This window comes from Pontivivens marinum, assembly GCF_900231835.1.
Lineage (GTDB): Bacteria > Pseudomonadota > Alphaproteobacteria > Rhodobacterales > Rhodobacteraceae > Pontivivens > Pontivivens marinum.
Genome location: NZ_OCTN01000002.1, coordinates 395965 through 452986, shown reverse-complemented (window position 1 = coordinate 452986; position 57022 = coordinate 395965). Strand labels below are relative to the sequence as shown.

55 protein-coding genes and 1 pseudogene (2 of these 56 running past the window's edge) are annotated in these 57022 nt (G+C 57.3%); 35 read left to right on the top strand and 21 right to left on the bottom strand.

Annotated elements, in window-relative coordinates; genetic code table 11:
* From CR254_RS08160 to CR254_RS08150, 3 genes are all read right to left on the bottom strand, one after another.
* Positions 1 to 573, bottom strand: partial view of a GTP-binding protein gene (locus tag CR254_RS08160; protein WP_097929348.1) — the start only. Its footprint begins 636 nt before the window's first position; the window shows 573 of its 1209 coding nt (coding positions 1-573); the start codon lies at positions 571 to 573; its stop codon lies beyond the left edge, outside the window.
* Positions 570 to 1679, bottom strand: coding sequence for a CobW family GTP-binding protein (locus CR254_RS08155; protein ID WP_097929347.1), 1110 nt, complete (start codon positions 1677 to 1679; stop codon positions 570 to 572). The genes CR254_RS08160 and CR254_RS08155 overlap by 4 nt, the downstream gene beginning before the upstream one ends.
* Before the next feature lie 89 nt (positions 1680 to 1768).
* A complete protein-coding gene (locus tag CR254_RS08150) occupies positions 1769 to 2812 on the bottom strand; it encodes a zinc ABC transporter substrate-binding protein (protein WP_097929346.1) in 1044 nt (347 codons plus the stop codon).
* Positions 2813 to 2868: 56 nt separating this feature from the next.
* Between CR254_RS08150 and CR254_RS08145 the strand changes: the two genes are divergently transcribed.
* Genes CR254_RS08145 through CR254_RS08135 form a run of 3 tightly spaced genes read left to right on the top strand, consistent with a single transcriptional unit; the run spans position 2869 to position 4930 of the window.
* Entirely contained in the window at positions 2869 to 3381 is a 513-nt protein-coding gene (locus tag CR254_RS08145; RefSeq protein WP_097929345.1) for a Fur family transcriptional regulator, read from the top strand.
* Positions 3378 to 4130 (top strand): ATP-binding cassette domain-containing protein, encoded by a 753-nt coding sequence (locus tag CR254_RS08140; RefSeq protein ID WP_097929344.1) that lies wholly within the window; start codon positions 3378 to 3380, stop codon positions 4128 to 4130. The genes CR254_RS08145 and CR254_RS08140 overlap by 4 nt, the downstream gene beginning before the upstream one ends.
* Entirely contained in the window at positions 4130 to 4930 is an 801-nt protein-coding gene (locus CR254_RS08135; protein WP_097929343.1) for a metal ABC transporter permease, read from the top strand. The genes CR254_RS08140 and CR254_RS08135 overlap by 1 nt, the downstream gene beginning before the upstream one ends.
* Here CR254_RS08135 and CR254_RS08130 read toward each other — a convergent pair.
* A complete protein-coding gene (locus tag CR254_RS08130; protein WP_097929342.1) occupies positions 4927 to 5829 on the bottom strand; it encodes a LysR substrate-binding domain-containing protein in 903 nt (300 codons plus the stop codon). The two genes, CR254_RS08135 and CR254_RS08130, sit on opposite strands and share 4 nt — an antisense overlap.
* Positions 5830 to 5898: 69 nt before the next feature.
* Here CR254_RS08130 and CR254_RS08125 point away from each other — a divergent pair, with 69 nt between their 5' ends.
* Positions 5899 to 6834 (top strand): DMT family transporter, encoded by a 936-nt coding sequence (locus CR254_RS08125; protein WP_097929341.1) that lies wholly within the window; start codon positions 5899 to 5901, stop codon positions 6832 to 6834.
* 1 nt (position 6835) lies between these two features.
* Here the strand turns inward: CR254_RS08125 and CR254_RS08120 are convergent, their stop codons facing one another.
* Entirely contained in the window at positions 6836 to 8284 is a 1449-nt protein-coding gene (locus tag CR254_RS08120) for an aminotransferase class V-fold PLP-dependent enzyme (RefSeq protein ID WP_097929340.1), read from the bottom strand.
* 95 nt (positions 8285 to 8379) lie between these two features.
* On the opposite strand from CR254_RS08120, the gene CR254_RS08115 reads away from it, so the two are divergent.
* Positions 8380 to 8841 (top strand): Lrp/AsnC family transcriptional regulator, encoded by a 462-nt coding sequence (locus tag CR254_RS08115; RefSeq protein WP_097929339.1) that lies wholly within the window; start codon positions 8380 to 8382, stop codon positions 8839 to 8841.
* 69 nt (positions 8842 to 8910) lie between these two features.
* Positions 8911 to 9324 carry a VOC family protein gene (locus tag CR254_RS08110; protein ID WP_097929338.1) on the top strand — a complete coding sequence of 138 codons (414 nt, stop codon included), beginning with the start codon at positions 8911 to 8913 and terminating at the stop codon, positions 9322 to 9324.
* 60 nt (positions 9325 to 9384) lie between these two features.
* Here the strand turns inward: CR254_RS08110 and CR254_RS08105 are convergent, their stop codons facing one another.
* A complete protein-coding gene (locus CR254_RS08105; protein ID WP_097929337.1) occupies positions 9385 to 10113 on the bottom strand; it encodes a hypothetical protein in 729 nt (242 codons plus the stop codon).
* Between the two features lie 184 nt (positions 10114 to 10297).
* Between CR254_RS08105 and CR254_RS08100 the strand changes: the two genes are divergently transcribed.
* The 7 genes from CR254_RS08100 (at position 10298) to CR254_RS08075 (ending at position 15919) form a co-directional block, all read left to right on the top strand.
* Positions 10298 to 11452, top strand: a complete 1155-nt coding sequence (locus tag CR254_RS08100; protein ID WP_245851498.1) for an ABC transporter substrate-binding protein — start codon at positions 10298 to 10300, stop codon at positions 11450 to 11452.
* Between the two features lie 59 nt (positions 11453 to 11511).
* On the top strand, positions 11512 to 12570 hold the full coding sequence (locus tag CR254_RS08095; RefSeq protein ID WP_097929336.1) for a FecCD family ABC transporter permease: 1059 nt from the start codon (positions 11512 to 11514) through the stop codon (positions 12568 to 12570).
* Entirely contained in the window at positions 12567 to 13346 is a 780-nt protein-coding gene (locus CR254_RS08090; protein ID WP_097929335.1) for an ABC transporter ATP-binding protein, read from the top strand. The genes CR254_RS08095 and CR254_RS08090 overlap by 4 nt, the downstream gene beginning before the upstream one ends.
* The gene (locus CR254_RS08085) at positions 13343 to 14125 is read left to right on the top strand and encodes a class I SAM-dependent methyltransferase (RefSeq protein WP_097929334.1); all 783 of its coding nucleotides are present in this window, start codon (positions 13343 to 13345) and stop codon (positions 14123 to 14125) included. The genes CR254_RS08090 and CR254_RS08085 overlap by 4 nt, the downstream gene beginning before the upstream one ends.
* Positions 14126 to 14262: 137 nt before the next feature.
* On the top strand, positions 14263 to 14388 hold the full coding sequence (locus CR254_RS18345) for a LysR family transcriptional regulator (RefSeq protein WP_425440255.1): 126 nt from the start codon (positions 14263 to 14265) through the stop codon (positions 14386 to 14388).
* A 105-nt stretch (positions 14389 to 14493) separates the two neighbouring features.
* Positions 14494 to 14769 (top strand): LysR family transcriptional regulator, encoded by a 276-nt coding sequence (locus CR254_RS08080; RefSeq protein WP_180955936.1) that lies wholly within the window; start codon positions 14494 to 14496, stop codon positions 14767 to 14769.
* Positions 14770 to 14878: 109 nt separating this feature from the next.
* A complete protein-coding gene (locus CR254_RS08075; protein ID WP_097929332.1) occupies positions 14879 to 15919 on the top strand; it encodes an aromatic ring-hydroxylating dioxygenase subunit alpha in 1041 nt (346 codons plus the stop codon).
* A 3-nt stretch (positions 15920 to 15922) separates the two neighbouring features.
* Here CR254_RS08075 and CR254_RS18210 read toward each other — a convergent pair.
* Positions 15923 to 16071, bottom strand: a pseudogene (locus CR254_RS18210) (hypothetical protein); the annotation flags it as partial.
* Between the two features lie 368 nt (positions 16072 to 16439).
* On the opposite strand from CR254_RS18210, the gene CR254_RS08070 reads away from it, so the two are divergent.
* The gene (locus CR254_RS08070) at positions 16440 to 17552 is read left to right on the top strand and encodes an S-(hydroxymethyl)glutathione dehydrogenase/class III alcohol dehydrogenase (protein WP_097929538.1); all 1113 of its coding nucleotides are present in this window, start codon (positions 16440 to 16442) and stop codon (positions 17550 to 17552) included.
* Between the two features lie 114 nt (positions 17553 to 17666).
* Here the strand turns inward: CR254_RS08070 and pcaF are convergent, their stop codons facing one another.
* From pcaF to CR254_RS08055, 3 genes are read right to left on the bottom strand one after another with little or no spacing between them, the layout of a single operon-like run.
* Positions 17667 to 18866, bottom strand: coding sequence for a 3-oxoadipyl-CoA thiolase (gene pcaF / locus CR254_RS08065; RefSeq protein ID WP_097929331.1), 1200 nt, complete (start codon positions 18864 to 18866; stop codon positions 17667 to 17669).
* A complete protein-coding gene (locus CR254_RS08060) occupies positions 18866 to 19558 on the bottom strand; it encodes a 3-oxoacid CoA-transferase subunit B (protein WP_281252981.1) in 693 nt (230 codons plus the stop codon). Before CR254_RS08060 ends, pcaF begins: the two co-directional genes overlap by 1 nt.
* A complete protein-coding gene (locus CR254_RS08055; RefSeq protein ID WP_097929330.1) occupies positions 19558 to 20277 on the bottom strand; it encodes a 3-oxoacid CoA-transferase subunit A in 720 nt (239 codons plus the stop codon). The genes CR254_RS08060 and CR254_RS08055 overlap by 1 nt, the downstream gene beginning before the upstream one ends.
* Positions 20278 to 20381: 104 nt before the next feature.
* Between CR254_RS08055 and CR254_RS08050 the strand changes: the two genes are divergently transcribed.
* The 7 genes from CR254_RS08050 to CR254_RS08020 all read left to right on the top strand — a co-directional run bounded on the left by CR254_RS08050 (position 20382) and on the right by CR254_RS08020 (position 27992).
* The gene (locus CR254_RS08050) at positions 20382 to 21140 is read left to right on the top strand and encodes an IclR family transcriptional regulator domain-containing protein (protein WP_097929329.1); all 759 of its coding nucleotides are present in this window, start codon (positions 20382 to 20384) and stop codon (positions 21138 to 21140) included.
* A gap of 292 nt (positions 21141 to 21432) precedes the next feature.
* Positions 21433 to 22380, top strand: a complete 948-nt coding sequence (locus CR254_RS08045; RefSeq protein ID WP_097929328.1) for a Bug family tripartite tricarboxylate transporter substrate binding protein — start codon at positions 21433 to 21435, stop codon at positions 22378 to 22380.
* Positions 22377 to 22886 carry a tripartite tricarboxylate transporter TctB family protein gene (locus CR254_RS08040; protein ID WP_097929327.1) on the top strand — a complete coding sequence of 170 codons (510 nt, stop codon included), beginning with the start codon at positions 22377 to 22379 and terminating at the stop codon, positions 22884 to 22886. Before CR254_RS08045 ends, CR254_RS08040 begins: the two co-directional genes overlap by 4 nt.
* A gap of 1 nt (position 22887) precedes the next feature.
* Positions 22888 to 24405 carry a tripartite tricarboxylate transporter permease gene (locus CR254_RS08035; RefSeq protein ID WP_097929326.1) on the top strand — a complete coding sequence of 506 codons (1518 nt, stop codon included), beginning with the start codon at positions 22888 to 22890 and terminating at the stop codon, positions 24403 to 24405.
* Positions 24389 to 25978 (top strand): gamma-glutamyltransferase family protein, encoded by a 1590-nt coding sequence (locus tag CR254_RS08030; RefSeq protein WP_097929325.1) that lies wholly within the window; start codon positions 24389 to 24391, stop codon positions 25976 to 25978. Before CR254_RS08035 ends, CR254_RS08030 begins: the two co-directional genes overlap by 17 nt.
* A gap of 108 nt (positions 25979 to 26086) precedes the next feature.
* Positions 26087 to 27061 (top strand): bile acid:sodium symporter family protein, encoded by a 975-nt coding sequence (locus CR254_RS08025; protein WP_097929536.1) that lies wholly within the window; start codon positions 26087 to 26089, stop codon positions 27059 to 27061.
* A 46-nt stretch (positions 27062 to 27107) separates the two neighbouring features.
* On the top strand, positions 27108 to 27992 hold the full coding sequence (locus CR254_RS08020) for a LysR substrate-binding domain-containing protein (protein ID WP_097929324.1): 885 nt from the start codon (positions 27108 to 27110) through the stop codon (positions 27990 to 27992).
* Between the two features lie 6 nt (positions 27993 to 27998).
* On the opposite strand, the gene CR254_RS08015 is transcribed toward CR254_RS08020, so the two are convergent.
* The 5 genes from CR254_RS08015 to CR254_RS07995 form a co-directional block, all read right to left on the bottom strand.
* Positions 27999 to 28619, bottom strand: a complete 621-nt coding sequence (locus CR254_RS08015; RefSeq protein ID WP_097929323.1) for a phosphoribosyltransferase family protein — start codon at positions 28617 to 28619, stop codon at positions 27999 to 28001.
* Positions 28616 to 29290: an energy-coupling factor transporter transmembrane component T family protein gene (locus CR254_RS08010; protein WP_097929322.1), complete on the bottom strand. Its 675-nt coding sequence runs from the start codon at positions 29288 to 29290 to the stop codon at positions 28616 to 28618. Before CR254_RS08010 ends, CR254_RS08015 begins: the two co-directional genes overlap by 4 nt.
* A complete protein-coding gene (locus tag CR254_RS08005) occupies positions 29287 to 30795 on the bottom strand; it encodes an ABC transporter ATP-binding protein (RefSeq protein WP_097929321.1) in 1509 nt (502 codons plus the stop codon). Before CR254_RS08005 ends, CR254_RS08010 begins: the two co-directional genes overlap by 4 nt.
* A 4-nt stretch (positions 30796 to 30799) precedes the next feature.
* Positions 30800 to 31372, bottom strand: coding sequence for an aminotriazole resistance protein (locus CR254_RS08000; protein WP_097929320.1), 573 nt, complete (start codon positions 31370 to 31372; stop codon positions 30800 to 30802).
* Between the two features lie 107 nt (positions 31373 to 31479).
* Entirely contained in the window at positions 31480 to 32127 is a 648-nt protein-coding gene (locus CR254_RS07995; protein WP_097929535.1) for a phosphoribosyltransferase family protein, read from the bottom strand.
* Positions 32128 to 32264: 137 nt separating this feature from the next.
* Here CR254_RS07995 and CR254_RS07990 point away from each other — a divergent pair, with 137 nt between their 5' ends.
* Together CR254_RS07990 and CR254_RS07985 are read left to right on the top strand one after the other, a co-directional pair.
* Complete coding sequence (locus CR254_RS07990; RefSeq protein ID WP_097929319.1) at positions 32265 to 33179, top strand: LysR family transcriptional regulator; 915 nt, start codon at positions 32265 to 32267, stop codon at positions 33177 to 33179.
* 115 nt (positions 33180 to 33294) lie between these two features.
* Complete coding sequence (locus CR254_RS07985) at positions 33295 to 34500, top strand: methionine gamma-lyase (RefSeq protein ID WP_097929318.1); 1206 nt, start codon at positions 33295 to 33297, stop codon at positions 34498 to 34500.
* Positions 34501 to 34538: 38 nt separating this feature from the next.
* On the opposite strand, the gene CR254_RS07980 is transcribed toward CR254_RS07985, so the two are convergent.
* The 3 genes from CR254_RS07980 to CR254_RS07970 all read right to left on the bottom strand — a co-directional run bounded on the left by CR254_RS07980 (position 34539) and on the right by CR254_RS07970 (position 39216).
* Entirely contained in the window at positions 34539 to 35015 is a 477-nt protein-coding gene (locus CR254_RS07980; protein ID WP_097929317.1) for a GbsR/MarR family transcriptional regulator, read from the bottom strand.
* Between the two features lie 199 nt (positions 35016 to 35214).
* A complete protein-coding gene (locus CR254_RS07975) occupies positions 35215 to 38001 on the bottom strand; it encodes a bifunctional aconitate hydratase 2/2-methylisocitrate dehydratase (RefSeq protein ID WP_097929316.1) in 2787 nt (928 codons plus the stop codon).
* A gap of 210 nt (positions 38002 to 38211) precedes the next feature.
* A complete protein-coding gene (locus CR254_RS07970; RefSeq protein ID WP_097929315.1) occupies positions 38212 to 39216 on the bottom strand; it encodes a LacI family DNA-binding transcriptional regulator in 1005 nt (334 codons plus the stop codon).
* Between the two features lie 141 nt (positions 39217 to 39357).
* Here CR254_RS07970 and CR254_RS07965 point away from each other — a divergent pair, with 141 nt between their 5' ends.
* From CR254_RS07965 to CR254_RS07915, 11 genes are all read left to right on the top strand, one after another.
* Positions 39358 to 39558 (top strand): hypothetical protein, encoded by a 201-nt coding sequence (locus tag CR254_RS07965; protein ID WP_097929314.1) that lies wholly within the window; start codon positions 39358 to 39360, stop codon positions 39556 to 39558.
* 36 nt (positions 39559 to 39594) lie between these two features.
* Positions 39595 to 40743, top strand: a complete 1149-nt coding sequence (locus CR254_RS07960; RefSeq protein WP_097929313.1) for a TRAP transporter substrate-binding protein — start codon at positions 39595 to 39597, stop codon at positions 40741 to 40743.
* Positions 40744 to 40822: 79 nt separating this feature from the next.
* Positions 40823 to 41329, top strand: coding sequence for a TRAP transporter small permease (locus tag CR254_RS07955; RefSeq protein WP_097929312.1), 507 nt, complete (start codon positions 40823 to 40825; stop codon positions 41327 to 41329).
* Between the two features lie 10 nt (positions 41330 to 41339).
* Positions 41340 to 42671, top strand: a complete 1332-nt coding sequence (locus tag CR254_RS07950) for a TRAP transporter large permease (protein WP_097929311.1) — start codon at positions 41340 to 41342, stop codon at positions 42669 to 42671.
* A 13-nt stretch (positions 42672 to 42684) separates the two neighbouring features.
* Complete coding sequence (hisD, locus tag CR254_RS07945; RefSeq protein WP_097929310.1) at positions 42685 to 43992, top strand: histidinol dehydrogenase; 1308 nt, start codon at positions 42685 to 42687, stop codon at positions 43990 to 43992.
* Positions 43989 to 44726: an SDR family NAD(P)-dependent oxidoreductase gene (locus CR254_RS07940; protein ID WP_097929309.1), complete on the top strand. Its 738-nt coding sequence runs from the start codon at positions 43989 to 43991 to the stop codon at positions 44724 to 44726. Before hisD ends, CR254_RS07940 begins: the two co-directional genes overlap by 4 nt.
* Positions 44723 to 45682 carry an alcohol dehydrogenase catalytic domain-containing protein gene (locus CR254_RS07935; protein ID WP_097929308.1) on the top strand — a complete coding sequence of 320 codons (960 nt, stop codon included), beginning with the start codon at positions 44723 to 44725 and terminating at the stop codon, positions 45680 to 45682. Before CR254_RS07940 ends, CR254_RS07935 begins: the two co-directional genes overlap by 4 nt.
* 13 nt (positions 45683 to 45695) lie before the next feature.
* Positions 45696 to 45983: a UxaA family hydrolase gene (locus tag CR254_RS07930; protein ID WP_097929307.1), complete on the top strand. Its 288-nt coding sequence runs from the start codon at positions 45696 to 45698 to the stop codon at positions 45981 to 45983.
* Positions 45984 to 45994: 11 nt separating this feature from the next.
* Positions 45995 to 47173, top strand: coding sequence for a UxaA family hydrolase (locus CR254_RS07925; RefSeq protein ID WP_097929306.1), 1179 nt, complete (start codon positions 45995 to 45997; stop codon positions 47171 to 47173).
* A gap of 70 nt (positions 47174 to 47243) precedes the next feature.
* A complete protein-coding gene (locus tag CR254_RS07920) occupies positions 47244 to 48245 on the top strand; it encodes an Ldh family oxidoreductase (RefSeq protein WP_097929305.1) in 1002 nt (333 codons plus the stop codon).
* A 56-nt stretch (positions 48246 to 48301) separates the two neighbouring features.
* Positions 48302 to 49291: an aldose epimerase family protein gene (locus tag CR254_RS07915; protein ID WP_097929304.1), complete on the top strand. Its 990-nt coding sequence runs from the start codon at positions 48302 to 48304 to the stop codon at positions 49289 to 49291.
* 10 nt (positions 49292 to 49301) lie between these two features.
* On the opposite strand, the gene CR254_RS07910 is transcribed toward CR254_RS07915, so the two are convergent.
* Both CR254_RS07910 and CR254_RS07905 read right to left on the bottom strand, forming a co-directional pair.
* Positions 49302 to 49523 carry a hypothetical protein gene (locus CR254_RS07910; protein WP_097929303.1) on the bottom strand — a complete coding sequence of 74 codons (222 nt, stop codon included), beginning with the start codon at positions 49521 to 49523 and terminating at the stop codon, positions 49302 to 49304.
* A 4-nt stretch (positions 49524 to 49527) separates the two neighbouring features.
* Positions 49528 to 50682, bottom strand: coding sequence for an aromatic ring-hydroxylating oxygenase subunit alpha (locus tag CR254_RS07905; protein ID WP_097929302.1), 1155 nt, complete (start codon positions 50680 to 50682; stop codon positions 49528 to 49530).
* A gap of 639 nt (positions 50683 to 51321) precedes the next feature.
* Here CR254_RS07905 and CR254_RS07895 point away from each other — a divergent pair.
* Positions 51322 to 54951 carry a vitamin B12-dependent ribonucleotide reductase gene (locus tag CR254_RS07895; protein ID WP_097929300.1) on the top strand — a complete coding sequence of 1210 codons (3630 nt, stop codon included), beginning with the start codon at positions 51322 to 51324 and terminating at the stop codon, positions 54949 to 54951.
* A gap of 994 nt (positions 54952 to 55945) precedes the next feature.
* Here CR254_RS07895 and CR254_RS07890 read toward each other — a convergent pair.
* Positions 55946 to 57022 carry the 3' portion of a hypothetical protein gene (locus tag CR254_RS07890; RefSeq protein ID WP_145996720.1) on the bottom strand. Its footprint extends 228 nt past the window's final position, so the window shows 1077 of its 1305 coding nt (coding positions 229-1305); its start codon lies off the right edge, out of view; it ends in the stop codon at positions 55946 to 55948.

Genomic DNA, 57022 nt, shown 5'->3' with positions numbered 1-57022 from the left:
GGCTGTTGCATCTGCGACCTTGTTCAGAACGACGACATCGGCAAATTCGATCTGCTCGACCAGCAGGTTCACCAAAGTCCGCTCATCATCATCGCCCAGCGTTTCACCGCGATCTGACAGGAAGTCATGGCTGGAATAGTCACGCAGCAAGTTCACCGCATCAACTACAGTGACCATCGTGTCGAGGCGCGCAATATCGGACAGGCTCACGCCATTTTCATCGCGAAACTCGAAGGTTGCGGCAACCGGAAGTGGCTCGGAAATGCCCGTGGATTCGATCAACAGGTAGTCAAAGCGCCCCTCACCAGCCAGCCGCTTAACCTCCTCCAGCAGATCATCGCGCAAGGTGCAGCAGATGCATCCGTTGGACATCTCAACCAAGGTTTCGTCGGTGCGCGACAGTTCCGTATCCGCGCGCACCAGATCAGCGTCGATATTCACCTCGGACATATCGTTCACGATCACCGCCACACGGCGGCCTGCGCGATTGTTCAGGACACGGTTCAGCAGCGTGGTTTTTCCTGCGCCCAGAAAGCCGGATAAAACCGTTACGGGCAATCGATTATCGGTCATGCGAAAGGTTCCTCAACCTGAGTATATGTGGACTGTTCGGGTAGGCGGGCGCGCAACAGATCCAGACTGCGCGCCAGTTCGGGATTGGAGATATCGCGAGCAATCACAACAATGCGGGACCGGCGATCAGTGCCGGGCCAGTCGCGCATAGGTACGGGTGGATCAAAGACGTGTTGAACGCCGTGAAAGACAAAGGGCGCCTCGATCCCCTCAAGGAACACTATCCCCTTCACCCGCAGAATATCCGGCCCGCGCAGGGCGATCAGCGTGTTCAGACATAGATCAAAGGCGGCGTCGGGTATCGGCTCATCCAGAACGATGGAGGCCGAGCCAATACGCGTATCGTGGGCCGTAGGTGCAATCGCTGCGGCAGGCTTCGTGGATGACAGACCCGATAGATTGGCGAACGGGTCGGCTGGCTCTGCACGCGGGGTCAACCATTGCAGCGTTTGCTCAGGCGTTGCATTTGCGCGCAAACCGCTAAGATTCCACAAAACGGAAGGGTCAAGACGCCCACGATCCGCGTGAATGATTTGAGCCGTCGGATTGATCGCTTCCAATCGCGCTTCAAAGACACGCAAATCCGCTACTGACACCAAATCCGACTTGCTGAGCACCAACAGATCAGCCATCGCGACCTGCGAAACTGCCTCGAACTGTCGCGTTAATGTATCCTGACCGGTTGCGGCATCGGCAACGGTAATGACGCCATCCATGCGCACGGTGCGGGATAGGTCAGGTTCCATCAACATGGTTTGCAAAATGGGCCCAGGATCGGCGAGGCCGGTCGTCTCGATAACCACGCGATCAAAGTCGATTTCGCCGCGATGCCTACGGACCATCAGATCCATCATGGTGCGCGATAGATCGCCACGAACCGAACAGCACAGGCAGCCGGATCGCATCAAGACGATTTCTTCGTCAACGGCTTCGATCAGGTCGTGGTCTAGTCCGGCCTCTCCGAACTCGTTCACAATCACAGCGATTTTCGGTCCGGATTGCGATTTGATAACGGCGTTCAAAAGAGTGGTTTTCCCTGCGCCAAGGAACCCTGTTAGCAGCGTAACTGGCACGCGGGGATCAATGGGGGCTTGAGGTTTGGGCATGAGCGCCTCTTAAAATGATATTACATAACATATGATGGGCAAAATTAGGCCCGATTTGGGGGGCACTACAGCGCCCCCCAAAACACTCATTACATGCAGCCAACCAAAGCGGATGCCAGATTGCGGATCATCTGCGGATATAGGTTGGCACCAGGTTCCAGATCAGATCCTAGCGGGTCCAGAATACCGGTTTGTGCCTCTGTTCCATCCAAAATCGTCGCGACCAAACCAGGGTTGAACTGAGGTTCAGCCAAGACGCAGTCAATGCCCTGATCCGCCACGCGCCCACGGATTTCAGTGATCCGCGCAGGGCTGGGGTCCGATGCATCGCTGATCGAAATTGCACCAGCTGCGGTAAGGTCGAAATCGACCTCAAAATACTGATATGCATCATGGAACACGATGAACTGGCCATCACGAACTGGCTCAAGCATCGCGTTAACTTCATCCGTAAGTGCCTGCAATTCAGCGCGGCCCGTGGAGGCGTTTGCGAAATATGCGCCAGCGTTTTCAGGATCAGCAGCGGAGAGTTGACCCGCGATTACGTTCAACCAGGTTGCAGCGTTTTGAACCGACAGCCAAGCGTGAGGATCATGCTCGCCATGGTCGTGACCTGCGTGATCATCGTGGCCTTCATGTTCATCCTCGTGATCATCATGGTCATCGTGATCGTAATGCTCGTCGTCGTGGTCATCATGATCGCTGTGATCGTCGTCGTGATCATCATGGTCGTCATGCTCTTCACCGGCATGGGAATTATGATCGTGGGCCTCGAACAAGGCACCTTCGCGCAGTTCTAGCTCTATCGTGCCATCGGCCTCCAACAGCTCGGTTACCGCAGCGTTGGTGGCCAGCGTTCCAATAGCATCATCCAGCCATGGGGTCAGGTCTGGCCCAATCCAGAACACCAGATCGGCCTCTTGCAAGGCGCGTGCCTCGGATGGGCGCAGCGAGTATTCATGGGGGCTTGCACCGGATTGCACGATCAGGCTAGGCGTGCCGACACCATCCATCACACGCGCGACCAAGGAATGGACCGGCGCAATATCCGCCGCAACATCAGGCACGTCGGCAAAGGCCGCAGTGCATAGCAGGCTGGCAGGCAATGTGAGGGATAGTAGCGTTCTGGACATTGCGTCCTCCATGTGATTTTATAACATTTCGTACTCAGTAAGAGAAATGTGATAATATGACAAGTGGCGCTCCCGAAATTCCTGAGGAAACACCTCTCGGCTTTGCGCGGCACGACCATTCTGCCTGCGTTGCAGATGGGCTGTCGGCGGCGGAGGCCCGTTGCGCGCAGGACGGGCTGCGCTTTACTCCGGTGCGGCGCAAGGTCCTGGAAATATTGCTGCAAGAACATCGTGCATTAGGGGCATATGTCATTCTGGATCGGTTGCGTGATAGCGGGTTTGGCTCGCAGCCACCTGTCGCCTATCGCGCGCTGGACTTTCTGGTAACGCATGGCTTGGCACATAAGATTGAGCGCCTGAACGCCTTTATCGCCTGCGCGCATCCTGATGCCGCCCATGCCCCAGCTTTTATGATTTGCCGCCTCTGCGAATCCGTAGCGGAGGCCCAGTCAGGCCAAACCCGCAGCGCCCTTGGCGATGCAGCACGCGCTGCCGGATTTCAAATCGAACGCGCCGTTGTCGAGGTCGAGGGTATTTGCCCCGCATGTGTTGGGAACCCGGACGCATGAGCTTGATCAGTGTAGAGAATTTGAGCATCGGCTATGGTGCGAACACCGTGCTGTCCCATGTCTCGCTATCGGTGAATGCAGGTGAGATTGTCACCATTGTAGGCCCAAATGGCTCGGGCAAAACCAGCCTGCTGCGTGCTATTATCGGTGCCGTACAGCCAACCAAAGGGCAGGTCATCCGCAATGCGGATGTTCGGATAGGATATGTGCCGCAGAAACTGCATATCGATCCCACATTGCCCATGACCGTCGCGCGGTTTCTGGCGCTGCCCCGTGGCATATCATCCGCTGCGATTCAGGACGCCCTGGCCCACGCCGGCGTTCCGAACCTGGCAACGGCGCAGATGTCACGACTATCTGGTGGGCAGTTCCAACGGGTTCTGCTGGCGCGTGCGTTGATCGGCAAACCGCATCTACTGCTGTTGGACGAGGCAACGCAGGGGCTGGATCAACCCGGCTCCGCAGCGTTTTACCGGCAGATCGAAACGGTTAGGCAGCAGACAGGCTGCGCCGTCTTGATGATCAGCCACGAACTGCACGTTGTGATGAGCGCATCAGATCGCGTGATTTGCCTGAACGGACATGTTTGCTGCGAGGGCGCGCCCGAGGTTGTGGCCTCCGCCCCTGAATATCGCGCGCTATTCGGGACGGGCACAATGGGCGCCTTGGCCCTGTATCGCCATGACCACGATCACGACCATCATCACCATGATTGTGATGAGCACGGACAAACAGAGGCCGCAGAGTAATGCTAGATGATTTTATGATCCGCGCCACATTGGCGGGCGTCGGTGTGGCACTGGCGGCGGCCCCGTTGGGCTGTTTTGTGGTGTGGCGCCGCATGGCCTATTTCGGGGATGCAACTGCACATGCCGCGATTTTGGGCGTTGCGCTGTCGCTGGCATTATCCATGTCCGTCTTTGCTGGCGCGATGGTTGTGGCCCTGTTGATGGCGCTAACGGTGAACCTGTTGACGGGTCGTGGATATGCGATGGACACGCTGCTGGGCGTGCTGGCGCATTCGGCGTTGGCGTTCGGATTGGTTGCTGTCTCATTCCTGTCAGGCATCCGAATTGATCTGATGGCCTATCTGTTTGGCGACATCTTGGCCGTATCTCGCAGTGATCTGATGGTGATTTGGGGCGGGGCTGCTGTCGTGGTTGCGTTGATCTGTTGGCGCTGGTCATCCTTGCTAACGGCCACGCTGAACGAGGATCTGGCCTATGCGTGCCGTATCAATCCAAAGCGAGAGCAACTGGTTCTAACGCTGGCATTGGCAGTGACGGTCGCCGTGGCGATCAAGGTGGTGGGCGTATTGCTGATCGCGGCCTTGCTGATCATCCCGGCCGCCGCCGCACGACCGTTGAGCCGTACGCCAGAGGGAATGGCGCTGGTCGCCGCGGGGATTGGCAGCATTTCGGCCTTTGTCGGGTTGCGCGCGGCCTATTACCTGGACACACCCGCAGGGCCGTCAATCGTGTGCGTTGCGGCAGTGATCTTTGCTGTGCTCAGCGCCATTGGCGGAGTGCGCGCCCTACGGGTCAGCTAGCTGACATCCAGCTCATCCCGAAGCCATGAAATCAGGGCCTCCGTTTCCGCCTGTGCGCCGCGACGGGGGCCACGATATACGGAAATATCGGTCGGGCGCGGAACGCTTTCGGTGCAAACCCTGACCAGCTTTCCCTCCGCCAGCATCCCCTCAACGGTGCGTGCCCAGCCCAAGGCGATGCCCTGACCGGAAACAGCGGCCTGTAGAACCAGTGGAAAGCTGTCAAAGCGGATTGTGCGTCCGTCAGTTGGCCCGTGATGGCCAATGGCGGCGAACCAGTCGCGCCATTCCATCCATTCCTGCGGGATGACACGGTGGATTAGCAACGTATACCGGCTAAATTGATCGGCGCTAAGAGGCAGATCGCCCTCAGGGATATAATCGGGGGCTGCCACCGGAAACACCTCATCCGACGCGGTAAAGGCAAGACGTGCCGACCCCGATGCGCGCCCTGATGTTTGTAGTGCGACGTCGAATGGCTCCTGCGCCTCGGTCAACGGGGCGATCGTGCTGACTACGCGCAGTTCCAGCCCCGGATGTTGTTCATGAAATCGCGACAGGCGGGGCATCAACCAATAGAAGGCCTCGCAGTGCTGGCACAGCAACACCAATCCCCCCGGCTGCCGCCCGCCACGCAGGCGCATTGCCTCGGCTGCAATTTCGGCAAGGGCGCCACTGACCACTTGGCCAAAGGAGCGCCCCTCCTCGGTCAGGAAAACAGCACGGTTTCGCCGAACGAACAGCGCAACGCCCAGATCCAGCTCCAGCGCGGCGATCTGCTTGCTGACAGCGGTTTGGGTTAGCCCCAATTCTGCGGCTGCATCGGTGAAATTCTCATGCCGCGCGGCGGCCTCGAACGGGCGCAAACGGGATAGCGGCGGCAGGTTTCGGTAATCCATTCCGTCAGCTCATCCTTTTTTCATGTTTTCTCATTTTATGGCGCAGGCGAACTCTGCTTTCCATCACTCATGGCATGGACAGATCAGATAAATACGCACCGGCGCGGGCATTCGACCGGTATCATCGCAATAATCATTGCGGTGCTGCTGCTTTCCCTCTCGGACGCACTGGTGAAATTATGGGGCGGGCAGTTTGGCTTGGCGCAGCTTGCCCTGTTGCGCTCCGCCGTGGCCGCCCCGCTGATTGCAATCACCTATGGCTGCTTTTTCGGAATTTCCTCTCTGCGGATGCGCCAAGCCAGATGGGTTTGGGCGCGGTCGCTGTGCATGGCGGCAATGTGGCTGGCCTATTACGCGGCACTGCCATCAATGTCCTTCGCATTGGCGGCGGCGTGCTATTACACCACCCCCGTCTGGATGGCGCTGATGGCCTGGGCAACGACAGGTGAGCGGATCGAGGGGCAAGGCTGGATCGCAATCGCCGCCAGCCTGTGCGGGGTCATCATGCTGGTCGGCCCGCATGAGGGCAGCCTGACCCCCTCAATCCTGCTGCCCCTGATCGCAGCGATATTCTATGCGATGGCCGGTACGATCACGTGGCGCTATTGCCAGTCTGAATCAGCAGGCGCGATGGCCCTGAATCTGAACATATGTCTATGCGCATTGAGCCTGGGTGGATTGGCCTTGCTTACAGTGATCCAGCCGAAATTCGGGTCGGAGTTCGTCTTTGCGATTTGGCCAAGGCTCGGCTTGGCCGAGGTTAGTTTTGCGATTGGCCTTGGCGTATTGCTCGCCGTGATCGCAACGCTGGTCGCGTTGGCCTATCAACTGACCCCGTCGCCGGTTGTTGGGGTGTTCGACACCGCATATCTGGGGTTCGCTGCAATTTGGGGCGCGATTTGGTTCGCCGAAACCCCTTCGTTACTAGAGGGTTTCGGCATTGCGCTGATCGGCTTTGGCGCGGTTATGATGAACCACAGCTCACGGGGCCGCGCCGCAGTATAGCTTAGGCCGGCGTGAAAATCGCCGTGGCCGGATCGCAGTTGTAATCCGCGATATGCTGGGCGGCGCTATTTGCCAACTCGATCACCGAGGTCAGGATCGTTTCAACCTCCGCATCTGTGGCAAGGAAGCTGAAATTCAGGCGCACAAAGCCGGGCTTCTCAACCTCATGACCGGACAGGATCGCCTGACGCATTTCCTCGGATTGGGCGTCGTTGATGCCCAGCACGCGGTGCACATATGGCCCCGCACAGGCGCAACCTCCGCGGGCCTGAATGCCGAAGCAATCCGACAGCAGGCGCGTGACGAGCTGTTGGTGCACATATCCACCCTTACCATCGCGCAGCCGGAACGAGAAAATCGGCAGGCGTTCGCAGGTGGTATTGCCCAGCAGCTCAATCATCGGATGATCGGCCCATGCCTGCATTGCCTTCGCCCGGTTTTCACGGTTCCGCTCGGTGATGAAGTCCTGTGTTACGGCGTCCTTGACCAACAGGCACAGCGCGGCGCGGATATCGCCGATCACGTTCGGGGTACCTGCTTCCTCACGCGCCTCAACATTGCCTGTGTAATCATGGCCAATGGGCGACACGAAGCGGACCGTGCCGCCGCCCGGCAAAGTTGGGCGCGTGGCCAGCACAGCATCCTGCCGCACGATCATCACGCCAGAGGCTTGCGGCCCGCCAACGAATTTGTGGGGCGACATAACAACGGCATCAATTAGTGCATCCGGTGCAGGGCACAGATCAATCGGCAGGTAGGGACCAGCACCGGCATAATCCCAGATAACAGTTGCGTCGGCCGCCTTTAGCATACGGGTCACGGCGGTAACGTCCGTCACAATGCCGGTCACGTTGGAGGCAGCAGAAAACGCGCCGATGATCGGCCGACCCTGCACCGCGTCCAATGTTGTACGCAGGGTATCGAGGCAAGGACCACCGCGCGGCGCCTCAGGAATCTCAATCACCTCTGCGCCGCTTTCACGCCATGGCAGGATGTTCGAGTGATGCTCATACGGGCCGATCAGCACAACGGGTGATTGATCCGTCGCTACAGCATCGGCCAATCCCAACAGGTGTACCAAGCGGTTGATGCCAGCCGTTGCACCCGATCCGGTAAAGATCACCGCGTGATCCTGTGAGGCATTGCATTGCGCACGAATAATATCACGTGCCTCACGCCGCAGACGGGTCATCATGCCGCCGACATAGGAGGCCTCGGTGTGGCTGTTCGCATAAAAGGGCAGCAGCTCGGTCAGCACAAAGTCCTCGATCTGGCGCAGCGCGCGACCAGATGCCACGTAATCTGCATAGATCAGCGGCTTTTTACCCAACGGCCCGTCAATCGTGGCGTGATGCCCGATCAAGCCTGCCGTCAAATCCGCAATCACAGTGTCGGATTGAAGGCTCGCACGAAACCGGTCGAACGGGGTCTGGCTGGCAGTTTGGGTCATTTTGCGCTCTCTCTTGGATATAGCCATCAGAATAACCCCTTCATCAGCAATTTATATCACTTGTTTTTGCGTGATTTATCGTATTATTCGGTCATATGATCGATATAGATGCTATAGACCGCAAAATTCTCACCGTCCTGCAACGCGATGGCGCATTATCACAGCGCGATGTCGCGGCGGAGGTAGGCCTGTCCCAGAATGCATGCTGGCGGCGGATCAAACGTCTGACCGAGTTGGGCGTGATCGAGGGGTTTCACGCCCGTCTGAACTCAGACCTGATCGGCTTGGACCTGACCGTGTTCATGATGATCCGCACCAGACAGCATAGCGAGGGATGGATGCGTGACTTCCGCAAGCACCTCGCCACCATTCCCGAGATAGTCGAGGTCCACAGGATTGGCGGTGACTGGGATTACCTGATCAAGGTGGTTACAACCTCGATGGCGGGTTACGATCAGGTCTATCAGCGGCTAACGGCCAAGGTTGATCTGGAAACAGTCACAGGCCTGTTCGCGATGGAGACCATTTTGGAAAACCAGCCGCTGCATATGCCGTGAATGGGGGCTATACGTGATCAACATACCGTCGCCGCGCCCTATGACGATCTAGATTAACGGAGCTACCCCATGAAATCTCTTTTCCACCTTGCGATCCACGTGACCGACCTTGATGAAACACGGGCCTTTTACGGCGATGTGCTGGGTTGTGCCGAGGGGCGCTCGACCGACACTTGGGTCGATTTCGACTTTTTTGGCCATCAGCTGTCCATGCATCTGGGCACGCCATTTCCAACCACACGATCCGGTAAGGTTGGTGATCACATGGTGATGATGCCGCATATGGGGGCGGTCTTGCGTCTGGATGATTGGAAAGAGCTGGCACAGCGGCTGAGCGATAAGGGCATCGCCTTTGACATCCCGCCCGTCATCCGGTTCGAGGGTGAGCCTGGTGAGCAGCGCACGATGTTCTTCTTTGACCCATCGGGCAACCCGATCGAGATCAAGGGCTTTGCCGATTATGATGGCCTGTTTGCCGCCTGATCGCCCAACCGCCACCGATTGACCAAGGGCCCGCAATTGCGGGCCTTTGCATATTCCACGCTACGACTGCGCCCATGGCGGCGCGGCCAGCACCAGATGGGTAATGACTGCATCCAGAATGTAGAACGACCAATGGATGCCATAGGCCCAGCGAAAACCGTGCTGCATGCGCAGATACAGATAGGGCAGCACCAGACCGAATGCCGTGGCGGCGATGCTAAACCGGATCACATAGGTTGCGGTAAAACCATCCAGCGCCAGCGCGAGGTGGAACCCTCCGAACATGATCGCCATCGCAATAGATATCGCCCGCAGGCCCAGCCCCAACTGCGCAGCGCGATGGATCAACGTAGCAACGATTGCCTGCTGAAACAGGATATCCGCCGATTTGGGCAGGTAATACCACGCCGTTGCAAACATGAATTCGGGCGGGTCCTCGGGCGCGCGGATAACCGAAACGTTCGGGAACAGCGGCAGTACAAACACTACGAACGCACCAAAGCAGATCAGCATCGGCAGCAAAACCATAACATGACCAGACAGCACAGCTTGCGACAGGCGCTGAGTTAGCATTGCCCGATATAGAAACAGTGTCAGCGCCGCCCAGCCGAGGTAATAGCCCGCGAACACGAACGGCGCGTCATTATAGCCGCTATCTAGCTCCAGACGATCAACCAGCGCGTAATAGCCCCAGCTTGAAAAGGTCCACAACGCGGCCACGACGCCCAATGTCGGGATCATGCTAACCCATTTGCCGCGCGGCAGTTCTGGTGAGGATATCTCCGTCATTTAGGACCCTTGTCAAATTGCGCCGCTTTCCTTGAGCATTAGCATCTGCATCGCTTAATCGACATGAAAAATTGCGGTGCTGAACCTGTTGAAAATAGTGTCTCGAAAATCTTTACTGTTTTAGTCGGACATGCTAGGTGAGCCGCGCACCGCAGAAATGCTGCGGTAAAATTGGAGAGAGACTATGAACGTCACTAAGTTGATGCGTAGTCTCTGCTTCGCCACCGCAGCCAGCACGGCCCTCGCCGTGTCCGCCACGTCAGCAAGCGCAGAGACAATCACCGTAACCGACATCGCAGGTCGTACTGTTGAGGTTGAGCGCAACCCCGGCGCGATTGTGTTGGGCGAGGGACGGCTGATTTACTCGCTGGCATTGCTGGACCGCGAGAATCCGTTCGAGCGTGTCGTCGGCTGGAAGGACGACATGATCAACTATGATCCCGATGCGTGGCTGGCCTATCAGGAGCTATACCCTGAGGCGACGGATATCCTGCGCCTTGGCAACCCTGCCTCAGCCGAGTGGAATCTGGAGGCGGTGATCGCATCCGGTGCGGAGCTGGTGGTGATGAACCTCGGCAACCTGATGAATGCACAGGAAAGCGGCATCATCGACAAGCTGGAGGAAGCAGGCGTCGCCACCGTATTCGTCGATTTCCGTCAGGATCCGACACAGAACAGCATCACCTCGATCCAGCTACTAGGCCGTATTCTGGATGAGCGTGACAACGCGGATGAGTTCACCGATTACTATACCGCCCAAATGCAGCGGATTTATTCGGTTGTGGATCAAATTCCGGTTGAGGATCGTCCCGTCGTCTTTATCGAGCGGGCGGCCGGTTATAACCCCAACAATTGTTGCAGCACATTCGGCGCGACCAACTTTGGCCGCTTGGTCGATCTGGCTGGCGGGCGCAACTGGGGCTCACGCATGTTCCCCGGCTTTGGCGGTAATGTCAGCCTAGAGGCCGTGTTTACCGATGACCCCGAGGTTATCATCGGCACCGGATCAAACTGGGACGAGGCCGCACCGGGCACAATGGCTGTTCCGTTCGGCTATAACGCGCAGGATGACGTGGTTCAGGATCGTTTGGCCGCACTTGCCGCACGTGAGGGCTGGTCCGAACTGCAAGCCGTGCAAAACGGCCGTTTCCACAGCGTTTATCACCAGTTCTATAACAGCCCGTATCACTTCGTCGCGATGCAGGCCTTTGCCAAGTGGCTGCACCCTGATCTATTCGAGGATCTGGACCCTGACGCCACTATGGATGAGCTGCACGACCGGTTCCTGCCGATCGATAATGGGGGCGTTTTCTGGGCGACCCTGAACAGCGACAATTGAGCCAGCGACGCGCGCGGGATTTATCCCCGCGCGCGCTCGGCAAATTTGCGGAGAACCCCATGACTGACATAACAGCCCACGGGCTGCGCGTGCGCTATGGCGCGCATACTCGACGGCGCTATCTGATGTTGCTGGTGGTGACGCTATGCCTGCTGGTCAGCTTTATCGTGGATGTGGCGACGGGGCCGGGGGGCTATTCCATCGCCACCGTGACCCAAGTTCTGGCCGATCCTTATTCCCACGGCGCACGGCTAAAGGTCATCGTGTGGGATTACCGTCTGCCCGTCGCGCTGACGGCGGTGATTGTCGGCGGCCTGCTGGCCACGGCTGGTGCGCAGATGCAGACGATCCTGAACAACCCACTGGCCGAGCCGTTCACACTGGGCGTGTCCTCCGCCGCTAGCTTTGGTGCGTCGCTCGCGATTGTGCTGGGATTTTCGGTGATCCCAGCCGTTGGCGGGTTGATCGTGACGCTGAATGCCTTTGTCTTTGCGCTGGCCACCTGCGGATTTATCCTGTTGGCCACGCGGCTAAAGGGGGTGGGGTCCGAGACGATGATCCTGTTCGGGATCGCGATCTTCTTTACCTTCAACGCGCTGTTGGCCCTGATGCAATATATGGCCAGCGAGGATCAAATCAGCCGGATTGTGTTCTGGATGATGGGTTCGCTAGGCCGTGCAAGCTGGGAAAAAATCGGGCTCGGCGCGCTGTTGCTGGCGGTGGCGTTGCCCTTTGGCCTGATGCGAACATGGGCGATGACCGCGCTGCGCATGGGTGAGGCGACAGCCGAAAGCATGGGCGTTGATGTGGCCCGCCTGCGGGTTGAGATGTTGATTTCCATATCGCTAATGGCCGCCACAGCGGTCGCATTTGTCGGAACGGTCGGGTTTATCGGGCTGGTCGGGCCGCATATTGCACGGCTGCTGGTGGGTGAGGATCAGCGGTTCTTCCTGCCGCTCTCCACCCTGATCGGTGCGCTGGTGCTGTCGCTGACCTCGATCATTTCCAAATCCATCACGCCGGGGGTGATTTACCCGATTGGGATTATCACGGCCCTGATCGGGGTGCCGGTCTTTATCTCGATCATTCTGTCCACGCGGCGGGAGAAGCTGTCATGACGCTGGAAATGCGCAATATCTCGGCAGGATACGGGCGACATGTCGTGCTTCGTGACATCACCATTCCCGACATTGCCGCCGGTGACTTCGTTGGCGTCATCGGGCCGAATGCTTCGGGCAAATCCACGATGTTCAAAACGTTGGCTGGATTGCTGCGACCCAAGGGCGGATCAATTCATCTGGACGATACCGATCTGGCCGATTTGCGGCGGCGCGACCGCGCGCGGGCCGTGGCCTACATGCCGCAGGCCTATGGCTGCAATGCGATCCTGACGGTGTTTGAAAGCGTGCTACTTGCGTTAAAACAAACGACCGGTTGGCGTGTGCAGGATGATAACCTCGACCGCGTGTCTGAAACTCTCGCAGCGCTGCGCCTGTCGCATTTATCCGAGCGGGGGATTTCTGATCTGTCCGGCGGGCAGGCACAGATGGTGGCTGTCGCGCAAACTATGGTCCGCTCGCCGCGTGTCGTGCTGCTGGATGAACCGACCAGCGCGCTGGACCTGCATCACCAGCTATCAATCCTAGGATCGGTACGGGATGAGATGCGGCGGCGCGGCACAATCGTCATGGCAGCGCTGCATGACCTGAACCTTGCCGCGCAGTTCTGCGATCGGCTGGTGCTGATCAATAGCGGCGAAATCCTCGCAGACGGTACACCGGCCGAGGTGCTTGCCCTGCCAGAGATTGGCAAGACCTACGGGGTCGTAACCTCACTGGAAACAACGCGACGCGGGTCGCTATTTGTAGACGCTACACTGGAGGCACGAGCATGATGGATCATGGCAGTAATGTTCATTTAAAGGATGAAATCCGCGATTATTGGTCCGAGCGGGCACCAACCTTCGACGAGTCCACCTCGCACAAGATCGAGGATCAATACGGCCTGCCCGAATGGCAGCGGTTCCTGCGCACAGCCTTTGAGTTGAACGATCTGAAGGGCCAGCAGGTTCTGGATATTGCCTGCGGCACGGGTGAGGTTAGCCGCGCGCTGACCTCGATTGGCGCATCGGTAACCGGTCTGGATTTTTCGGAAACGATGCTGGGTTTCGCACGGACAAAGCTGGCAGAGCGCGATTGGCGATTTGTACAGGCCGATGCAGAAACCATGTTCCCGCTGGCTGACGCTTCGTTTGATCTGGCCATAACACGGCATTTGGCGTGGACCCTAACCGATCCATTGGCCAGCTATAAAACATGGCTGCGCGTCTTGCGCCCCGGTGGAAAATTGCTCGTTGTCGATGGGAATTTTAAGGGCACCAAAAGCTCGCTGCTGCGCTGGCGGCACTGGTTGGCGGACCGGATCGACACGCAAAAGCGCGCACCGGGCACGACCAATAAAACCACGCATGATGCGATCTCCAGCCGCTTGCCCTATAGGAAGGGATTGGAGATTGAGGAGCTAAGCGCCGACCTGCAAAGTGCGGGCTTTGTGAATGTGCGTCCCGTCGACCTGACACGTCTATACGGGGCCGGAATGCGTGGGCACCCACTACCCGAACGGTTGCGGCAAAGCGCGGAGCGGCGTTATGCGCTGGTCTGTCAGAAGCCTTAGCACACATGAATTTACCCTACCGACGCTGCCAGGCATGGCGTCGGTAGGGGCGGCAACAATCGTGACAGATTACAAATTCTAAGGCATCATCCCGCCACTATATCGACTGGTTTGGCGCGAAATCCTTTAGGATATTTATGCAATCTATCCTCCCCTCACTTCGTGCCATGCAGGCATTTGAAAGCTTTGGCAGACTCGGCTCCGTAAATTCAGCAGCGCGAGAGCTGGGCGTAACAGCCGGTGCAGTCAGCAGATCAAGCTGATTGAGGCTCAATTGCAGATGCCATTGATCATGAAGGACGGACGCCGCGCCGCATTGGTGCCCATGGCAAAGTCCTATCACGCAATGATCTCGGCTGGGCACATGGTTGCAAGCGCAGTGCCTGTCCGCGCCGAAACACAAACCGACCTCGGTGCATTCGCTCTCCAGCTCCGCATTGGAGGCCGTGGCGGCGGGCCAGGGTGTTGCCCTAGCGCAGCTATCCTTTGCCTCGGTTGATCTGAACCTAGGGCGGCTGGTGCGGATATCGCAAAAATCGCTACCCATGCCAGAACCCTATTACATTTTCCGGGGTCCAATGATGCTGGAAAATGAGAAACCACGCAATTTGCTCAACTGGATTCTGGCTGAGGCCGCAGCCTGATTAATTAGCTTTACTAAACAAAAGTAGGCCGTCGCTCTGGTTTCATTACCGCCACGCCCGACCTATGATGTGACCAGCCAGACACCGAACACGTTAGCTAGGAAGTCATATGTTTCTGAAAAATGCATGGTATGTCGCCGCCTGGAGCGACGAGATCGTCAATGAGTTACAGCAAGTAAAAGTGCTCGGCGAAAAAATCTGCATGTTTCGCAACAGTGACGACGAAGTCATCGCGATGGAGGATGCCTGCCCCCACCGTAAGCTACCTTTGTCCAAGGGCCGGATTAAGGGCGACAATGTCGAATGCGGTTATCACGGGCTGACCTTTGATTGTGCGGGGCAATGCGTTTGGGCACCGGGTGGCGGGCGTATTCCATCGGCGGCGCGGGTGCGGCCCTATCCGGTACATGAAAAATACGGCCTGATCTGGATCTGGATGGGCAATGCGGCCATCGCAGATGTCGAGGATATCATCGACATTCCGAATTTCGACAGCCCCGACTGGGGGATCAACCGCGGCGCCGCGATGGAGCTGAACTGCAACTATCTGCTGATGTGCGACAACCTGCTGGACCCGACTCATGTCGCATGGGTGCACCAATCCTCCTTTGCCGCGCCAGCGACGAAGGACACCCCGCTGCGCGTCACTAAAACTGATGCTGGTATCATCGTGCATCGCTGGATGATGGATCACGAACCCGCCCCGTTTTACAAAAAGGTGGTAGAGTTTGAGGGCAATTGCGATCGCCTACAGCATTACGAGGTCCGCTATCCCAGCCACGCCCTGATCCGCGCCGTGTTTACCCCTGCGGGAACCGGTGGCGTGGATGGAACGCTACATAAAAATACCTTTGTCATGGACAGCTATAACTTCATGACCCCGACGACCGAAAATGAAACACGCTATTACTGGTTCCAGCTGCGCAATATCCGCCCTGATGATGCGGAACTGTCCGCGATGATGAGCAAGGATGTCCGCGACGCTTTTGAGGAGGATCGCGCCGTGCTGGATCAGGTTCAGATAGGTATGCAGGAAAAAACCTCGCCCCATATCGATCTTGGCATCGATGCGGGCCAATTACGGTTCCGCCGACAGTTGGAGGCGATGATCGCAGAGGAAGCGATGGTTGACGCCAAGATGAGCCAGTAAAACAACCGCTGGATTTCGCGGATTTTCGGCTAAATCGGGGTGTAAATTGTTCATCAGCATGCGCAGGGGTGCTTCGATCAGCCAGCTTTTAGCGCTCAACTCTTTACCTGTGACGGGGAAACGTCACGGGTGTTTTTGATTGAATCGCTCATGGCGTGCCTTTCAGAGCGGGGGCTAACGTTATCAATTTTATAAGGATGGCAGTTAGGTGCGTGCGAAAATGTTCGCATTTATCAGCGTCATAAACTCATGGCGCGGCCTTGGATTGCAGGTAAATTCTTTGCAGCAATTCTATCCGAATTGCGTGAAACCCGCTAGCTGGCTGATCGTAAGGGCTGTGATAGAAGATAACGTCCCCGTCACAGTGCACGGGCGCTCAATCAGCTCTAAGCATTTCAGAATTTGCATGACACCCTCTCTGCGTATAATGGCGTGGCTGCTTGAATGAATCTTGGCGCGCCACTAAATTTTTGCGCAAATAGCCAGTAAGCCTACGCATATTATGTAAGGATATCCCATGATGAGAACCCGTGCCGCCGTCGCAGTCGCCGCCGGAAAACCGCTGGAGGTTATGGAGGTCAATCTTGAGGGCCCCAAATGGGGGGAAGTCCTGATTGAGATGAAGGCGACCGGCCTTTGCCATACCGATGAATTCACCCGCTCCGGTGCTGATCCAGAGGGTATTTTCCCAACAATTCTGGGTCATGAGGGCGCAGGCATCGTGATGGAGGTCGGTGAAGGCGTCACCACTCTTGAGGTCGGTGACCATGTGATCCCGCTCTACACACCTGAATGCCGCCAGTGTGAATATTGCCTATCGGGCAAAACCAACCTGTGTCAGGCGATCCGCGTCACGCAGGGGCAGGGGCTGCTGCCCGATGGTACGACCCGCTTCTCGATGCTGGATGGCACGCCCATTTATCACTACATGGGCTGTTCGACCTTCGCGAACCACACGGTTGTGCCTGAAATCGCATTGGCCAAGGTCCGCAAGGACGCGCCATTTGACAAGATTTGCTATATCGGTTGCGGCGTCACCACAGGCATCGGCGCGGTTATCAACACGGCTAAGGTTGAGATCGGCGCGCGCTGCGTTGTGTTCGGATTGGGCGGCATTGGCCTGAACGTTATTCAGGGCCTGCGCATGGCCGGTGCGGATCAGATCGTCGGCGTTGATCTGAACGACGATAAAGAGGAAATGAGCCGCTATTTCGGCATGACCGATTTCGTGAACCCCAGCAAGGTTGAGGGTGATCTGGTCGCGCATCTGGTCGAGCTGACCGGCGGCGGCGCGGATTACACCTTCGACGCAACAGGCAACACAACGGTTATGCGTCAGGCGCTAGAGGCCGCGCATAAGGGCTGGGGTGAGAGCATCGTCATCGGCGTTGCTGCGGCTGGTGCCGAAATCTCGACCCGTCCGTTCCAACTGGTCACAGGTCGCGTTTGGCGCGGAACAGCCTTTGGTGGTGCAAAGGGGCGTACAGACGTGCCCAAGATCGTTGATTGGTACATGTCGGGGAAAGTTGAGATCGATCCGATGATCACTCACAAACTGACGCTGGATGAAATCAACCACGGCTTCGACCTGATGCATGAGGGCAAATCCATTCGGGCCGTTGTCGAGTTCTGATCTGGCCAGTTAAAACTGTGGCGATGCTGACCCTTCAGCATCGCCGCAAAAATATCGCTCCTAATTAACTGCGCATGATAATCGTTCTTATGTTAATTTCAGGAGATATATCGTCTAAACTGCTTGCAATGCAATGGCGATGCCCTGTCCAACCCCAATACACATGGTGGAAAGGCTCATTTCACCCGGCGCCAGATCCAGCATTGCCGTTCCTGTAATCCGAACTCCGGACATGCCCAGCGGGTGGCCCAATGCGATTGCACCGCCATTCGCGTTCACCCGAGGGTCGTCATCAGCAATCCCCAAGTCACGCAGAGTGGCAAGCCCCTGCGACGCGAATGCTTCGTTCAGCTCGATCACAGCGAAATCCTGCTGCTTCAACCCAAGCCGCTCCATCAGTTTTTTGGAAGCCGGTGCAGGACCGAACCCCATGATCCGTGGTGCGACACCAGCCGTCGCGCCACCTAAAACCTTGGCAATTGGTGTCAGGCCGTGCTTCTCCGCTGCTTCCTTCGTTGCAAGGACCACAGCCGCCGCGCCATCATTTACACCGGACGCATTGCCCGCCGTGATGGTGCCGTCCGCTTTGACAAAGGCACGCAGCTTTTGCAGCGCCTCGAACGTGGTCGAGGGCCGCAAATGCTCGTCCATTGAAATCACAACAGGATCGCCCTTGCGCTGCGGGATCTCGACCGGAGTAATTTCACGCGCCAGTCGGCCGCTTTCCTGCGCGGCGCCTGCACGTTGCTGCGAGCGTAATGCGAACCGGTCCTGATCCTCGCGGCTGATTGAGAAGTCTTCGGCCACGTTTTCAGCCGTTTCGGGCATGGAGTCGACGCCGTACTGGTCCTGCATCAACTTGTTTACAAACCGCCACCCTATGGTTGTGTCATGCACTTCGGTTGAGCGCGAAAACGCGCTGTTCGCCTTGGGCATAACAAAGGGCGCACGGGACATACTCTCGACTCCGCCTGCAATGATCAGTTCCGCTTCGCCGGATTTGATCGCGCGCGCCGCTGTAATGATCGCGTCCATGCCCGAGCCACATAACCGGTTCATCGTGGTTGCGGGTACAGCCTGCGGATAGTCGGCCAACAGCACGGACATGCGCGCGACATTGCGGTTATCCTCGCCCGCCTGATTTGCGCAACCAAAGATAACCTCGTCAATTGCGGCCATATCCATGTTCGGGTTCCGCTTCGCGAGGGCCCGTAGCGGGATTGCGCCGAGATCATCGGCCCGAACGCCGGAAAGCCCACCTGCATAGCGGCCAATAGGTGTTCGAATATAGTCACAGATATATACGTCGCTCATCAAATATCCTCCGGTACAATGAGATCGCCAACATTGCCGTCCAGATGCAGTTCAGCACCCGTGACAGATTGCAGTTGGTCTATGCTTATTTCAGGTAGTTTTTCACGCAGAACAAAGTGAGCGTCCACGACGTCGATAACAGCCAGCGAGCTGTAAATCCGCGTTACGCAACCAATGCCGGTTAGTGGCAGCGTGCAACGCTCCAACAATTTCGGCTCGCCCCGTTTGGTGACGTGATCTGTGACGATGGCAACGTTTTTCGCACCATGGACCAGATCCATTGCACCACCCACGGCGGGCACGCCCTTTGCGCCAACGCTCCAATTTGCAAGGTCGCCGTTCTGTGCAACCTGATAGGCCCCGAGAACGGCCAAATCCAAGTGACCGCCACGCACCATTGCGAAGCTATCAGCATGATGGAAAAGCGACGCCCCTTGGTTGAGGGTGATCGCCTTCTTTCCGGCATTGATCAGGTCCCAATCCTCATCACCAATGTCGGGTGCTTTGCCAAAACCAAGCACCCCGTTTTCCGTGTGATAGGTCACCGCGCGCCCCTCGGGCTGGAACTTCGCGATCATTTCGGGGAAACCGATACCAAGGTTCACATAAGACCCATCACTAAGGTCCTGCGCCGCCCGCCATGCGATTTTGGCGTTAGGCAACTTATCTTCCATCAGATTGAAATCAGACATTAGTAAACGACTCCTTCACGCACAAGGACTTCTTCTTGTTGGGGGTCGGTCACCTCGACGAGCCTATCCACGAAAATGCCGGGGGTAATTACGTGCTCTGGATCAATTGAGCCGCTCTCACCCAGATGCGTAACCTGCGCTATGGTCGTGTTTGCAGCCATGGCCATGAGCGGATTGAAGTTACGCCCTGCAAGGCGATAGGTCAGATTGCCGGCCTCATCACCCATATGGCCCTTGAGCAGTGCAAAGTCGGCTTTCAGCCAGCGTTCGCGCACATACATCTTCCCATCGAATTCCTCTGTCGGTTTTCCTGCGGCCAACTCGGTTCCAAATGAGGTGGGTGTGTAGAATGCCGGAATGCCTGCACCGGCCGCGCGAATACGCTCTGCCAGCGTGCCCTGTGGCACCAGTTCCAACTCGACCTCGTTCGCCAGATATTTCGTGTTGAAGGCATCTGCATTAGAGGATCGCGGAAAGGAGCAGATCATTTTCCGCACCATGCCCGCATGGATCATAGCCGCAATGCCGATAGATCCGTTGCCCGCATTGTTATTGATGACCGTCAGATCCTTCGGGCTGCCCGTCAGACGAAAGCGATCAATCAATGCGTGGATTAACTCCACCGGCGCACCCGAACCGCCAAATCCGCCGACCATGATGGTTGAGTCATCAGGTATATCGGCGACGGCCTGTGAAATTGATGTGCATGATTTGCTCATTATGACCTCCCTATTTGACGGCAAACTATGTGCGCTGGCTTCGCGGGGTAATGCGAATTGTGCGTATATTGAACTTTGTTCAATAAGTGGCTAAATCCGTTCACATGTTGAACAAACCGACAGATTACATTGCGTCTCTGGCGAAGGGATTGAAGGTGATTGAGGCCTTCGGCGCGAACATGCCCCGCCTGTCGATCACGCAAGCAGCCAGCGCGAGCGGTTTAGATCGCGCGACCACTAGGCGTGTTCTGCTAACCTTGCATCGAGAGGGATATGCCGATTATGACGGGAAGTTCTTCACCCTCACGCCACGTGTATTGCGCCTAGGCGTCGCCACGCTGACCTCATTACCCTTGTCGCAAATCGTCCAACCGTGGCTGGATCAGCTATCGGATCAAATCGGGCATAGCTGCTCAGTCGCTTTGCTGGACGAGACGGAGATTGTGTACATCGCGCGCGCAGCACAAAAGCGGTTGATGTCGATCGGCCTCATGCCGGGATCGCGCCTACCGGCCTTTTGCACATCAATGGGCCGTGTCCTGCTCGCATCACTGCCACGCCAAGACGCGATGGCAGTGATCAAGAGCGCAGATTTATCACCGCGCACCAGCTTTTCTCTGACCGACCCTGAGTTGATTATGCAGCGCATCGATGCGGTGCGTGAGGATGGATATGCCATAATTGATCAGGAGATTGAAATTGGCCTGCGCTCAATCGCTGTACCGCTGACCGACGGACATGGGCGTGTCATTGCGGCAATTAACAGCGGAATGCCCGCGACACATGAGGATCCGAACCTGTTGGCGCAGATATATCTACCCAAAATGCTTAACATACAGGCCGGCGTCAGGCGTGTGCTCTAGACAAGCAATCTACCTACGCCACAAAGGGCAGAATTGGCCCGACAACAAATCAGCTTCCTTTGAAGATGTGCGTACTAAAACGTCATGGAAGCTTCATTTTTTCGAAAATACGACCACTGGCAAGTGACGCGGCAGATGTTTAACAGTCCTATGCTGCACTTGCGATAAAGTTAAAACATCTAAACATAATAGCAAAAATTACGCGCTTTGCGTGTGTAATTCTTGTGTTACCTGTGGTCTACAGCCAAATCGCGGCGGGCAAACCGCTGCAAACCTCACAGGGAAGCTCAATATGACACTTCGAACGGGCATTGCCGCCCTAGTTACCGCAGCGACCCTCGCCGTCGCACCTGCTCACGCTCAATCCTACCCAGAGCGTGCTGTTGAATTCATCGTACCGTGGTCGCCCGGCGGTGGATCGGACACATTGATGCGCATCGTCGCAAACAATGTGGCACCGTTCTTGGGCGCGGATATGCCCGTGATCAATATGCCGGGTGTTGGCGGAACTGTTGGCCTGCGTGAAGCATCGCGCCGTGCTGCCGATGGGTACACAATCAGTCAGGTTCACGAGGGCCTGCTGGTCGCAACCGAAACCGGCATCACTGATCTGGCATGGGATGACTTCGATCCAATCGGCCTGATGACAGCGTCGCCGCAATATCTGGTTGCTGGCCTTAGCGATGATTACAGCACGTTCGAAGAGTTCATCGCCTATGCACAGGCACATCCCGGTGAGATTTCGATGGGCGTCACCTTGGGCGGCGTTCCGCATCTGCACGCCGCTATGATCGAGCAAGCCTTTGACCTTGAGTTCAAATATGTGGGCTATGAGGGTACGGGTGAGCGTGTTCGTGCGCTGGTTGGCGGAAACCTGGACGTTGCCATCGGCGACATCAGCTCATCCGAGCAGTTCGTAAACAATGGCGATCTGAACTTTCTGGCCGTTGGCGCGCTGGAGCGTGTAGCAGCCTCGCCTGATGTTCCAACATTCAGTGAGTTCGGCCAAGCGCTGGACCTGAACGTGACCCGTGGCATCGTGATGCCCAAGGGCGCACCGCAGGAAGTTCGGGACACACTTGAGGCCGCGCTGGAAAGCCTGTCGCAAGATCCAACCTATATCGAGCAAACCAACAATGCCGGTGCTGATGTTGGGTTCCGTGGGCAGGACGCATATCGCGCATATCTGGCCGATCTGGACGCAACGGTTCAGTCGCTATCCGCGGTTCTCGCTCCATGAGCGATACCGATATCGTCAAGAAGCAGGAGGCGGGCAAAATTGCCCTCCTCCTCAGCTACGTTTTTTTGTTCCTATGCTCGGTCGGCCTGTTCATTACCGCAACAGCCATCCCCGCATCGCGGTTTGAGAAGTTAGGCGCAGGCGCATTCCCCAAGCTGATCTTTGCCATCATGGCCTTGGTTGCGGCTATCGCCTTCATCGGTACGATCCGCGAAATCCCCCGCAGCGCATATGCGAACTTCATCGCGGAATCCGTCGCGTGGGCAAAGCGGTGCTATTTGGTTTTTGTCTGCCTTGGCGCGCTAACGGTTTATCTACTTTTGATCCCTGTGCTCGGCTTTTCCATTGCCAGCCTGTTGTTCTTGTTCGGTTTGCAAGTCGCGCTGATGCCGCGCACCGCAAAATCCATCGCGCTTGCCGCGGTCATCGCTGTGGTTTTCTCGTTCGGCCTGAACTGGGTTTTCGCTGAAGTGTTCACCGTCTTCCTGCCGCGTGGAGTTCTCTGACATGGCTGATTTCCTGACCGGCGCGGCGCAGATTTTCACCGTCGCCACCCTTATTTATATGCTGTGCGGGTCCATCGCTGGAATCGTAGCAGCAGCCATTCCCGGCTTCACCGTCACGATGGCTATCGTTCTGACATTGCCGCTGACCTTCACGATGGAGCCCCTACAGGGCATCGCGGTCATGCTGGCCGTCTATGTTGGCGGCTATACAGGCGGCCTGATCTCGGCCGCATTGCTGGGCATTCCCGGCACGCCATCCTCGGTCGCCACCACATTTGACGCCTTTCCTATGGCCCGTAACGGCGAACCCGGTCGCGCGCTATCCATCGGCGTTTGGGCGTCCTTTTTCGGAACCGTGCTGTCCACGGTCGTCCTGATTTTTGCAGCTCCGCCGCTGGCACTGTTTGCGGTGCGTTTGGGGCCGTGGGAGTATTTCTCACTGATCGTCTTTGCACTGACTATTGTTGCCAGCCTTGTCGGGACATCTGCGATGCGCGGAATGCTGGCGGGTTTGATCGGCTTGGCAATCTCGACCGTTGGTACGGACCCGATTATGGGGCGTCCACGCTTTGATTACGGCATCGAGATGTTGCAGGCCGGCCTGCCATTCCTTGTCGTGCTGATCGGGATTTTCGCAATTTCCCAATTGGTTTCAGAGGTTGAGAATGCCGACAATGTTCGCTCCGGCAATGCCTTGGTGACGGGCGCAATCGACTTCCAAACATGGAAGGTCATGAAGGAAGTCCTGATGCGGCCGGTCAACCTGATCCGGTCAGCGATCATCGGTGTTCTGATCGGCGCATTGCCCGGCGCGGGCGGTTCTATCGCCAATCTGGTGGCCTATGATCAGGCAAAGCGTTCCTCGAAAAACCCTGAATCTTTCGGGGCAGGTTCGCCCGATGGGATCATCGCATCTGAATCCGGAAACTCCGCAACCGCGGGCGGGGGACTAATCCCGCTGATTGGTTTGGGCATTCCCGGATCAGCGGTTGATGCGATCCTGATGGCCTCACTGATGGTTCATGGCATTTCCGTTGGACCGCGGCTGATCCTTGACCACGCCGATCTGGTATACGGCATGTTCATCGCCATGGTCGTGGCATCGTTGATGATGCTGATTGTGTCGGTCTGTTCCATGCGGCTGTTCCTGCGCGTGACCGAGATTCCGAAATGGCTGATTGTTCCCGTGGTGATGACCTGCTGTGTCGTGGGCACCTTTGCGCTGAACAACCGCGTGACTGATCTGTACCTGCTGATTTTCATTGGCATTGCGGGCTATGTCCTGCGTGCGCTTGGCTATTCGCTGGCGCCGCTGGTGTTGGGCGTCATCCTTGGCCCTATCGCAGAAACCAATCTGCGCCGCGCATTGATGACAGACGAAGACCCCACGCTGTTCCTGACACGCCCGATCAGTCTGATTTTCCTGATTGCTGCCGTGGTTTCCATCATTTGGGCCGTCCGCAGCCACCTTAAAGCTCGTAAAAGCACAGAAAGACTTTCCGATGCGCCTACGTCATGATCCCGTCTACCCCTCGCGCCGCTCACCAGTGCTGGCCGAGAATATTGTCGCCACATCACAGCCATTGGCCACGCAGGCCGGCCTATCCATCCTACAAGCAGGCGGAAACGCCGTTGATGCAGCGATTGCAACCGCTGCGACCCTGACCATTGTGGAGCCGACGGGCTGCGGTCTTGGCTCGGATGCGTTTTGCATTCTGTGGGACGGTGAGAAACTGCACGGCCTAAACGCATCTGGGCGCGCGCCTGCCGCGTGGACTCCGGACCGTTTTATCGGTGGAATGCCTGAACATGGCTGGGACGCCGTTACCGTTCCCGGTGTAGTCAGCGCATGGGTTGAGCTGTCCGAGAAATTCGGCAAGCTGGATTTGGCCACAGTGCTGGCCCCCGCGATCCGCTACGCTGAGGAAGGCTTCATCGTGTCTCCCGTTGTTGGTACCGCATGGGCCAAGGGTGCAGCCGTGTTAAAGGATCAGCCCGGATTTGCGGAAACCTTTATGCCCGATGGCCAGCCCCCAGAACCGGGTGAGCGCTTCCGCAATCCCGGTGCCGCCCGCACCCTGCGCGCCATTGCTGAAACGCAGGGCCGTGCCTTTTACGAGGGTGAGATTGCGCAGGAGATCATCGCCTTTGCCAAGGCAAATGGCGGCGCGATGACGGCTGAGGATCTTGCCTCGCACACCAATGATTGGTGCGGCACGATCAGCCAGACATTTGATGATGTTGAACTGCATGAGATCCCGCCAAACGGTCAGGGTATCGCGGCGCTGATGGCGCTTGGCATCTTGCAACATACCGGCATTCGCGACCACGGCCCGAATGATCTGATCGCCACCCACCTACAGATCGAGGCCATCAAACTGGCCTATGCCGACCTGCACGCCTATGTCGCCGATCGGGAGCATATGACCGATGTGGATGAAGCTGCCCTACTGAACGCGGATTATCTGAAATCCCGCGCCGCGCTGATCGATCTGGATCGCGCACAAGATTTCGGGGCCGGCGCACCAAAACTGGGCGGTACGGTTCTGCTGAATGTTGGCGATTCTTCGGGGATGATGGTCAGTTTCATTCAATCCAACTATGCTGGGTTTGGGTCAGGCGTTGTTGTTCCAGGAACGGGCGTTTCTATGCAGAATCGTGGCTTTGGATTCACCACCCAGCAGGGTCATCCCAACCAGGTCCAGCCGGGCAAGCGCCCCTTCCACACCATCATTCCAGGTTTTGCGATGAAGGACGGCGCGCCCCTTATGGCCTTTGGCATGATGGGCGGTCCGATTCAGGCACAGGGTCACGTTCAGCTGTTGCTGCGCACGCAATTGTGGGATCAAGATCCGCAAACCGCCGCCGACGCCCCACGTTGGCGCGCGATTGAGGGGCTGGACATCGCCTGTGAGCCGACAATGCCCACCGATCTGCTGGACGGGCTAACGGCCCTTGGGCACAACATCCAGATCGAGGCCCCCGATAACGCCTTTGGTTTTGGGGGTGCGCAATTGGTCCAGCGGATGAATAATGGCGGCTACGCTGCGGGATCGGACCCGCGCAAGGATGGACAGGCCGCCGGATTTTAATCATTGCTGGGTGCAGGTTGGACCTGCACCCGCTATGTGCGGCCCCGAAACGAATACAGGCTGGAAAATCGCCAGCCGCAGAAAATACCGAATTGGGCAGAAGATATTATGAATTTCATCAAACGCATCGGCATTGACGCCTATATGCTGCTGTTGCTTGCGACGGTTTTGGCGGGTGTTGTCCTGCCCGCGCAGGGCGTTGCCGCCGACGGTTTACGCCATGTGACGTTCTGGGCCGTTTCGCTGCTCTTCTTCCTATACGGTGCGAAGCTGGACCCGCGGGCGGTAAAGGCGGGGCTGACAAATTGGCGGTTACAGGGGCTGACCTTTGCCGCGACATATCTGATGTTTCCGCTTATCGGCCTTGCGCTTACCATGGTATTCGGTCCGCTACTGGGTGCGACGGTGACGATGGGACTGCTGTTTCTGGCGGTTCTGCCCTCAACAGTGCAGTCATCCATTGCCTTTACATCCATCGCGGGGGGTAATGTTCCGGCGGCAATTTGCGCCGCATCTGTATCAAACCTGATCGGTGTGGCGCTGACCCCGATGCTGGTCGCATTGTTCCTGCAACAGGGTGAGGGTGGCGTCAGCTTGGATGCGGTTGGGAAAATCGGCGTCCAGATTTTGCTACCCTTTGTTATCGGGCAAATCCTGCGTCCATGGGTCGGTGATTTCGTAAAGCGGCATAAGGTTCTGACGATGACCGTGGATCGCGGGTCGATTATGCTGATCGTTTATTCCGCCTTTAGTGCGGGCACGGTTTCGGGTCTGTGGTCTGCGATCCCTGTTGGTACTTTGCTGATGCTGTTTGTCGTGGTGTGGGTGTTCCTCGCGCTTGGTATGGGGGCGATGATCCTTGCCGGAAAAACATCGGGAATGGATTACCCTGATCGGGCGGTGCTGTTCTATTGCGGCTCAACCAAGAGCCTCGCCAGTGGCCTGCCCATCGCCACGGCGCTGTTCGCACCGGATATGGTCGGCGCGATCGTGCTGCCCTTGATGATCTATCACATGTCCCAATTGCTGGTTTGCGCGTTCATCTCGCAAAAAGCGTCCTTAAAGCAGAATGTCACAGCCTAAGCGGTGGATAGCTTGCCCCTAAAGTTAAAATAATTGACTATAGGGTATGGACACACGCCAACTCGAAACCCTTTTAGCGGTTGCACATCACGGTGGATTTGCAGCCGCAGCACAGGCCGTAAACCTAACGGCATCTGCGGTCAGTCAGCAGATGGCCGCGCTGGAAAATGAGGTCGATGCGCTGCTCTTTGACCGCTCGCGCCGCCCGCCTGCATTGACGGTTAAGGGGGCGGAGATGGTTCGCTCCGCCAGGGCCATCCTGAACATTGTCAGTCAGACCAAGGAAACGGTCAGTGATGAGCAGATGCGCGGCACGCTGGCGTTCGGCACATTGCGCACCGGTGCAAATTCGGTGGTCCCCAATGCGCTGGCCACGCTGCAATCAACCTATCCGAACCTGAACTTCCATCTGCGTGTTGGAAAATCCGAGGATTTGATGAGCGAGGTCGTCACTGGTCAATTGGACGCCGCACTGGTTGGCGATCACGTCGCGGTGCCCGCCAGTTTGACATGGATTCCGGTTATCAACGAACCCCTGATCGTGTTGGCCCCGGATGGGGCCAGCGGCCTGACGCTCGATGCACTCGCCCGTGAGGTTCCGTTCATTCGCTATCGAACCGAGGTCACATTGGCGCGGTTGATCCACACCGAGATCGCCCGTTTAGGCGTACCATTGCGGCAATCTGTTTCCGTCAACACAATGGCCGCAGTGGTCGGTTGTGTGAAGGCTGGGCTGGGCTTTTCGGTGGTTCCGCAAATAGCGTTGCAGGACATGAACACCGCGCCGTTGAGCTGGTTCCATTTAGGCACCCCGCCTGTTCACCGCCGCCTAGGGATCGCGCAACGGATTCAGTCGGGGCGCGAGGATGTCCTCAAAACCTTGGCCAATGCCCTATCAACATATGACCACCAGCACGATTACCATGAATAGGGCTGTCTAGGTTCCTGAAATGGGCTGCCATGTTCCATCAGCATCGGGCGCGAATTGCGGGATATGCGCAACGGAAACGAGGTGTTCCACGTCATCGCCCAACACTTCACGCCATTCCTGTGCTTCGGTCAGGATCACCCCTGCCCCGACAATTTCACCACCGGCCTCACGGACCAGTTCAAGTGCTGCCTTTAAGCTGGAACCGGACGCCACGACATCATCCACCACAACCACGCGCCGCCCCTTAATCAGCGGAATAGCGGCACGATCCAGCAGAATGCGTTGCTCGCCCTTGGACGTGATCGAGGTCAGTTTATATTCCAGCGCATCCGACAAATGCAGCTTGGGCGATTTTTGCAGGACAACATACTGGTCCAAGCCCAATGCGCGCGTCACCTCAATAGCCACGGGAATACCCAGCGTTGCAGGGCCGACGATGATATCAGGCCGCAGCGGGGCGATTTTTTCGGCAAGGCATTTGCCGATATGCTCACCAAACTTCACGCCAAGGTCGATCACCATCATCAATGAAATCGCGAAATCCGGATTGATCGGCACAATAGGCAGGTCCAGCGGATAACCCTGCACGTCCACGTGCCAAGTTTGGGAATTGGTTTGATCAGTCATCGGGATTTATCCTTCCATGACAAATGCGGCTCAACCATCATGCCAACCTCGCGCCATGTTGTGCGCTTGCGGGACAGGTCAAAGCCGTAAAGCGTCAACGAAAATGAGATTGCATGCGCCGTTCGAATTGCCTGAACCAATAGCGGCACACCGCGCGCGAGGGCAAAGCGCAGCTTTTTGACCACGCTAACATTATCAATCTCCATGCCACGGGCGCGTTGGGCGTCGGCGATCCGCTCGAATTCATCGCGCAGCATCGGGATAATGCCAAAGGTCAGTGATAGGACCAGCGTGACGATGGGCGGCAACCGCGCGGCAGAGCACGCAGCTAGAATTGCGCCAGGGCTGGAGGTTTCCATGACGAAGTAAAACAACGCCGTGGTTGCCACCAATCGGGCCGCCATTCGGGCGGCGATCGCCAGTGCATCAAGCGGCGCGACCCCCTGCAACAATAGGTTCACCATCCAACTGGCAATAACCATCAGGGTCAGCAGCCCCGCGCCCTTTAGGTAACTGCCTAGTTTTGGCACCTTAGCCACCCATAGGCCCCCAACGCAGAGCAGCGCAAAGGGCACGCCGGATTGCCAGTTTGGCGCGAACCACGCCACCGTCATCAGAGCGAAAGCAATCCCCAGTTTGATAAAGAAATTCAGGTCGTGCAGCCGCGTCATGACGTGACCTCCGGTTGCGCAGCATAGGGCGCAGGCCATCCCAATGCGTCAAAGGCAGCGCTGCGCCATCCCTCCTCAGACGTGCCATCGAACGGGATATGACCGTCTGCAACGATCGCCAGCCGTGTTGCGACATCGTCCACCAGCTCCAGATCATGCGATACCAGCATCACCGTCCGCTCCGATTGCGTCATCCGTGTGAGGAAGGTTTCAAGCAGAGCGCGCCCCTGCAAATCCCGCGCCAGCAGCGGCTCGTCAATGATGGCGATAATAGCGCCGCTCGCCTCGGCACAGGCAAGGCCGAGCTGCCCCTGCTGCCGCGCCGATAGGGCGAACGGGTTTGTTTCCTGCATTCCGGCAAGGCCATAGCGCGCGAGGATCGTATCAGCATCTTCATCATTCCCGCCCATGGATAGCGCAAAGCCAACCTCCTCCTCCACGGTCATATGAAACAGGATTTGCCGCATACTTTGCGGGACATAGGCGATGGAACGGGCACGCCGCGCGGTGGTCCAGCCATCCGCTGTTGCCCCCGCAATTGAAATCCCACCCGACGCGATTGCCGACAATCCCAGGATCGAGCGCATTAGCGTGGTTTTGCCTGCACCATTGCGGCCAATCACGCCCAAGACTTCGCCACCATGCAGGTTCAATTCGAGGTCATCCAGCACCGGCTTGCCTGAGGCCCGCGTTAGCTTTGTGCGCAACGCAGAAATCGCCAATAGTTCACGCCCGATTTCAGGCGGTGCTGGCCGATTGATTTTGCGACGGGGTGCCAGCAATCCGGCATGTTCCCACATCTCCGATTTATCCAGCGCAGGTTCCAGCGGCTCAATCGCTGACAATGTACCATCGCTGATGATCGCGAGGTGCTGCGTGATCGAGGCAAGATGAACTGGGTCTTGCTCCGCCACAATCACATTGCTCACCGTATCCGCAGCCTGCGCCAAGGCACCGCACAAACGCTGACGCGCCGCAGGGTCAAGGCCGGTTGTCGGCTCATCCAAAACCAAAACCCTGGGGTGCGGTGCCAAAGCTGCCGCCAAAACCACCATGCGACGCTCCCCGCCAGACAGCGTTAGAACACGACGACCAGACAACTCGGTCAGATTCAATTGCTGCATCAGGCTGGAAACACGGGCGCGGACCTCTGCCCGTTGAACGCCACGATTTTCAAGCGGAAAAGCGATGATATCCTCAACCGATAGATCCCATAGCTGATCCTCGACCGTTTGGGCGACAAAGCCGATTTGCGAGAACAGCGCATCACTGCCAATCGCAGATAGCGGCACACCCTCTAGCATCACCTGACCGGAATAGTTTTTGTTCGGGATAATTTTGGGAATGATGCCAGCCAACGCCATCATTAACGTGGTTTTACCAGACCCCGTTGCCCCGCAAATCAGCAGGCGATCTGCGGCCTCAAGCTCCAAGTTGATATCCGATAAGAGGGGCTCGGACGTACCGAACCCCACTGTCAGTTCCTGTGCGGAGAAAAACGACATCTAATCAGAAGCGCTTAAAGCCGGAAGGATGCGCCGCAGTCAGAATTTTCTGGGCAGAGGCAACCAGCAACGGTGTTCCGATCAGCATGGGAACAATATCCGACAGCCCCAGATATCCAACGGCCCACCAGAACGGGAAGATGCCTAGGAAGGCGAGACTTGCCGAAACCGCAACAACCATCACCAGACCAACCGCCAGACAAACCGCGGCGATGCGGATCAGTGTCTTTTTATCAAAGGTCGTTGTCGCCGGATTGAACAGCATTCCCGGGATCATACCCGTTAAACCAACCGCAATTCCGTCAACAATCAACGAATGCGCAGGGATAAATGTGCCCGCCAGCAGCGACCAGATGATTGTGCCCAGATATCCGCAGATAAAGCCGCTTTTCCAGCCCAGCAGGATACCGATAAGCGGCGGCAGGAACGCAAAGATGCGCCACTGAATCACGCCCGGAACCAGTTGGATCGGGTTCGCATAGGTCCATAGAACCCCGGTAGCCGCCGCCGCAACGATCGAAAGAACGAGAGGGAACAGGCTGGAGCCGTTCTCCTCTGGAAGAGTGGTGTTGTGCATGATTTTAGTCCTGTTGGTTCAGGCGATAGGGTTCGCCGGTAGGATGGTTCTTTGGTGCAATCACGGCCTCCTCCCTGCCGATCCTGCGCGAAATATTGGTAGTGTTTTTATAGTCTTGGCCGTTTGATCGGGCTTTCATCGACGCTGGCGGGGTCCATACGTGCCTCACCATCGATAATGCGAAATTGCGGGATGTGACCCAGCCGGTGAACCAGCCCAGCATCCTGTGCCAAGGCTTCGCGCCAGCTATTCCCCTCAGTCAGGATCGACCCAACTGCTAGGACTTTTGCACCGGCGCGCCGTACCAGCCGCATGGCGGCCGACATGCTCGCCCCTGTGGCAATGACATCGTCTACAATCACGACACGCCGCCCTTGTAACAGCGGGATTTGGCGGCGATCCAACAGCAACCGCTGCTGCTCATCTGTGGTGATCGAGCGAACGGGTTCTTCTAGCGCATCAGCGAGGTGGAATTTTGGGGATTTTTGCAGGATGACGTATTTATCCAGCTCCAGATGCCTCGATACATCCATAGCCACCGGAATTCCCAACGTGGCACTGCCCACGACAATATCCGGTTTCAGCGCGGCAAACCCGTCTGCCAGTGACCTGCCAACATGATCGCCAAAGGCAAGCCCCATCTCGATATCCATCAGCAATGCGATGGCACGTTGATCGTCCAGTTGCAGCATCGGCAGGGACGTTACCTGCCCTGCGATATCAACGTCGTAAAATTCTGGAGCGATCAGCCGCAAGGGGTCACCTATGGTTCGTAGAATTCTATCCAGACCTACGCCCATTCACGGAACTGTTACAAACGCCAAGAATCCAACGCAGCGTTGCATTTTAGTTTACACTCTGAGATGGCGTAGATCAGGCAAGAGGTGCGCAGATGGAACGAGTGTTTTTTTCTAGATTCTTCAAATATATGGATGAAATATCTCGCCTAGGATCGATCCGTCAGGCAGCCGAGGCACTGCATGTTTCAGCCTCGGCCGTGGATAAACAATTGCTCAAAGCCGAGGAGGAACTGGGTCTGCAATTGTTTGAGCGTCACCCTAGGGGCGTTCGCCTAACCTCCGCTGGTGAATTGCTCATTTACCGGATGCGCGGATGGCAGAAGGACATGCGCGCCGTCGCGGACGAGATTGAGGAGCTCAGAGGCCTGCGCCGTGGCGAGGTTCGTATTGCCGTTCCACAAGAGGCCGCGATCAGCTTCCTTCCGCAGGCACTAACCGCTTTTTTGCAGGCAAACCCCAAGATCAACACAACCGTCCGCATCGTGGATTCCGAGCGGGTGCGACAGATGGTCATCGATGGCGATGCTGATTTCGGCCTTACATTCAGCCCCCGCCCCCTGCCCGGCGTTCTGATCCTGCGCGAGGTGCCGTTTCGGGTTTTTGCCCTGATCCCTGATGATGGGTCGGCGCGGAAATCGATATCCCTCGATCAGTTCTTCTCGCAACCCATTTTGATGCCCGACGGCACCAGCCATTTGCGAGACATTCTAGACATTGCAGCAGCGCGAACCGGTACGGATTTTCAGGTGGCGCTGACCTCCAACAATCTAGAGCTGTTGCGGCAACTTGTGCGTGAGGGGGCAGGCCATAGCATAATCGTGGTGTATCCCACCGCCTATGCAGGCAGCGGTGCAGGCGTTTCGGCTGTCCCCCTGCGCGGCAGCGGCATCGCCGATCTAGGGCTGTCATTGATTGCACCGCGGGACCGCTCAACCAGTTTGGCCGCAGTGGTAGCCACGCGACATTTCGAGAGCTTTATTGACGTCGCCACCGCTGCGCAAAATTGATGCGCAACAGCGCTTCAGTGGCAGATACTGCCAAGACAGACCCTATATGGAACACAATTGGCAATTTAATACCGTGACTTCAGGCGCATCCTATCTGTGAAACAGGGAGGATATCATGCGCAACGCCACCGACAGCTTCGCCACGCGGGCCATTCACCACGGCTATGACCCAATGCAGAACGAGGGTGCGCTAACCCCGCCGCTCCACCTGACCTCGACCTTCGCGTTCGAGACAGCAGAGCAAGGTGGCGAAATGTTCGCGGGTGAGCGTGGCGGCCACATCTATTCACGGATATCAAATCCGACCACGGACCTGCTGGAGCGGCGCATTGCTGTGCTTGAGGGGGCCGAGGCGGGCCTTGCCCTCGCCTCAGGTATGGGGGCGATCACGTCAACATTGTGGACCCTGCTCGCACCGGGCGATGAAGTGATCCTCGACAAGACATTATACGGCTGCACATTTTCATTCATGCAGCACGGGTTAGCCAAATTTGGCATCACCGTGACCCATATTGACCTGACCGACCCAACAAACCTAAAGGCTGCGATAACCTCGCGCACCAAGGTTGTTTATTTTGAAACCCCCGCTAACCCCAATATGCGTCTGGTTGATATCGCTGCCACGGCTGAAATCGCCCATGCGGCTGGCGCGGTTGTGGTTGTCGATAACACCTATGCCACTCCATACCTGACCCGCCCGATTGAGCATGGCGCGGATATCGTGCTGCATTCAGCGACCAAATATCTGGGTGGTCACGGGGATGTTGTTGCGGGCCTGCTGGCTGGCTCGGCGGAACTGGTCGGGCAAATTCGGATGTACGGGATGAAGGACATGACCGGCGCGGTCATGGCACCGTTTAACGCGATGTTGATCCTGCGCGGGCTGAAAACGCTGGAGCTACGCATGGATCGCGTTTGTTCCAGCGCGCAAACCATCGCGGAGATGTTGGAGGCAGTGCCAACTGTCGCCAAAGTGCACTATCCCGGCCTGCCCAGCTATGATCAGCACAGCCTTGCGCAGCGGCAGATGTCGCAGGCGGGCGGCATGATCGCGTTTGAGCTGGAGGGCGGTTTGGATGCGGGTCGGCAGATGATGAACCGTTTGCAGTTGATTACCCGCGCAGTGTCATTGGGCGATGCGGAAACGCTGATCCAGCACCCTGCCAGCATGACCCATTCAACCTATACGCCAGAGGAACGTGCCGAGCATGGCATTGCCGAGGGGCTGGTTCGCCTCTCCGTCGGGTTGGAGGGTGTAGAGGATTTGCTGGCCGATCTGCGTCAATCGCTCAGCCCTACACCAGTTAAAGCTGTCGCCTGATACACATCCTGCCCTGACACCCGAACGGTGTCGGGGCATCAATCCTTCTCGCGCAGAGCGCTTGCCGTCAGGCCTAGCCCCTCGTCCATTGCGCGATAATAGGCGGCATAACTGCCGACACGTTTGCGCGCACCGGCCTCGGATTCAGGGATGGCGTGCAGCGTTTCCTCAATTTCAACCGCCGCTCGACGGGCGCGGGCGGCGGCGGCCTCGACCATATTCGCAAAGGCGTTTTCGACGATTTGGAAATAATCCTGTCGATCGCCCGCGCGCGACACCCGCTTGATCAATTGCTGGCTTTCCAAGATGCGAACGCTGGAGCTGATACTGCCGCGACTAACTTGCAAACGCTCCGCAAGCTGACCGAACGACGCCTGCTCGCCATCATAAAGCAGCATCGCCAGAACACGGCCAGCGATCCTGGGCACGCCCTCGGATTTCGCGATAACGCCTATTTTCTCGATAAAATCAGTCCGAATAGCGTCTAGATCACGCAATTGGTTGGCAGTCGTCAATTCATGTCTCCACGATCGCGCGGTCTTGCTTGATGAGCGATCTTTCTCCGATCATATCGTATGTTCAGTTCGGTGTGAACGCTTAGCAGACATCCATCTCGGTCAGAAACACAAACGCCCGCTACACGGATGCAGCGGGCGTTGAATGTATTTCACGTATCACGGCAGGCTGAATAAATCAGCCGACCCCGCAATATGCTTAGTAATGCACCGACAGGGCATCCAATGGCTTCTTCAGTGGTGGTGCGAATTTAGTCAGATCGATTCCCTCCACTGCTTCGATATACTCGTCCATGCTGGGCGTGCGGCCCAGAATAGCAGAGAGAACAACAACCGGTGTCGAGGCGAGTAGCGACTCGCCCTTCTTCTCAGCCGAATCTTCTACAACGCGACCTTGGAACAGGCGGGTCGAGGTTGCCAGAACGGTGTCGCCCTTTGCCGCCTTTTCCTGATTGCCCATGCACAGGTTACAGCCCGGACGCTCCAGATACAGAATGTTCTCGTAATCCACACGCGCCGTGCTTTTCGGAGCGATATCGTCGAACTCGAAGCCGGAATACTTTTGCAGAACGGCCCAGTCACCCTCCTCCTTCAACTCATCAATGATGTTGTAGGTCGGTGCGGCGACAACCAGCGGCGCCTTGAACTCAATCTTGCCCTGCTGCTTTTCGAGGTTTTTGAGCATCTGAGCGACGATTTTCATATCGCCCTTATGCACCATGCAGGACCCGACGAAGCCAAGGTCAACCTTACGCTCACCACCGTAATATGAAACGGGGCGGATCGTGTCGTGGGTATAGCGCTTGGACACGTCCTTGTTGTTCACGTCGGGGTCGGCGATCATCGGCTCAACGATCTGGTCCAGATCCACGACAACCTCGGCGTAGTATTTCGCGTTGGCGTCTGGGGTCAGGGCAGGCTTTTCACCGGATTTGATTTCGGCGATCCGCTTATCCGCGATGGCGATCAGACCGGTCAGGGTCTTGTTTTCGTTCTCCATCCCCTTGTCGATCATGATCTGGATGCGGTGCTTGGCAATTTCCAGCGATTTCACGAGGGTATCGTCCTCGGAAATACAGATGGATGCCTTTGCCTTCATCTCCGCTGTCCAATCGGTGAAGGTGAACGCCTGATCCGCCAGCAAGGTGCCGATATGCACCTCGATGATGCGGCCCTGGAACACGTTATCGCCGAATTGCTTGAGCATCTGCGCCTGTGTGGCATGCACAACATCACGGAAATCCATGTGGTTTTTCAGGTCGCCCTTAAAGGTAACCTTGACCGATTCAGGAATAGGCATCGTCGCCTCACCCGTCGCCAGTGCCAGCGCAACCGTGCCGGAATCCGCACCAAAGGCAACGCCCTTGGACATACGAGTGTGGGAATCGCCGCCGATGATGATCGCCCAGTCGTCCACGGTGATGTCATTCAGCACCTTGTGAATAACGTCGGTCATGGCATGGTACTCGCCCTTGGGATCACGCGCGGTGATCAGGCCGAATTTATTCATGAACTTCATCAGCTTGGGAATGTTTTCCTGCGCCTTGATGTCCCAAACCGACGCGGTGTGGCAGCCCGACTGATAGGCGCCGTCCACGATGGGCGAGATGACAGTCGCCGCCATCGCCTCCAGCTCCTGCGAGGTCATCAGACCCGTTGTATCCTGCGAACCGACGATGTTGACCTCAACCCGAACGTCGGAACCGGCATGCAGAACCGTGCCCTTGGCCACACCAACCGCGTTTTTGTTGAAGATCTTTTCAACAGCGGTCAGGCCCTGCCCCTCATGCGAGATTTCCTTGGACGGTGCATAGGCGGATTCAAATGCGACACCCAGCGTTTGCGCCGCGAAGTTTTGCAGCTTCTTACCGAACACGATGGCGTAGGAGCCGCCGGCCTTGATGAACTCGACCTTTTGCGGCGTCAGCGAGGAGGAGATATCGACCAGCTCGGTATCGCCATCATACAGCTTTTGCGTCTTGGTGTTGATGGTGAAGACCTTACCGGTTTCGACCGAATAGGTCTGCTCCAGCACGGGATCATCATTTTCATCCATGACGGTATTGCCGTCAGCGTCCACCTTCTTGACCCAGTTTTTCAGGTCGATGCCGATGCCGCCGGTCACGCCAACAGTCGTCAAGAAGATTGGCGAAATGCCGTTCGTACCCGCAACAATCGGTGCGAAGTTAACAAAGGGCACATAGGGGCTGGCAGGCTTACCCGTCCACAGCGCCACGTTGTTCACGCCGGACATGCGCGACGAACCAACGCCCATCGTGCCCTTTTCCGCGATCAACATAACACGCGCGTCGGGATGTGCCTTTTGCAACTCCTGAATCTCAACCTGAGCGGCAGGGGTAATCATGCATTTACCGTGCAATTCGCGGTCGGAGCGCGAATGCGCCTGATTGCCGGGGGACAACAGATCGGTTGAGATGTCGCCAATGCCCGCAATATAGGTGACGACTTTGATTTCCTCATCAATGTCGGGCAGCTTGGTGAAAAATTCTGCCTTTGCATAGCTCTCAAGGATATCCTTGGCGATGGCATTACCGGCCTCGAAGGCGACCTTCAGGCGCTCGGAATCAGCATCATACAGGAAGACCTGCGTTTTCAGGACTGCGGCTGCATCCTGCGCAATTGCGGCATCCTCACCCAGCGCCAGATCCAGCAGCACCTCAACCGAGGGTCCGCCCTTCATGTGCGACAGCAACTCAAACGCAAATGCCGGCGTGATTTCAGCGACGGATTCGTTACCCAGGATGATCTGCTTCAGAAACGCAGCCTTGGCGCCTGCGGCACTGGTTGTGCCTGGCAGGGTGTTGTAAATAAAGAACTTCAGCGAACCCTCACGGTGCTCGGAGCTCTCATCCTTGATCTGCGCGATCAACTCGTCAACGAGCGCCGCATCCTCGATCGGCTTAGGGCTCAACCCCTGCGTTTTACGAGTTTCAATTTCATCTAGGTAGTCTGTGTACAAGCTCATGACGGCCTCGAAATATTTACGCTAGGTGGAGCTATAACGCCGTGGCATGTGAGATCACGTCCAGCAGGGTCAAGCGGATTGCATGCAGATGTATACCAATGCCCTTCAGCATGCAAGACGCCCACCGCCAGTATAAAAGCGTCACCACGCTGGTCGGCGCTGATGCATCCTTGAAATAGAGCAAGCAATTACTGTCCGAACGAGCATAATTCACATCGCAGGCGGCGCGAGGCTCTGCCGCTCAACCCATTCAGCATCGTAGACGACGCTATCGGGGCGCTGATCCGAGCGTATCCAATCCAGAATATGCCGCGCCGCTGTGCGACCCATCCGGCGATGCGGGACACGCACGGTGGTTAATGGCGGCAGCGTTACACGCGCTAGATCAATATCATCAAAACCCACGATGGACAGATCGCGCGGCACGTCCAAGCCAAGCTTACGCGCCGCAAAAATCGCACCTGCGGCCAGCACATCGTTACCGCAGATGATCGCAGTAGGGCGCTCCCCATTAGACAGGATTTGCTGCGCGGCATATTCCCCCGCCTCCAACGTATAGCTGGATTCAACAATCCGCAGCGCTGGCAGGCCAAGTTCGGCGCACATCTTCCGCGCCCCCTCTGCCCGTTTCATTGCACGGTCATTGCCTGCATTTACACCGACAATCATCGCAATTTTACGATGACCGGCATCATAGACACGCTGCACCACCATCCGCGCGGCGGCATCATTATCAAAACCAATCGTGACATGACGCCCCTCGCCCGACGAAACCCATAGGATCACATAGGGCAGCTCTCGCTGATCCAGCATGTCATAGATTGCTGGCGGGCGTTCCGCTCCGATTAGAATCAGGCCATCGACGCCACGCCCGACCAAGGCACGCACCTGCGCCTCCTCACGCTCTCGATTATATTGCGAGGTTGCGACTAGCAGGGTTACGCCCTCACGCGCCAATGATTCCTCAAGCACCTGTAATGCCTGACCAAAAATGGCGTTATCCATGGTTGGGATAACTGCGCCGACCGTATTTGTACGGCGCGAGGCCAGTGCCTGACCGCCAAAATTGGGCGTGTAGGACAATGTCTTGATCGCGGCCTCAACACGCAACCGCGTCTGTTCCTGCACCCGATCAGGCGTGTTTATTGCCCGTGACACCGTCGCGGTAGAGACGCCAGCATGGCGCGCAACGTCTTCCAAGGTGGGCGTTGGCATTGTTTTTCCCTTTTGGACCAGTGTTCCACACGGAACTGGCGGGCGAAAGCTACACTCGCAATGTAAGCGCTTGCATTACGTAATGTAAGCGCTTACACAATCCTCACGGAGACACAGATTTCCAACTGCCGGGAGGCTCAAATGCTAGCAAATGGATCCGCCGCATTGCTGTGCGCACTCATCCTATTTTCGATGTTCGCCATCAATGTCGCGCTAGGCGCCACAGGGATTGGGGCGCTGATCGACGATTTGGGCGAGATGCTGATGTTGCTCGCATCGACCCTGTTTTTCGTTGTCGGCGTGCTGCAACGCGAAGCGAGAGCCAAAACAACCCAAAGATGACGGTAAACCGTCGCAACCATCCAGGGAGGATGAATCATGACTAAGCAAGACGATACACTTGCCTCTGCCGAACGTCGCAATTTCCTGAAACTGGCCTCGACAGGCAGTTTTACAGCCGCACTGGTCGCCGGTGCTGCGGGGACGCTTTGGTCGACTGAGGCCGCAGCCCAAACTGCAAACGAGGAACGTGAGCGCCAGCAGGCCGCCGAACATACGATGGTCATCGCCACCGCATATGTTCTGGGCGCCAGCCGCTCATATCCAATCATGCAGTTGGACCTGAAGGAAAACATCCAGAACGCCAGCTTCGGTAAGATCTACGTTCAACTCGCCCCCGCGGGTCAGTTGGGTGCCGGTGGTGAGCTGGTCTCCAAGGTGCAATCCCAGACCATCCACGCCGCGCAACACTCGCTGGCCAACTTCGCCGCCTTTGCGCCGGTCGTTGATCTGGTGAACATGCCGTATCTGTGTGGCTCGAACCAACGCTTTGTGAACATGGTCAACTCCGACCACTGGAAAACAGTTGTTGAGCCGCAGGTTAACGCGCGCGGGTTCAAGCCGATGTTCTACGTCGTCATCGATCCACGGGTTGTTGCGGTACGTGCCGGCGGTGCCGGTCCGGTTATCACCCCCGACGATATGCAGGGCGTTAAGTTCCGCGTTCCGGGTTCCGAGCTGTTGCAGCAATATTACCGCATGGTTGGCGCAAACCCGACGCCGATTGCATGGGGCGAAACACCCTCTGCGATCCAGCAGGGCGTTGCGGATGCGCTCGACCCATCGGCAGGCGCGCTTTACGTCTTTGGCTTCAAGGACATGCTGAGCCACGTCACCTTTACCCGCGCCGTGCCTGACGCGCAGGTCTTCTCGTGCAATCTGGAATGGTTCAACGAACTACCCCTAGAACTGCAAGAGGCGATTGATTTTGCATCTGAAATCACCCGCGACCAGAACCTTGCCAAGGTTCCAGCCGCTCGCAACTTCGCCATTGCTGAGTTGAACAAAGTTGGCGTGGAATTCCACAGCCTGTCCGACGACCAGCTTGCACAGTGGCAGGAGGCCGGTGGCTACCAGCGTTCGGAATGGGACCGGTTCAAGGTCGAGCTGGCGGGCAGCATGGGCGAATTCGACCAACTGGTCGAGGCCGCGGAAACGCAGGGGCGCCTGCACGTTCACGACGCCTAAACGACGGCGAATGGGATTTTCACCGACCAAAGGGCGCGCTTTGCGGGCGCGCCCACCATTCTGCTGGCGGAGAGATTGAATGCTCAGGCTAATTGATAGAAATGCGGAAAAGTGGGCCTTGCTGGTGTTTTACACCATGCTGGTCATCACGATGGCCGTAGAAGTTTTACGGCGCGAGGTTTTCGCGTGGTCGTCCATCTGGGGCGAAGAGATCGTACGTTACTCCTTCATCTATCTTGCATGGATTGGTGCTGCTGCGGCCGTCAAGGAACGCGCGCATATCCGGATTGATGTGATCTTCAACTACGTTCCGCCTGCGGCAAAGGCGATGCTCTATATCTTTGGCGATCTGGTGATGCTGGTCATCGCGGTTTTCGCCCTGTGGCTCAGCTTTGAAGCCGTTGAAATCTCGTGGCGTTTCGGCTCCGTCAGCCACGGTTTGCGTGTCTCGATGGTTTGGTTCCTGATGGCTGTGCCGATCGGGTTCTCGCTGATGATCTTCCGCCTTGTGCAATCCCTCGTCCGTGATGTCCGCGCCCTGCGCGACGGCACTGCGGTGTACGAGGGTGAGCGTCTGTTCGACTGAGGAAACAAACATGCTTTGGTCCCAATTACAGAACACCCCGGTCGATCTAGACTGGAGCTTCTACGGCCCCGTACTCCTGTTTGTCGTGATGATTGCACTGGGCGTGCCCGTCTGGGCGGCTATCGGCGCGGCCTCCATCGGTATCCTGTGGCTATCGCAAGTGTTGCCGCTCAGCTTGGTGGGTGAGGCACTGTTCTCAGGCATCGACAGCTTCGCGCTGACGGCGATCCCGTTGTTCATCCTGACCGGCGATGTGCTGGTACGTACCGGCCTTAGCCGTCGGTTCTTGGATGTAGCAGAGGCGCTAACCAACTGGACACGCGGTGGCTTCGGCTCAGCCACGGTTCTGGTCTGCGGTATGTTCGCGGCGATCTCGGGCTCGGATGCGGCAGGTGCTGCGGCGGTCGGTCGGATGACAATCGCACGCTTGGTGGAAAGCGGCTATCCCCGCCCCTATGCCTGCGCATTGGTTGCAGCGGGTGCGTGTACCGGCATCCTGATCCCGCCCTCGATTGCGTATATCGTCATCGGACTTGTTCTTGGTATATCCGCCTCGACCCTGTTCAAGGCGGCGCTGATCCCCGGCCTGCTGATCCTCGCATCCATTCTTGCGACAAACACATATCTGAACTACCGCCATGCGTGGGAGCGCGGGAATGCGCTGTCCGGTAAGGAATGGATCGCCCAGCTTGTTCGGGTTCTGCGTCAGGGTTGGTATGCCTTCCTCGTTCCGGGCATCATCTTCTACGGTATCTTCTCGGGCCGTTTGACCCCGACAGAGGCAGGCGCCACCGCGGTTATCGTTACCGTCATTATCGGCCTGATCATCGGCACGCTAAAGCTGTCGGACTTCCCCGCCATGATGGTCAGCTCGGCCAAGGTGAACGGCGTGATCCTGCCCATCATCGCAATGTCGCTGCCACTGGCACAGGCGATGGCGGCGATTGGGGTTCCGCAGGGCTTTGTCTACTCGGTTACGTCGCTGACGGATGAACCTGCGATCCTGATCCTGCTGATGATCGGCATTCTGATCGCTGCGGGTTGTGTGATGGAGACGACGCCGAACATCGTGATCCTTGCCCCGATCTTGAAACCACTCGCGGATAATATCGGCATGAACGAGGTGCAGTTCTGCATCATGCTGATCACCGCATTGGGTGTCGGGTTCATCACGCCTCCGCTTGGGCTCAACCTGTTCGTTGTCTCTGGACTAACGGGGGAATCGATCCTGAAAATCGCGGCCCGCGCCGTACCCTTCGTATTGTTCATGCTAATTGTTGTGCTGCTAATCGCCTATATCCCCGCGATTTCGACAGTGCTTCTTCCTGATAATCTCAAATGACGAGGACTGTAAAATGTCAGTGACATATCTCAAGAAAGCCCCTCTGACCTCCGCGACCGATGCTGGCGATGTGCAAGCAGTTGTTCGCGAAATCCTCGATGCGATCGAGGCAGGCGGCGATGATGCGGCGCGCTCCTATGCGGCCAAGTTCGATAAATATGACGGCAATATCGTTCTGACACGGGACGAGATTGACGCAGCAGCAGCCAAGGTTCCGCAAAAGCTCAAGGACGACATCCGCTTCGCCCATGACAACGTGCGCACCTTTGCCGAGGCCCAGAAATCCACGATCCAGGACATGCAGGTCGAATTGCGCCCCGGTCTGATCGCGGGACAAAAGGCTATCCCCTGCGGCTCCGCTGGTTGCTACGCACCGGGCGGTCGTTACAGCCACGTTGCATCCGCATTGATGACCGTGACAACGGCCAAGGTTGCAGGCTGCGGCCACATCTCTGCCTGCTCGCCGCCACGGCCTGAAATCGGCATCAACCCTGCGATCATATACACCGCTGATATTTGCGGCGCGGACAAGATCCTCGCGCTGGGTGGCGTGCAGGGCATCGCGGCAATGGCATTCGGCCTGTTTGGCCTGCCCAAGGCGGATATCCTCGTTGGACCCGGCAACCAGTTCGTGGCCGAGGCAAAGCGCATGTTGTTTGGCCGTGTCGGCATCGACATGTTCGCAGGCCCGACCGACAGCTTGATCCTCGCGGACAAGGACGCCGACGCGGAAATCGTGGCATGGGATCTGGTTGGTCAGGCCGAACATGGCTACAACTCCCCCGTTTGGCTGGTCACGGACACACGCGAGCTGGCAGAAAAGGTCATGGCCCGCGTGCCAGAGCTGATCGCCACCCTGCCTGAAACCAACGCGCAAAACGCCGCCGCTGCTTGGCGCGATTACGCAGAGGTTATCCTGTGCGAAACGCGCGAGGAAATGGCGACCGTCAGCGATCAATACGCGCCAGAGCACCTGACCGTTCAGGCCGGTGATCTGGACTGGTGGCTGAACCGCTTGTCCTGCTACGGCTCGCTGTTCCTGGGTGAGGAAACCACCGTTGCATTCGGTGATAAGGCATCGGGAACAAACCACGTGCTGCCAACCTCGGGTGCGGCGCGCTATACAGGTGGTCTGTCCGTGCACAAATTCATGAAGCTGGTCACATGGCAGCGCGCAACCCGCGAAGGATCCAAGGGCGTAGCAGAGGCAACTGCCCGCATTTCCCGCCTTGAGGGGATGGAGGGTCACGCCCGCACTGCGGATATCCGTTTGGCCAAATACTTCCCGAACGAAACCTTCGATCTGTCGGGGATGAAATGAGCCCCGATTTCTCCGTCGCGGGCAAGGTAGCCGTCGTCACCGGCGGCTCCTCCGGTCTGGGTGAGGCGATTGCCCTCGCCCTGACCGCAGGCGGCGCGAAGGTGGTCAGCCTGTCACGGCGACCCGCCGAATGGTGCGACGGGGAAACCTCCGTCACGCTCAGCGCCGATCTGTCCGATCCTGACACCATGCAGCAGATCGCCAAATCCGCCGCCGAACCCTTTGGCGCGCCGGATATCCTGATCAACGCGGCGGGCATCAACACCCGTCAGGCCGCGGATGATGTGACCGCATCGGGCTGGCAAATGACGCTGGACCTGAACCTGTCCTCGCCATTCTTTCTAGCGCAGGCACTGGTCGGCGGCATGAAGGATAGAGGCTGGGGCCGGATCATCAACATCGCGTCCCTGCAAAGCAGCCGCGCCTTTGCCGGTGGCATTGCCTATGGCGCGTCCAAGGGCGGTATCGCGCAGCTAACCCGTGCAATGGCCGAAGCATGGTCCCGCGATGGCATCACCGCCAACGCATTGGCGCCGGGCTTCTTTCCCACAGCACTGACCGGACCTGTCTTTGGCGATGCGGAACTGTCGGCCCGCCATGCCGCGCAAACCTGTATCGGGCGCAATGGCACGATGGAGGACATTACTGGCCCCGCGCTGTTTCTGTGTTCGTCCGCATCAAATTACGTCACCGGCCAAATTCTGCCCGTAGATGGAGGTTACACCGCAAAATGAAGGCTCTCGTCTATACCGCCCCGCGCACGCTGGAATATCGCGATGTCCCCGACCCTACCAGCGACACCGTGATTGAGGTCAAGGCCGTGGGCATCTGCGGTTCCGATATGCACGCATGGGCCGGTCACGACGATCGCCGCCCTGCCCCGCTGATTTTGGGTCACGAAGCCGCCGGCGTCACACTTGATGGACGCCGGGTTACGGTTAACCCCCTCGTGACCTGCGGAACCTGTGATGCGTGCAAAACCGGTCGCGATAATCTGTGTACCACCCGCCAGATTATCTCGATGCCCCCGCGTGAGGGGGCCTTTGCACAAATGCTGTCCATGCCCGAGCAGAACCTCGTTACTGTCCCTGACGATGTTCCCTTGGCCAAGGCGGCACTGGCCGAACCGATTGCCTGCGGTTGGCATGCGGTTCGGCTGGCAAAACGTGCCTTGGATCGCCCGCTGAATCAGTCGCATTGTCTGGTCATGGGTGGCGGTGCAATCGGGTTGGGCGCGGCCCTGGTTCTGGCCGCGCAAGGTGCGAAATCCATCACCATTGCCGAAACCAATCCGGCACGCCGCGCTATGATCAAGGGTCCGTTCGACGTGATCGACCCGCGTGAAACCGCGCTGCCAACTGTTGATCTGGTGATTGACGGTGTTGGTTTCGCCGCAACCCGCGCCAGTGCCAGTGCGGCCACGCGGCCCGGTGGCGTGATCATGCATATCGGTTTGGGTGACAGTGATCCGGGCCTCGATATCCGGCGGCTGACGCTACAGGAAATCACGTTTATCGGCACCTATACCTATACCGCCGAGGATTTCCGCGAAACGGCGCAGGCAATCTTTGACGGTGTTCTCGGACCCCTCGATTGGTTCGAGGAACGCCCCCTCGCCGAAGGCGCTGCTGCCTTCAGCGATATTGCCGGTGGTCGCGTTGCGGCCCCCAAAATTATTCTTCGTCCATAGAAAAGGAACATCCATGTCTCATCCACATCTTCTGGTCCATGACCGGGCTGACAATGTCGGTGTTGTAGTTGTTGAGGGTCTGACGGCCGGCACCGAGATGCTGTGCGTTGTCACCCATGACAATTCCGACTTCACGCTGACTGTTAAGGCGGACATTCCGATCGGCCATAAGGTCGCTCTGAAGGATCTGGTCGAGGGCGATACCGTCATGAAATACGGCGAAGATATCGGCAAGATGGTTGGCCCTGCCGAAATCGGCGGCCACGTTCATACCCAAAACTGCAAAACCAAGCGTTGGTAAGGAGACCGATCATGCTCGATTCAGCAAATCAGACTGTAATGGCGTGGCGTCGTGAAAACGGCCGCGTCGGTGTTCGTAACAACGTGGTGATCCTGCCGGTTGACGATATCTCGAATGCGGCATGTGAGGCCGTCTCGAATAACGTCAAGGGCACGCTGGCCCTGCCGCACGCCTATGGCCGCCTGCAATTCGGCGCGGATCTTGACCTGCACTTCCGCACGATGATCGGCACAGGTTCCAACCCCAACGTGGCCGCTGTGGTCGTGATCGGGATTGAGCCGGAGTGGACCAAGGTTATCGCCGACGGCATCCGCAAAACCGGTAAGCCTGTTGCCGAATTCTCCATCGAGCAGAAGGGTGATTTCGAGACGATCCGCGCCGCGTCGTGGAAAGCCAAGGAATTCGTCCACTGGGCGTCCGAGCTGCAAAAGGAAGAATGCCCGATCACCGATCTGTGGGTTTCGACCAAATGCGGTGAATCCGACACGACAACCGGCCTGTCCTCATGCCCGACCGTCGGCAACATGTACGACAAGCTGATCCCCCACGGCCTGTACGGCGTGTTCGGTGAGACATCCGAAATCACCGGCGCCGAGCATATCTGTGAAAAGCGTGCCGCAACGCCAGAAGCAGCCGAGAAGTTCATGAAGATCTTCAAGGCCTATTCCGACGACGTGATCTTCGCACACCAGACCGACGATCTGTCCGACAGCCAGCCGACCAAGGGCAACATCCTGGGTGGTCTGACCACGATCGAGGAAAAAGCGCTCGGCAATCTGGAGAAGATCGGTCGCGAATGTACCTATATCGACGCGCTGGATGCAGCCGAAGCACCTGAAAAGGGCAACGGCCTGTACTTCATGGACACGTCCTCGGCTGCTGCGGAATGCATCACGCTGATGGCGGCTGCGGGCTACGTCATCCACACCTTCCCAACTGGGCAAGGCAACGTGGTCGGCAACCCGATCGTTCCGGTCATCAAAATCTCGGGCAACCCGCGCACCCTGCGCACCATGTCCGAGCATATCGATCTGGACGTCACAGGCGTACTGACCCGCGAGCAGACCATCGACCAGGCCGGCGACGCCCTGATCGACATGATCCGCCGCACCGCAAACGGACGCGCAACAGCCGCAGAAGCCCTCGGCCACCGCGAATTCGTTATGACCAAGCTATACCGCTCAGCTTAAAACGACCTAAAGAGGGTTTACCTCGGCCTCCCCCATCACGGGGGAGGCTTTTACTGTTCTGGAGTTACCAATGACCACCGAAACCCTGACGCTGGTCGAGGCGGAAGCGCTCGTCACCTCGGTTCTGATCGCGGCGGATACCTCGCCTGAAAATGCGGCGAGCACTGCGCGGGCGCTGGTGCGTGCGCAGGCGGACGGGCAGGGTGGCCACGGGTTGAGCCGCTTGCCATCCTATGCAGGTCAATCGGCGGTGGGTAAGGTTCAGGGCCATGCTGTTCCGGTCATTGAGGATGTAAAACCCGGCGTATTTCGGGTGAATGCGGGCCATGGTTTCGCCTATCCAGCGTTCGAGATGGCAATTCCCGAGCTGGCCACACGCGCCCGTTCGCAAGGGATCGCGGCGGCGGCTGTCTACCGCTCGCACCATTTTGGCGTTGCGGGGCATCATTGTGAGGCATTGGCCGAGCAGGGCCTGATTGCGTTTGTTTATGGCAATGCGCCCAAGGCGATGGCCCCGTGGGGTGCAAAGGAGCCGATGTTGGGCACCAACCCGATTGCATTTGCCGCGCCGATGCAGGGCGCACCGCTGGTCATTGATATGGCGACAACCACCGTTGCGCGGGGTAAAATCCTCGCCGCGCGTGAGGCGGGAAAGGATAGCATCCCAGAGGGGTGGGCCTTTGGTCCTGACGGGCAGCCAACCACCGATCCTGTTACTGCATTGGCAGGAACCGTTGCGCCGATGGGCGGGGCAAAGGGGGCCGCGCTGGCCCTGATGGTTGAGGTGATGTCGGCCTGTCTGGTTGGTGCTGCCTTTGGGGCCGAGGCATCCTCGCTATTCGATGCGGAGGGTGGAGCGCCGAATCTGGGGCAACTTATCATCGCGATTGACCCCGGCCCGATTTCAGGTGGTGCCTTTGAGGCGCGGGTTGCGGACCTTGCCGCGCTATATGACGATATGGACGGCGCGCGTTTGCCCGGCCTACGCCGGTTGACCGCGCGGCAAATTGCGCAGCGTGACGGCGTGCAGATCGACGCCACATTACTCGCGAAAATCCGTGCATTTCTGTAAGGGGAATGATTTGACGTTGCTTAACAGGGTTTGAGTGGCAAAGCAGGAGAGCATTCATGAAGGTCATTGGTCAGGAAAACGGGCGGGACGTTTTTGAACATGTGCTCGACAGTGGTACCGCGCAGATCAGCGTGATGAGCCTGGGCGCTGTGATCCGCGATTGGCGGATTGCAGGCGTCGAAGGTGCGATGGTTCTGGGTTTCCCAACGCTTGAGGGGCATCTGGAAAACGCGCGCGCGCATGGCACAATTGCGGGGCGCGTTGCCAACAGGACCGGCTTTGGCAAGTTCACCATGGACGGTGCTGAATATCAGCTGAACATCAAATCCCCGCCGCATCATCTGCATGGCGGGTTGCAGGGTTTGGGCACGCAACATTGGGATATGCAGCCTGATGGCGCGACGGGTTTGCTGCTAACGCACCATTCGCCTGACGGGCATATGGGATATCCGGGGGCGGTTGATTTCTCGGTCGAGATGCGGCTGGACGGCACGAAGCTGCGTATCACTATGCAGGGCGTTCCCGATCGGAAGACGCCGATCAATTTGGCGCAGCATAACTACTATACATTGGGCGCGCATGGTGTGCGTGATCTGGTTTTCCATGCGGAGGCCAGCGCCTATACCCCCACCGATGACAGCCTGTTGCCAACAGGTGAAATCGCGCCGGTTGCGGGTACGCAATATGATTTCACGCAACCGAAATCGTCGCGGGTCGCGGACCCTGATGAGCTGGGCATAGACATCAACATGGTGCTGGATGCGGGCCGCGCACCACAGGTGCCGTGCTGTACTTTGCGCAATCCCGTTAACGGCGTTCAGATGCGGATGTGGACCGATCAACCCGGTTTACAGGTGTTTAATACGTGGCATTTCCGGTTTGATGCGCCCCATCATGATGGCCTGATGACGGATGGGTATCAGGGCTTCGCTATTGAGCCGCAGCACTTCCCCGACAGCCTGAACAACCCTGACTGGCCATCGATCCTGTGCAGTCCAGAACAGCCCTATCGGCAGGTTCTGGAAGTGGATATTGCCAAGACGTAATCGCCGCAGCCTATAGCGCATCCAACTGTCGCAAAGTGGTTTCAAGGCGGTCGATATTTGTCGGCTCGCCATGCACCAATGCGTAGACCCAGGCGTGGGTCAGGTGGAACCGCTGCTCGGCCGGGTCGGGCAACAGGCGGGCTGCGCGCTCATGTATCTGGCTGTGTTGCTGCGGGTCGGGCGTATCGTGCAGGCGGTGCAATTCGGCGTCGATGTGGTGAAGCTGCTGCATCGCGCTATGCCCCCAGCCGTGATGCGATCCAGTCGTGGAACAGGTGTGTCGGGCTGTCCATCACCGCGGAAAAAACACCCCCGTCGAAATGCGGCGCGTGGCGACCCCGCTGCATGCCCTCGACCACGGCGATATCCTCAACAAAGATGGATTTCCATGTCGCGGCGTTCAGGGTGCGCAGGTCGGCGTAATCGGGGCCGGTTGCCTCGGGCGAGGTATAGTAGATTTCCACATGCTCAATGGTTTGTTCGCAGGAAACAGGCTCCAACCGGATAACAAAGAAGTGGTCGCGGTGAATGCCCAGCATCACATTGGGAAACAGCGAGACATATTCAGCAGAGGTATCCCACTTCGCCGGTAGCCCGTCAAAGTTTGGGAAGCTCTGCGCCTCTGACAATTTCGGATCGTAAACGCGGGTGCCTTGACCGGAAAACGCGCCGGAATGCTCGATATGATAGTGATCCTCCAGCCGCGAATAGGCGTTCAGACCGGGGTGCACCCATGGCAGGTGATAGCTCTCGCAATAATTCTCGACCGCCAGTTTCCAATTGCAATTCAGGCGCAGCGTGAATGATGAGTCCGCGCCGCCGTGATAGACAGGCTTGCCCGCGAAATCGGCCCACATATCAGTTAGCGGCGCGAGCCAGTCGTCAAAGGGCGCCGCCGTGCCCGAGATGTTGACGAACACCATGTCCATCCAGACGGCACTGCGCACCGGCGTTAGGCCGGTTGTTGTCGGGTCAACGGCCTCATGCACATTGATGCCGGGGCCGCCCACATGCGGCGTGGCGCGCAGGCGACCATCCAGGGAATAGCACCATGAGTGATAGGGGCATCGGATGACGCCCCCGAACTTGCGGGGCTGCTCAACGAGGATCATGCCGCGATGACGGCAGACATTTTCAAACACGGTGACATTGTCGGATTTGTCACGGACCATCAGCAACGGCGCGCCGAGGAAGTCGATGGGGTGGGCGTCACCCTGTTCCGCCACATCCTTGGCAAATCCGATACAGGCCCAGCCGTTGTGAAAGATATGCTGACGCTCCAACGCCAATGCCTCAGGCGTTGTATAGAGCGACGAGGGCAGGCCGTGTGCCTGTCCAACGGGCTGACGCACAGCTACCAAATCGCGGGCGAGGGTGTCGTGGTCCAGCATAGCGTCCTCCTGTCCTGTGGGTGCATTAAGCGTGCGGCTCAGGATCGGGGCTGTCGGCGCAGTTTACGACACGGTGTGCCGGATTCGGGATAGGGGCCATGTCGTGGGGGCTGATTTGCACGGAATTATCGCGATTTGTCGAAAATGACGGAATGTTGGGCAAATTCGACAGATTTATTGTGCCCTATGGTGCTGAAACCCCGCGGTAGGCGACGATCAGTTGCGGTGAATCGGAATGTGGAAAATAATTTTTGACGCGGTGCAGCATCGCCGATAGGTGTCCACAGGCTGTTGGTGGGGGCCGGGATCATCGCGGTAAACCTCCACGAAATAGGGCAAAATGGGGCTGCGTTCCGGTTGGGGATGAATGGAATGCGACTCGTACACATCGCCCCGCATTTAGAGTGCCTCGTGATTTCAAGACGCAATATGTAGTTTAGGTGACAAAAATTCCGTTGACGGAACAGGGGCGCAACCGCCATGTTGTGCGCCGAACAGGGCGGGACACAAGATGCGGCGCAGGCATCATCAACCCACCCTTCAGAATTTAACTTACACCGTCCGCATAGGACACCAATAGCTCGGACCGACCTCGCACCTGCGGGGCGGCCACTCGCGTACTATATGGGGCAAGCGCTAATGAAAATTGATCGTCGTTTTACCAAGGCATCCGCTGACGCATATGCATCACTGGAATTCCGTAAGACCACCAGCGAGATCCGCAATCCGGATGGCTCGATCGTTTTCGCGCTTGAGGGCGTCGAAGTCCCCAGCGGTTGGTCGCAGGTTGCATCCGACGTTCTGGCGCAGAAATATTTCCGCAAGGCAGGCGTGCCAGCTCTGCTTAAGCCTGTGCGCGAAAAGGGAATTCCTGAATTCCTGTGGCGGTCGGTTCCTGATGAAAAGGCGCTGGCGGAACTGCCCGAAAACGCACGTTTCGGCGGCGAAACCTCTGCCAAGCAGGTCTTTGACCGGTTGGCAGGCGCATGGGCCTATTGGGGCTGGAAGGGCGGCTATTTCTCGACCGAGGCGGATGCGAAATCCTATTACGACGAGATGCGCTATATGCTGGCCGCGCAGATGTCCGCCCCCAACTCGCCACAATGGTTCAACACCGGCCTGCACTGGGCCTATGGCATTGATGGTCCGTCGCAGGGCCACTTCTACGTGGATTTCGAGACGGGCAAGCTGGTCCGCTCCAAAACCGCATATGAGCACCCGCAGCCCCATGCGTGCTTCATCCAGTCCGTCAGCGACGATCTGGTAAACGAAGGCGGAATCATGGACCTGTGGACGCGTGAGGCACGTCTGTTCAAATATGGTTCCGGCACGGGTACAAACTTCTCGTCGCTGCGCGGCTTTAACGAACCATTGGGTGGTGGCGGTAAGTCGTCCGGCCTGATGTCCTTCCTGAAAATCGGTGACCGTGCGGCTGGCGCGATCAAGTCGGGCGGCACAACGCGCCGCGCGGCAAAGATGGTGATCTGCGATATGGATCACCCCGATGTTGAGGCCTTCATCAACTGGAAAGTTGTTGAGGAGCAAAAGGTTGCGTCCTTGGTCGCCGGATCGAAGATGCATGAGGCCAAGCTGAACGACATCTTCGAGGCGATCCGTGTTTGGGATGGCAACGAGGCTGACGCCTTTGACCCCAAGGTAAATCCGGCCCTGAAAATTGCCATCAAGGGTGCCAAGAAATCCGCGATCCCGGAGACCTATGTGAAGCGTGTTCTGGATTACGCGAAGCAGGGCTATACCGCGATCGAATTCCCGACCTATGACACCGATTGGGATTCCGAGGCGTATAACACCGTTGCGGGTCAGAACTCGAACAACTCGGTTCGCGTGACGGACAGCTTCCTTGAGGCGGTCAAAAAGGATCAGCCATGGGAATTGCTGCGCCGTACAGATGGCGGTGTTGCCAAGACGGTTAACGCGCGTGAGTTGTGGGACCAGATCGGCCACGCGGCATGGGCCTGTGCCGATCCCGGCATCCAGTTCCACGACACGGTAAACGCATGGCACACATGCCCTGAGGATGGTGAGATCCGCGGATCGAACCCATGTTCCGAGTACATGTTCCTCGACGACACGGCCTGTAACCTCGCATCCATGAACTTGCTGACATTCCTGAAGAATGGTGAGTTCGACGTGGACGGTTATGTTCACGCGACCCGTCTGTGGACTGTGACGCTGGAAATCTCGGTCCTGATGGCGCAGTTCCCGTCCGAGGCAATCGCGCGTCGTTCCTACGAATTCCGCACGCTGGGTCTGGGCTACGCAAACATTGGCGGCCTGCTGATGAATATGGGCCACTCCTATGACAGCGATGAGGGACGCGCCCTGTGTGGTGCCCTGACCGCGATCATGACCGGTGTCAGCTATGCAACCTCGGCTGAGATGGCCAGCGAGCAGGGACCATTCCCCGGCTACACCAAAAACGCGGAGCACATGCTGCGCGTCATCCGTAACCACCGCCGCGCCGCCTATGGTGAAACGGCTGGTTATGAGGGCCTCGCGGTTGCTCCGGTTCCGCTGGACCACGCAAACTGCCCTGATGGTCGTCTGATCAATATGGCGCATTCCGCATGGGATCAGGCCCTGTCGGCGGGTGAGGCATCGGGCTTCCGCAACGCGCAGGTTTCGGTTATCGCACCGACCGGCACAATCGGTCTGGTCATGGATTGCGATACCACAGGTATCGAGCCTGACTTCGCACTGGTGAAGTTCAAGAAGCTGGCCGGTGGTGGTTACTTCAAAATCATCAACCAGTCGGTTCCTGCCGCCTTGGCCAAGCAGGGCTATACCTCCGCACAGGTTGAGGAAATCGTCAGCTATGCAGTGGGCCATGGGTCCATCGGCAACGCACCTGCGATCAACCACACAGCGCTGATCGGCCATGGTTTCGGCCCCGATGAAATCGCGAAGGTCGAGGCCGCATTGGCCACGGCATTCGACATCCGCTTCGTGTTCAACCAGTGGACATTGGGCGTTGATTTCTGCACCGGCTCGTTGGGCATTCCGGAGGCAAAGCTGAACGATCCGGCATTCGACCTGCTGCGTCACCTCGGCTTTAGCAAGGGTCAGATCGAGGCGGCAAACAACCATGTTTGCGGTACGATGACGCTGGAGGGTGCGCCGCACCTGAAGGAAGAGCACTACTCGATCTTTGACTGCGCCAACCCATGTGGGCGGATCGGCAAGCGTTACCTCAGCGTTGACAGCCACATCCACATGATGGCCGCTGCGCAAAGCTTCATCTCCGGCGCGATCTCCAAGACGATCAACATGCCCAATGATGCGACAATCGGCGAATGTCTGGACGCATATGCGCTGTCCCACAGCCTGGGCGTAAAGGCGAACGCGCTGTACCGTGATGGCTCCAAGCTGTCGCAGCCGCTCTCCGCCGCGCTGATCGACGAGGATGATGACGATCTGGAGGAGGCCTTGATCGAGGCACCTGCCGGTCAGAAGGCAACCATGCTGGCCGAGAAGCTGGTCGAGAAGGTCGTCTACCGCGAAGTCGCAAAGGGCCGCACAAAGCTGCCCGAGCGGCGCAAGGGCTACACCCAAAAGGCCATCGTTGGCGGTCACAAGGTATACCTGCGCACGGGTGAATATCAGGACGGCAACCTTGGCGAAATCTTCATCGATATGCACAAGGAGGGCGCTGCCTTCCGTGCGATGATGAACAACTTCGCCATCGCGATCTCGGTCGGTCTGCAATACGGCGTGCCGCTGGAGGAGTATGTTGAGGCATTCACCTTCACCCGCTTTGAGCCTGCGGGAATGGTGCAGGGCAATGACAGCATCAAGAATGCGACCTCGATCCTCGACTACATCTTCCGCGAGCTGGCCGTCAGCTATCTGGATCGGACTGATCTGGCGCATGTAAAGCCTGAGGGCGAAGTGATGTCCGATCTGGGCCGCGGTGTTGAGGAGGGCGCAACCAATGTGCGCACCCCTGATGAGGAAGCAACCGCGCATTCCATGGACATGATCCGCCAGATCTCGTCCACCGGCTACCTGCGCAAGCGTTTGCCACACGACCTGAACGTCCTGTCCGGCGGTCTGTCCGAGGTTGCGGTAACGCCCTCGCAACAGGCTCAAGCCTCCACCGCGGTCGGTCTGACCATGGACGCACGGACCAAGGCGAAGATGCAGGGATATGAGGGTGATCCATGCGGCGAATGTGGCAACTTCACCCTCGTGCGGAACGGCACCTGCATGAAGTGCAACACCTGCGGCGGCACGTCCGGCTGTAGCTGATTAACGGGCACAGTGTCCGTCCGACCATAGTTCCTCCCAAACCGGGCAAAAGTTTTCCGGTTTGGGGGGAAAGGTTCTCCGGGATAGGCCCGCAACGAGACCAGGAGTAGGTGCGCTTACCTCCTGACGAAGACTGTGCCGCAGGCATAAACAAATCGAGCGGTAAATTAGTGAGCTCAGTCTCTCGAACCTTGGGGTGCCCTTGTGGCACCCCTTTTTCTTTGCAACATCCAATACCATGAGATTGAAGAAATCCGTTTCGCTCCCACCGGATGATACAACGGAGTCAATTTTTTTGCGTTTGGCTTTTGCCCACGGCGTCCCGACAATGGAGATCTCTTGATAATCGCTGAGCTAACCATGACCGGGTCTTGATGAGGGCCCCGAAGGTCTTCACAAAAGTTTCTGATCTTTCCGGAGTCGCAGCTTGCGATCTTATGAGACATGCATGCGGGCCCAACAAATCGTCTCGCTACCAGCTGGTTGGATATTACGTGGGACAACAACATCTCATGCGCGGGGAAAGTCGCGTTTGTCCGGCGCGCCCTCCCGGCGATATCGGCCGGCAGCTCACGCCTGATATTGGCCTATAATAATGTCATGGTAAGAGGTCTTCGGGCTTTCCTGAATCCGAGAAGTGGGAGACGTTGACCATTATCGCTGATGTGGTTCGAAAGCATGGGCATCTACGGATCGTATTTTGCACCTTATGATAGTTGTCCGCGCAAAGAGGGCTTTCCATCTGAAAGGCCAGAATGTCTTCTCTACGGTTCTGATGGACAAAAATGAAGTTTCTATACTTCGTCGGAACGATAAAAACACCGTTGACGATACGTCATAGTGAAACGTCTCAAATGGGCGGGTAGCGGACATTAGCTGCACCAGCTATCAAGGTCGGCAATGCGCAGAAAGTGTACTTTGCAAAGTCTCGCGAGCGGCCATTGAGCAACATCGCTCGTCAAACTAATGTAGCCACATTCGGAGTTTAGGAGATTCACCAATCCGTCTCATTGCGAAAGCTTGCGGCCTTCGCAAGTAGCTCAAGCTGCCTTTCATGCTCGGATCGCTTAGCAACTCGCTTATCATTCTGCGCAGGAAGATCAAGAAATTCCCAAAACTCCTTTTCTGACTGGAAATTGAGACTATTCAAAATGTAACGTTTCAAAAACGGTACGACAAATCTAAGCATTTGAAAAACTACTGTTTCGCCATCGTCGGCTGTGATCGCGTGACCATGAGCCAACAAGTTGCGGCGAAGGGCAAGGTGCTTCCCGATGATAAAGTATTCAGTGTTTGACTCAAATACGTTCGATGCTCGAAGAATTTGATTAGGAATTTTCGTATGTCGAGACCCAGAGATGTTTTCGAAAAGCCTCCACCCTTCAAGAAATGATTCTTCAAGGTTTGGGTTTGAGAACGCTTTTAAATAGCGAGCAGCAGCAGATTTGCAGCTATCACGCCAAGGAGATTTAGAAGTTCCCTCCATAAGTTGTTGGACGCGCCTTTCCCAGGCTATCATTGCTTCGGTAGAGCGAGTTCTCCGAACTGGGCCTCCAACCCAGTTCTCGTGCCAGAAACCGTCATGGGTCAGCTTCCCATTCTCAAAGTGAGTAGTAGTGTGTGGCCCAATCAAAACATCCGAAACGGGCAGCTTTCCAGCCATACGGCTTGACAAACGCCAATGTTTGCCGCCATCAATTGCAAGATTGACCAACCCAAGAATTTGGTAGAGTTTTTCGGAAGCTTGTTCGTTTGCGTCCGCTGGGCTGTTGGCCCGGACATGAGCCAAACAGATTGAGCACTGTTGTAGATCCCTCAACCGCTCTTCTGTGAATATCATTTCGTAGATTCGGTCGGTACGTTGAACTGCGCGCTCCCGAATAATTCTCTTGAATAACTGGGTCTTTGGAGATGGAGTAAAGTTCAAACTTACATCTCCCATCTTTCTTGTACCTTGAAGGAAACTGGGTTTGTTCCAGATCGGAAAAGCGATGCGGTAGACTCGCAAATCTTCAGTTTGGTACTTGTGGCACAATCGATTTGCGACACCACGAAAGTCTTTATCGGTGAA

Bases quoted from the DNA above. Each gene is read 5' to 3' on its own strand.
- CR254_RS07985 (WP_097929318.1), top strand. From the start codon at position 33,295: ATGCGCAACGCCACCGACAGCTTCGCCACGCGGGCCATTCACCACGGC.
- CR254_RS08025 (WP_097929536.1), top strand. From the start codon at position 26,087: ATGAATTTCATCAAACGCATCGGCATTGACGCCTATATGCTGCTGTTG.
- CR254_RS08150 (WP_097929346.1), bottom strand. From the start codon at position 2,812: ATGTCCAGAACGCTACTATCCCTCACATTGCCTGCCAGCCTGCTATGC.
- CR254_RS07940 (WP_097929309.1), top strand. From the start codon at position 43,989: ATGAGCCCCGATTTCTCCGTCGCGGGCAAGGTAGCCGTCGTCACCGGC.
- CR254_RS08005 (WP_097929321.1), bottom strand. From the start codon at position 30,795: ATGTCGTTTTTCTCCGCACAGGAACTGACAGTGGGGTTCGGTACGTCC.
- CR254_RS08060 (WP_281252981.1), bottom strand. From the start codon at position 19,558: ATGTCTGATTTCAATCTGATGGAAGATAAGTTGCCTAACGCCAAAATC.
- CR254_RS07990 (WP_097929319.1), top strand. From the start codon at position 32,265: ATGGAACGAGTGTTTTTTTCTAGATTCTTCAAATATATGGATGAAATA.
- CR254_RS07970 (WP_097929315.1), bottom strand. From the start codon at position 39,216: ATGCCAACGCCCACCTTGGAAGACGTTGCGCGCCATGCTGGCGTCTCT.
- CR254_RS08070 (WP_097929538.1), top strand. From the start codon at position 16,440: ATGAGAACCCGTGCCGCCGTCGCAGTCGCCGCCGGAAAACCGCTGGAG.
- CR254_RS08100 (WP_245851498.1), top strand. From the start codon at position 10,298: ATGAACGTCACTAAGTTGATGCGTAGTCTCTGCTTCGCCACCGCAGCC.
- CR254_RS08040 (WP_097929327.1), top strand. From the start codon at position 22,377: ATGAGCGATACCGATATCGTCAAGAAGCAGGAGGCGGGCAAAATTGCC.
- CR254_RS08110 (WP_097929338.1), top strand. From the start codon at position 8,911: ATGAAATCTCTTTTCCACCTTGCGATCCACGTGACCGACCTTGATGAA.
- CR254_RS07920 (WP_097929305.1), top strand. From the start codon at position 47,244: ATGACCACCGAAACCCTGACGCTGGTCGAGGCGGAAGCGCTCGTCACC.
- CR254_RS08115 (WP_097929339.1), top strand. From the start codon at position 8,380: ATGATCGATATAGATGCTATAGACCGCAAAATTCTCACCGTCCTGCAA.
- CR254_RS08020 (WP_097929324.1), top strand. From the start codon at position 27,108: ATGGACACACGCCAACTCGAAACCCTTTTAGCGGTTGCACATCACGGT.
- CR254_RS08030 (WP_097929325.1), top strand. From the start codon at position 24,389: ATGCGCCTACGTCATGATCCCGTCTACCCCTCGCGCCGCTCACCAGTG.
- CR254_RS08120 (WP_097929340.1), bottom strand. From the start codon at position 8,284: ATGACCCAAACTGCCAGCCAGACCCCGTTCGACCGGTTTCGTGCGAGC.
- CR254_RS18345 (WP_425440255.1), top strand. From the start codon at position 14,263: ATGCAATCTATCCTCCCCTCACTTCGTGCCATGCAGGCATTTGAAAGC.
- CR254_RS07950 (WP_097929311.1), top strand. From the start codon at position 41,340: ATGCTTTGGTCCCAATTACAGAACACCCCGGTCGATCTAGACTGGAGC.
- CR254_RS08015 (WP_097929323.1), bottom strand. From the start codon at position 28,619: ATGACTGATCAAACCAATTCCCAAACTTGGCACGTGGACGTGCAGGGT.
- CR254_RS07895 (WP_097929300.1), top strand. From the start codon at position 51,322: ATGAAAATTGATCGTCGTTTTACCAAGGCATCCGCTGACGCATATGCA.
- CR254_RS08105 (WP_097929337.1), bottom strand. From the start codon at position 10,113: ATGACGGAGATATCCTCACCAGAACTGCCGCGCGGCAAATGGGTTAGC.
- CR254_RS07955 (WP_097929312.1), top strand. From the start codon at position 40,823: ATGCTCAGGCTAATTGATAGAAATGCGGAAAAGTGGGCCTTGCTGGTG.
- CR254_RS08000 (WP_097929320.1), bottom strand. From the start codon at position 31,372: ATGCACAACACCACTCTTCCAGAGGAGAACGGCTCCAGCCTGTTCCCT.
- CR254_RS08140 (WP_097929344.1), top strand. From the start codon at position 3,378: ATGAGCTTGATCAGTGTAGAGAATTTGAGCATCGGCTATGGTGCGAAC.
- CR254_RS08010 (WP_097929322.1), bottom strand. From the start codon at position 29,290: ATGACGCGGCTGCACGACCTGAATTTCTTTATCAAACTGGGGATTGCT.
- CR254_RS07925 (WP_097929306.1), top strand. From the start codon at position 45,995: ATGCTCGATTCAGCAAATCAGACTGTAATGGCGTGGCGTCGTGAAAAC.
- CR254_RS07975 (WP_097929316.1), bottom strand. From the start codon at position 38,001: ATGAGCTTGTACACAGACTACCTAGATGAAATTGAAACTCGTAAAACG.
- pcaF (WP_097929331.1), bottom strand. From the start codon at position 18,866: ATGAGCGACGTATATATCTGTGACTATATTCGAACACCTATTGGCCGC.
- CR254_RS08125 (WP_097929341.1), top strand. From the start codon at position 5,899: ATGGCATGGACAGATCAGATAAATACGCACCGGCGCGGGCATTCGACC.
- CR254_RS08145 (WP_097929345.1), top strand. From the start codon at position 2,869: ATGACAAGTGGCGCTCCCGAAATTCCTGAGGAAACACCTCTCGGCTTT.
- CR254_RS08045 (WP_097929328.1), top strand. From the start codon at position 21,433: ATGACACTTCGAACGGGCATTGCCGCCCTAGTTACCGCAGCGACCCTC.
- CR254_RS08055 (WP_097929330.1), bottom strand. From the start codon at position 20,277: ATGAGCAAATCATGCACATCAATTTCACAGGCCGTCGCCGATATACCT.
- CR254_RS07910 (WP_097929303.1), bottom strand. From the start codon at position 49,523: ATGCAGCAGCTTCACCACATCGACGCCGAATTGCACCGCCTGCACGAT.
- CR254_RS08095 (WP_097929336.1), top strand. From the start codon at position 11,512: ATGACTGACATAACAGCCCACGGGCTGCGCGTGCGCTATGGCGCGCAT.
- CR254_RS07915 (WP_097929304.1), top strand. From the start codon at position 48,302: ATGAAGGTCATTGGTCAGGAAAACGGGCGGGACGTTTTTGAACATGTG.
- CR254_RS08075 (WP_097929332.1), top strand. From the start codon at position 14,879: ATGTTTCTGAAAAATGCATGGTATGTCGCCGCCTGGAGCGACGAGATC.
- CR254_RS08085 (WP_097929334.1), top strand. From the start codon at position 13,343: ATGATGGATCATGGCAGTAATGTTCATTTAAAGGATGAAATCCGCGAT.
- CR254_RS08135 (WP_097929343.1), top strand. From the start codon at position 4,130: ATGCTAGATGATTTTATGATCCGCGCCACATTGGCGGGCGTCGGTGTG.
- CR254_RS08050 (WP_097929329.1), top strand. From the start codon at position 20,382: ATGTTGAACAAACCGACAGATTACATTGCGTCTCTGGCGAAGGGATTG.
- CR254_RS08130 (WP_097929342.1), bottom strand. From the start codon at position 5,829: ATGGATTACCGAAACCTGCCGCCGCTATCCCGTTTGCGCCCGTTCGAG.
- CR254_RS07905 (WP_097929302.1), bottom strand. From the start codon at position 50,682: ATGCTGGACCACGACACCCTCGCCCGCGATTTGGTAGCTGTGCGTCAG.
- CR254_RS07930 (WP_097929307.1), top strand. From the start codon at position 45,696: ATGTCTCATCCACATCTTCTGGTCCATGACCGGGCTGACAATGTCGGT.
- CR254_RS07935 (WP_097929308.1), top strand. From the start codon at position 44,723: ATGAAGGCTCTCGTCTATACCGCCCCGCGCACGCTGGAATATCGCGAT.
- CR254_RS08155 (WP_097929347.1), bottom strand. From the start codon at position 1,679: ATGCCCAAACCTCAAGCCCCCATTGATCCCCGCGTGCCAGTTACGCTG.
- CR254_RS08035 (WP_097929326.1), top strand. From the start codon at position 22,888: ATGGCTGATTTCCTGACCGGCGCGGCGCAGATTTTCACCGTCGCCACC.
- CR254_RS07965 (WP_097929314.1), top strand. From the start codon at position 39,358: ATGCTAGCAAATGGATCCGCCGCATTGCTGTGCGCACTCATCCTATTT.
- CR254_RS08090 (WP_097929335.1), top strand. From the start codon at position 12,567: ATGACGCTGGAAATGCGCAATATCTCGGCAGGATACGGGCGACATGTC.
- hisD (WP_097929310.1), top strand. From the start codon at position 42,685: ATGTCAGTGACATATCTCAAGAAAGCCCCTCTGACCTCCGCGACCGAT.
- CR254_RS07960 (WP_097929313.1), top strand. From the start codon at position 39,595: ATGACTAAGCAAGACGATACACTTGCCTCTGCCGAACGTCGCAATTTC.